Source organism: Pseudomonas sp. GL_135, assembly GCF_057834665.1.
In genome coordinates this window covers 666546-724216 of the sequence record NZ_CM174408.1, presented here as the reverse complement: position 1 = coordinate 724216, position 57671 = coordinate 666546, and the positions used below count along the sequence as shown (strand labels likewise).

The following is a 57671-nucleotide window of genomic DNA, read 5'->3' as shown; positions in this document are numbered from 1 at the left end:
CTTTCCATGCCCGATATCACCGTTACGTCCCTGCTGGCCCTGAAGCAGAAAGGTGAAAAAATCACCATGCTGACCTGCTACGACGCGACTTTTGCCCACACCGCCAGCCAGGCCGGTGTGGAAGTGCTGCTGGTCGGCGACTCGCTGGGCATGGTCCTTCAAGGCCACGACAGCACGCTGCCCGTCACCACCGCTGAAATGGCGTACCACGTGGCCGGCGTCAAACGCGGCAATCAGGGCGCGCTGATTCTGGTGGATTTGCCGTTCATGTCCTACGCCACGCCCGAGCAGACCTTCGCCAACAGCGCCACGCTGATGCAGGCAGGCGCACACATGGTCAAGATCGAAGGCGCAGCGTGGCTCGCCGACTCGATCCGGCTGCTCGCCGAACGCGGCGTGCCCGTCTGTGCACACATGGGTTTGACGCCTCAGGCGGTCAACGTGTTGGGCGGCTATAAAGTGCAGGGGCGTCAGGAGTCGCAGGCGCGGCAGATGCGGGCCGACGCGATTACCCTTGAGCAGGCCGGCGCCGCGATGATTCTGCTGGAATGCGTGCCGAGCGAACTGGCCCAGGAAATCACCCACGCCGTGAAGATTCCGGTAATCGGTATCGGCGCCGGCAGCGCCACCGACGGTCAGGTGCTGGTGCTCCATGACATGCTTGGGCTATCGATTACCGGCCGCGTGCCCAAGTTCGTGAAGAATTTCATGGCCGGTCAGCCGGACATTCAGTCGGCGATCGCCGCTTACGTTAGCGCGGTCAAGGACGTCAGCTTCCCCGCTCCAGAACACGGATTCTCGGCATGAACACAGTTAAAACCGTTCGCGAACTGCGCGCCGTCGTCGCTCGCGCTCGCAGCGAAGGCAAACGCATCGCCCTGGTGCCCACCATGGGCAACCTGCACAGCGGCCATATCGCGTTGGTCACCAAAGCCGTTCAACGCGCTGATTTTGTAATCGCCAGCATCTTCGTCAACCCGCTGCAGTTTGGTCCCAACGAAGACCTGGCGTCGTATCCCCGTACTCTGGCTGCCGATCAGGAGCAATTGCTTCAGGCCGGTTGCCACTTGCTGTTTACGCCGACGGTCGAAGAAATGTATCCCCATGGCATGGCTGACCAGACCATCGTGCGCGTCCCGGTGGTGTCCGAAGGTCTGTGTGGCGGCAGCCGTCCTGGTCACTTCGACGGCGTATCGACGGTGGTCAGCAAGCTGTTCAACATGGTGCAGCCGGACATCGCGATTTTTGGTCAGAAGGATTTCCAGCAACTGGCCGTCGTCAACGCACTGGTGCGCGACCTGAACATGCCCATTCAAATCATCGGCGAGCCCACCGTGCGTGCCGCCGATGGCCTGGCCCTGTCGTCGCGCAATGGCTACCTGACTGATGACCAGCGCGCTGCAGCGCCGGCGTTGTACCGCGTGATCAAACGGATCGGCACGGCATTGCAGAATGGCGAGCAGGATCATCAGCAGCTGATCAGCGATGGTGTGAAAGACCTCGAAGCAGCGGGCTTCCGGCCTGATTACCTGGAGATTCGCCATGCAGTGAGCCTGCGGCCTGCGACCCCGGATGATCGTGATCTGGTGGTGCTGGGCGCGGCGTTCATGGGCAAGACGCGCCTGATCGACAACCTGCATCTGGTCAAGGAATAACCTGCCCACCCGGCTGATGGATGCGCCGGGTCTCGTTTAAAGCAAAAGTCACGTGATCGGATGACCATCTGCGCCTATGCTCAGGGCGCGAAACCGATTGCGCAGCGCAGGCCTGGCCTTCGCAGGGTGCTGGCGATGAACTTAGCCACACCCGCAATGCCATACCGATACAGTTCGTGTCAGACCAGCAGCTCTACTCTGTGAGAAAAAGTACCGAGCAAAGGTAAAGCAGGGCGCAGACATCGGCGTTTCCGGGGACTAGTCTCTGATCCGCCCACGAATTCATGTCCAATCCTGCTTTTCAGTGTCCAAAAGGCAGTTCAAGTACAAGGAAACCCGCAGCGATGGCGTACTACCGCACTCCTCATGACGTCACTACCCTGCCCGCCTGGCAGGCGCTCAACGATCACCGCGAAGCGATGCAGAATTTCAGCATGCGCGACGCGTTCAACGCAGACCCGAAGCGTTTCGATGAATTCACGCTCAGCAGTGCCGGTCTGTTTCTCGACTACTCGAAGAACCTCATTACCGCCGAGACCCGCCAGTTGCTGGTCAACCTGGCCAATGAAGTCGGTTTGAAAGAAGCCATCAAGGCGCAGTACGACGGCGAACTGGTCAACGCTTCGGAAGGCCGCCCTGCGCTGCACACCGCGCTGCGTCGCCCTGTGGGCGACAAGCTGTTGGTCAACGGCGTCAACGTGATGCCGGAAGTGCACAAGGTGCTGAACCAGATTACTGATCTGGTCGGGCGCATCCACGACGGTCTGTGGCGCGGCTACACCGAAAAGCCGATCACCGATGTGGTCAATATCGGCATCGGCGGCTCGTTCCTCGGTCCTGAGCTGGTGTCCGAGGCGCTGCTGTCCTACGCACAGAAAGGCGTTCGTTGCCATTACCTGGCGAACATCGACGGCACCGAGCTGCACGAGCTGACTCAGAAGCTGCGCGCCGAAACCACGCTGTTCATTGTTTCGTCGAAGACGTTCACCACCCTTGAAACCCTGAAGAACGCCACCGCTGCCCGCGCCTGGTACCTCGCCCAGGGCGGGTCCGAAGCCGAGCTGTATCGCCACTTCATCGCCGTGTCGAGCAACAACGCCGCGGCGGTTGCGTTTGGGATTCGTGAAGAAAACATCTTCCCGATGTGGGACTGGGTCGGTGGCCGCTATTCGCTGTGGTCGGCCATCGGCCTGCCGATTGCGCTGGCGATCGGCATGTCGAACTTCAAGGAGCTGCTGTCCGGCGCCTACACCATGGATCAGCACTTCCAGAACGCCGAGTTCGAAGAGAACATGCCGGTGCTGCTGGGCTTGCTGGGTATCTGGTATGGCAACTTCTGGGGCGCGCAAAGTCACGCGATCCTGCCGTACGACCACTACCTGCGCAACATCACCAAGCACTTGCAGCAGTTGGACATGGAATCCAACGGCAAGAGCGTTCGCCAGGACGGCGTGCCCGTCAAAACCGACACGGGCCCGGTCATCTGGGGTGGCGTTGGCGCGAACGGTCAGCATGCTTACCACCAGTTGCTGCACCAAGGCACGCAAATGATCCCGGCCGACTTCATCGTGCCGATCGTCAGCTTCAACCCGGTGTCCGACCACCACCAGTGGCTGTACGCCAACTGCCTGTCCCAGAGCCAGGCGTTGATGCAGGGTAAAACCCGCCCCGAAGCGGAAGCCGAACTGCGCGCCAAGGGCGTACCGGAAGAGGAAGTGCAGCGTGTCGCGCCGCACAAGGTCATTCCGGGCAATCGTCCGAGCAACACCATTGTCGTGGAGCGCATAAGCCCTCGCCGCCTGGGCGCACTGGTCGCGATGTACGAGCACAAGGTGTTCGTGCAAAGCGTGGTCTGGGGCACGAATGCCTTCGACCAATGGGGTGTTGAGCTGGGGAAAGAGCTGGGGAAAGGCGTTTACAGCCGCCTCGTCGGCACCGACGAAACGATTGCTGAAGACGCTTCGACTCAAGGCCTGATCAACTATTTCCGCGGTCGTCACCGCGGCTGATCTGCCTTTCTGCAACACACGCGAAACCCGCTGCCCTCTCCCACGAGGCAGCGGGTTTCGTGCATTCAGGCTCTTCAGTCTTCTATGTCGGGAAGCACCGTCGGATCAAGCTGAATGGTGTGCTGCGCCGGATTGCGCACGCAGATGAATTGGTCGTCACGCGCCCCTTCCTTGGGGCCGACGCGGCGCAGATGCATCAATGAGCCACACCAGGGGCATTGCGCGGTGAGGCGATTCACCCGCAGCCGTCCAGCCTGGCTGATTTCGATATAGTGCCGCGAGCCGAAGAAATGCTCGAATTTGCGTCGACGCAGCACGGCTGACATGGCAACGGCCATGACGGCAACGATGAATGAAAACATGAAGAACGTTGACCACGAGCTCTGCCCGCCCAATGGCGGCTGGAACAGGGTGAAGTACAGCCCGATCAGACTGGCGACACCCGTGATGCCTCCAAAGACAGAGACGTTGCTGCTGTCGACGCTTCGGCCGCCAAATGCCGAATGGCGCTTAATGTGCAATTGCTCAGGGGTGAACGTGGAACGCTCGTTGTGACTGATGTTTACGTTGGCGCCACGGAAATCGCCGACGCCTACGTTCAGGCTGTTGTCGCCGCTTTGATCGCCATGATTGTTGTTAGGCAAAAGAGGGTCTCCTGGGACGTGGACGCTGAAATGGCCGGCGATTGTCACTGCCTTCACCTTCAACGAAAATCAGCCCCTTCCCGGATTTGCGTGGGAACTAGCGACATACCCTGTCATATGTTTCTGTAGGAAGGATCCGCAATCGGTCGCGGGATGGCGGTGGCCTGCGCACCGTTGGGATGGGGTTCAGGCGACAAAGGGCTTAAATTATCATCGTCATTCATGCAACCATGCTTCCCCTTGATGCGGCTGCCTGCCCTCTCTGTTCAACCTCTTTACATCCGGTCCGGCGCCATGTCCTACACCACTGAGGATTCGCACCATGCAAGACGTTGTAATCGTTGCCGCTACCCGCACCGCGGTGGGCAGTTTCCAGGGTTCTTTGGCGAATATTCCCGCAGTGGATCTCGGCGCTGCCGTCATCCGTCAACTGCTGGCACAGACGGGTCTGGACAATGCGCTGGTCGATGAGGTGATCATGGGTCAGGTGCTCACCGCGGGCGCAGGCCAGAACCCTGCACGCCAGGCGGCGATCAAGGCGGGTTTGCCGTTCACAGTGCCGGCCATGACGCTGAACAAGGTCTGCGGCTCGGGCCTCAAGGCGCTGCATCTGGGCACGCAGGCGATTCGTTGCGGCGATGCTGAGGTGATCATTGCTGGCGGCCAGGAAAGCATGAGCCTGTCCAACTATGTGATGCCGGGCGCGCGAACCGGCTTACGCATGGGCCATGCGACGATGGTCGACACGATGATCAGCGATGGCCTGTGGGATGCGTTCAACGATTACCACATGGGCATCACGGCCGAGAACCTGGCCGATAAATACGCCATCAGCCGTGAGGCACAGGATGCATTTGCGGCGGCGTCGCAACAGAAAGCCGCCGCTGCCATCGAGGCCGGGCGCTTCGTGGATGAAATCACCCCGATCCTGATTCCCCAGCGCAAGGGCGACCCGCTGTCTTTCGCCACTGATGAGCAGCCGCGTTCGGGCACCACCGCTGAATCCCTGGGCAAGCTCAAGCCAGCCTTCAAAAAGGACGGCTCGGTCACGGCAGGTAATGCGTCATCGTTGAACGACGGCGCGGCCGCGGTCATTCTGATGAGTGCCCGGAAAGCAGAAGAACTGGGCTTGCCAGTTCTGGCGCGGATTGCCGCTTACGCGAATGCCGGCGTAGACCCGGCAATCATGGGCATCGGCCCGGTGAGCGCCACCCGCCGCTGTCTGGACAAGGCGGGTTGGTCGCTGGAGGCGCTGGATTTGATCGAAGCCAACGAAGCCTTCGCCGCACAGTCCTTGTCAGTTGGCAAAGAGCTGGGCTGGGACATGGACAAGGTCAACGTAAACGGCGGCGCTATCGCCATCGGCCACCCGATCGGCGCGTCGGGCTGCCGCGTGCTGGTGACCCTGCTCCACGAAATGATCAAACGCGACGCGAAGAAGGGATTGGCGACGCTGTGCATTGGTGGCGGACAAGGCGTGGCGCTGGCATTGGCCCGGTCATAAGGGCCTGGCCGAGACGCAGGTGTAGGACTAGTCCCACTGAAAGCACGCGGCCACTCAGCGCGACCGGCTTCAGCCGGGAAGAGGCCGGTGCGAACACCCCAGTTTCGCGGTGTGACCACTGACGCCTTCCCGGCTAAAGCCTGTCCCACAAAAGCACGCGGTCAGTCAGTGGGACCGGCTTCAGCCGGCAACAGGCCGGTGCGAACACCCTGAATTTCGCGGTGTGACCACTGACGCCTTCCCGGCTAAAGCCAGTCCCACTAAAAGCACGTGGTCAGTCAGTGGGACAGGCTTCAGCCGGGAAGAGGCCGGTACGAACACCCCAGTTTCGCGGTGTGACCACTGACGCCTTCCCGGCTAAAGCCTGTCCCACAAAAGCACGCGGTCAGTCAGTGGGACCGGCTTCAGCCGGGAAGAGACCGGTGCGAACACCCTGAATTCGCGGTGTGACCACTGACGCCTTCCCGGCTCAAGCCTGTCCCACAAAAGCACGCGGTCAGTCAGTGGGACCGGCTTCAGCCGGGAAGAGACCGGTGCGAACACCCTGAATTCGCGGTGTGACCACTGACGCCTTCCCGGCTAAAGCCGGTCCCACTAAAAGCACGCGGTCAGTCAGTGGGACCGGCTTCAGCCGGGAAGAGCCGGTGCGAACACCCCAGTTTCGCGGTGTGACGTCCGACGCCTTCCCGGCTAAAGCCAGTCCCACTAAAAACACGCGGTCAGTCAGTGGGACCGGCTTCAGCCGGGAAGAGACCGGTGCGAACACCCTGAATTCGCAGTGTGACCACTGACGCCTTCCCGGCTAAAGCCTGTCCCACAAAAGCACGCGGTCAGTCAGTGGGACCGGCTTCAGCCGGGAAGAGACCGGTGCGAACACCCTGAATTCGCGGTGTGACCACTGACGCCTTCCCGGCTAAAGCCTGTCCCACAAAAGCACGCGGTCAGTCAGTGGGACCGGCTTCAGCCGGCAACAGGCCGGTGCGAACACCCTGAATTCGCGGTGTGACCACTGACGCCTTCCCGGCTAAAGCCAGTCCCACTAAAAGCACGCGGTCAGTCAGTGGGACAGGCTTCAGCCGGGAAGAGCCGGTGCGAACACCCCAGTTTCGCGGTGTGACGTCCGACGCCTTCCCGGCTAAAGCCAGTCCCACTAAAAGCACGTGGTCAGTCAGTGGGACCGGCGTCACCTGCAATCATTGCCACCCAAACTTGCGCACATAGAAGCCCTTCACCGCCTGGGTCAACGCCACGTATCCGATCAGGATCAGCGGCAGGATGGCGAAGTACAGCGGGGGCAGCGCCTGGAGTTTGAAGTAGTGCGCCAGCGGGCCCATCGGCAGGAAGATGCCCACGGCCATGATCACTCCGGTCATCACCATCAACGGCATTGCCGCGCGGCTTTGCAGGAAAGGGATTTTCGGCGTGCGGATCATGTGCACGATCAGCGTCTGCGTCAGCAGGCCCACGACAAACCACCCCGACTGAAACAGCGTCTGATGCTCAGGCGTGTTGGCGCCGAACACGTACCACATGACCGCGAACGTGGTGATGTCGAAGATCGAGCTGATCGGCCCGAAGAACAGCATGAAGCGTCCTACATCTGCGGGCTGCCAGCGCTGAGGTTTTTTCAGCAATTCCTCATCGACGTTATCGAATGGAATAGCGATCTGAGAAATGTCGTACAGCAGGTTCTGCACCAGCAGGTGCATCGGCAGCATCGGCAGAAACGGAATGAACGCACTGGCGACCAGCACCGAGAACACGTTGCCGAAGTTCGAGCTGGCCGTCATCTTGATGTACTTGAGCATGTTGGCGAAAGTCCGGCGCCCCTCCAGCACGCCCTCCTCCAGCACCATCAGACTCTTCTCCAGCAGAATGATATCGGCGGCTTCCTTGGCGATGTCCACCGCGCTGTCCACGGAAATACCGATGTCGGCCGTGCGCAGCGCCGGCGCGTCGTTGATGCCGTCGCCCATGAAACCCACCACGTGCCCGTTGGCCTTTAGCAGCCGCACGATGCGCTCCTTGTGGGAAGGCGTCAGTTTGGCGAACACGTTGGTGGTCTCGACCGCGACCGCCAGCTCAGCGTCGCTCATCCGTTCGATATCACCGCCCAGTAGCAGGCCCTGACGTTCCAGACCGACTTCGCGACAGATCTTCGCGGTGACGCGCTCGTTGTCGCCGGTGAGCACTTTTACCGCCACGCCATGCTCGGCCAGCGCCTTGAGTGCAGGCGCCGTGCTTTCCTTCGGTGGATCGAGAAACGCCACATAACCGATCAGGGTCAGGTCGCTTTCGTCAGCTAGACCGTAGGTGTCACGACCGGCTTCCATGGCGCGCGCCGCCACCGCCACAACGCGCAGGCCTTCTTCGTTGAACGCGGCGGTGACGTTCAGAATGCGCTCGAGCAGTTCAGGCGTCAGCGCTTCTTCGGCATCGCCGTGGCGCACGCGACTGCACACGCTCAGCACCTCCTCCAGCGCACCTTTGCAGATCAGCAGATGCGGCTCGCGCTGCTGTTGCACCACCACCGACATGCGCCGGCGATTGAAGTCGAACGGGACCTCATCGACCTTGGTGAACGCGGTGCCGACTTGCAGCTCGCGGTGAATCTCGACGTGCTCCAGCACGGCGACGTCCAGCAGATTTTTCAGGCCGGTCTGGTAGTAGCTGTTGAGGTAGGCCATTTCGAGAACGTCGTCGGACTCGTCGCCCCAGACGTCGACATGGCGTGCGAGAAAAATCTTGTCCTGAGTCAGCGTGCCGGTCTTGTCGGTGCACAGCACGTCCATGGCGCCGAAGTTCTGGATGGCGTCGAGGCGTTTGACGATGACTTTCTTGCGCGACAGAAACACCGCGCCCTTGGCCAGCGTCGAGGTGACGATCATCGGCAGCATTTCCGGCGTCAGGCCGACAGCGATGGACAGCGCGAACAGCAACGCCTCCATCCAGTCGCCCTTGGTGAAGCCGTTGATGAACAGCACCAGCGGCGCCATCACAAACATGAAGCGGATCAGCAGCCAGCTGACTTTATTGACCCCGGCCTGAAACGAGGTCGGCGCGCGGTCGGTGGCGCTGACCCGCTGCGCCAGCGCGCCGAAATAGGTGTTGTTACCCGTCGCAAGAACGACGCCCGTCGCCGCGCCGGACACCACATTGGTGCCCATGAACAGGATGTTTTCCAGGTCCAGCGGGTTGCTTGTGTCGACGTCCTGACGCCGCGCGAATTTCTCCACCGGCATGGATTCGCCGGTCATCGCGGCCTGGCTGACGAACAGGTCCTTCGCACTGAGCACGCGGCAGTCCGCAGGGATCATGTCGCCGGCAGACAGCACAATGAGGTCGCCTAGCACCAGTTGCTTGATCGGCAGCTCGATGCGTTTTTGCCTGGCGCTATCGGCAATGTCGAACGTGCTGTCGGCGCGACGCATGACGGTCGCGGTGTTGCTGACCATCGCCTTCAGCGCGTCGGCAGCCTGATTGGAGCGCGCCTCCTGCCAGAAACGCAGCAGCGTGGAGAGCACGACCATGGAGAAAATCACCGTGGCGGCTTTCATGTCCTCGGTGAGCCACGAGATGAACGCCAGCAGGGTTAGCAGCAGGTTGAACGGGTTTTTGTAGCAGTGCCACAGGTGCACCCACCATGGCAGCGGCTGTTCGTGCTCAACTTCGTTGAGGCCGTGTTGCTCGCGCAGCTCGTGCGCTTCGGTTTCGGTGAGACCGTCGGCGTGGCTGCACAGGCGTGCGAGCAATTCAGGCACATCGCTGCTGGCGCCCCGGGTCAGGGTTTGCGCAAGGGTGGGCGGCACTTCGCGGCTGACGGTGGCGTCGGTCACGCTGTCGAGCGTCGCCAGCCGACGAAAGTGCCGGCCGAGTTTGCGAGTGCGGACGAAGTCGGCGAGGAATTCTTTCAGGAGGGTGTACTTCATGGTTATGTCCCCTGGACTGAAGGCTGCTGGAGCTGAAAGCACAGGAACCTTGAGCAGGTACGGCAAGCCTCAGGCGCCGCGCTCATTGATGAGCAGGCACCGCAGGCTGGCCCGCGCAGCAAAAATGCCACGCGCGTCCGATGCGCAGACGAACGACGGACGCGTCGGTCATCACGCAGGATTGGGCGTCAGGGAAAGGACAGGGAAGCGGGCTCTGATCAGAGTCCGCTGGCACTGCCGCTTCTCACGTTGTCGGCGAGATAGCGGCAGTGAAAAGACTGCGCGTTATCGGGCCGAGGATTGGCCGGTCGTTATCACCGGCTGACGTCTGTCACTCGAACAAGTACCCACTGTGGGTCTCCGCATTGGTTGAAAACGGGCGAAGAATACGCCCGGGTTTTATGAGAGTAAATCGCCAGTACGTGGGGTGTAAGGGTTATTGCGGATGTCTTCAGGGGAGGTTCAGGAAAGGTTCAGGAAAGGCGGCAGCGGTGCGGTATGTGGCGGCATTTGCGGGAGTGAGCTCGCTCGCGAAGACGGCATTTCAGGCGCTAAAGATGTGGCGGATGTCCCGGCCCTTTCGCGAGCAAGCTCGCTCCCACAATTGGTGTGGTAGCAGGGAGATCTGCAGTGCTGCCAAGGTCGGCCAAAGCAGACCGTATGAAATCGAACTGCTAAACTGCCGCGCCTCATCCCTGCCTAAGGCCGAGCATGTCTTCGTTGAATCAGGCGCTCAGCGTCGCCCTCGATAATCGTCAACCCCTGCTCGCGGAACTGCACGCCCAAGGCACCGATTGCTATCGCCTGTTCCACGGCAGCCAGGAGGGCGCAAGCGGGCTGACGGTCGACCGCTATGGCCCGCAGTTGCTGGTGCAGAGTTTCCACAACAGCCTGGACCTTGACTCGCTGCTGGCGCTGCATACCGCCGTCAATGCACGGCTGGGTCTGGAGCTTTTGCTGGTCTACAACGACCGCTCTCAGGGCAACTCGCGCGTCGACCGCACAGACCCGATCTACAAAGCCGACGACGCAGCGCTCGCCGATCTGGTCGGCCATGAATGGGGCCTGAATTACCGGGTGCGCGGCCGTCATGCCGGGCAGGATCCGCTGCTGTTTCTCGACCTGCGCAACGCCCGGGGCTGGGTCAAGCAACATGCCGCCGGCAAGAGCGTGCTCAACCTGTTCGCCTATACCTGCGGCGTCGGCCTGAGCGCAGCGGCGGGTGGCGCGCGCGAGGTGTGCAACCTGGATTTCGCCGAGGGCAACCTGGCCGTCGGGCGCGAGAACGGCCTGCTCAATCCGCAGCTGCCGACGATGCAGTTCGTCCAGTCCGATTATTTCCCGGCCATTCGCCAACTGGCCGGGCTGCCCATCGCTTCTCGCCGCGGCCACAAACTGCCGAGTTATGTCCGCCTCGAGCAGCGCCAGTATGATCTGGTCCTGCTGGATCCTCCGGCCTGGGCCAAGAGCGCCTTCGGCACGGTTGACCTGCTGCGCGATTACCAAAGCCTGCTGAAACCCGCGCTGCTGACCACCGCCGAAGATGGCGTGTTGATCTGCTGCAACAACCTGGCGAAGGTCAGCCTGGACGACTGGCGCGAGCAAGTGCTGCGTTGCGCGAGCAAGATTGGCCGACCTGTACGCGACTGCCAGGTGCTGACCCCGGGCGCCGACTTTCCGTCACAGGATCAACAGCCCCCGCTCAAGACATTGATCTTGCAGCTGTGATGCTCAAACGCGCGTAAGGAAATTTCCCACAAGGATTGAAGCGACTGGATTCGGAACCAGATTGGCGTGCCATACTCCAAGGACCTCCCATCGAGAGAGTCGGCGACCTACATGCCCAAAGGATTGAAACGCGCCATCGGCGCCCTGCTGGCCGTCTTCGCCATCTACAGCGTGCTGGGGTTTCTGATCCTGCCAGGCGTTGCATTGCGAATCATCAATCAACAGCTGGCCAATTACAGCACAGTGCCGGCCAGGCTGGACCGCCTCGAACTCAATCCCTACAGCCTGGAAGTCACCCTTTGGGGCCTGAATATCGGGGTGCCGGGCAAGGAGCAAATCGGTTTCGCACGGCTTTACGCCAATCTGCAAATCGACAGCCTGTGGACCAAGGCCTTGCACCTCAAGGCCGTCGAACTCGATAAACCCAAGACCGAGCTGCTGTTCGCCAAGGACGGCGCGCTCAACCTCGCCGGGCTGTTCAAGCTGCCCACCAGCGAACCCGCAAAACCCGACGAACCTCCAAGCAAGCCATTTCCGCTGCGTATCGGCGAGATCAAGCTGGCCGACGGTTACGTGCATTTTCAGGACATGCGCCCCAGCGAGCCCATCGAGTTTCTCTACGACGCGCTGAATTTCGAGCTGAAAAACCTCAGCACGCTGCCGGAAGACAACGCCGACATGACGCTGGTCGCCGCCGGGCCTGAAGGCGGTCAAATCGACTGGGTCGGGCGTATCAGCCTGGTGCCGATCGCATCGGAAGGCACGCTCAAAGTCACCGACGGCAAGATGAAAGTCTGGTGGCCCTACGTTCGCGATGCATTGCCGCTGGTGCTCAAAGACGGTGTGCTCAACTTCAACACCCATTACAAACTCAGTCTGGCCAAGGAAACCGAGCTGCTGCTGGACAACACGTCCCTGAGCGTCGCGCCCTTTGCCATTGATGCCCCAGACGGCCGACCGCTGGCTCGCCTGAAAAAACTGAGCGTGAGCGAGACGTCCATCGATCTGGCCAAGCAGTTGGTGAACGTCGGCAAGATTCGCAGCGAAGGCCTGGAAACCTGGGCGACGCGGGAGTCGGACGGTGAGCTGGACTGGCAAAAATTGTTCGCCAGCCAGCCGTCCAAGGCCCAAACCCAATCCCAGTCCAAGAAAGTCGAGGCTGAGAAGCAACAGCCCGCCACCGCCACCGGCACTGAAGCGACGGCCAGCGCCAAGCCGGCGGCGCCGAGCAAACCCTGGCAGGTGTTGCTGCGCGATACGCAGCTGCGCGACTACCGCATTCATCTCGCTGACAAAGTGCCGAAAGAGCCTGTCGCCATTGACGTCGGCCCGTTGAATCTGGACCTGACCGGCTTCGACAGCCTCAACAAGTCGCCCTTCAAACTCAAGCTCGACACCGGCGTGGGCAAGCAAGGCAAGCTGACCGCAGACGGCGAGGTGAATCTGGCGCCGGTTCGCGCCAACCTTAATGTCACCACCCGCGATATCGACTTGCGTGTCGCGCAGTCCTACGTCACACCTTTCATTCGCCTGGAAGTGCGCAGCGGCATGCTCAACAGCGATCTGGCGGTGGACCTGGAAAGCACCGAGCCCTTGGCGCTGGGCATTACCGGCAAGGCGCAGGTTGACCAGCTGCACACCCTCGACACGCTCAAATCGCGAGACTTCGTGAAGTGGCAGCGGCTGAATGTCGACGGGCTGAATTTCCAGTTGGGCGACAGCCTGACGATTGCCTCGGTCAACATTGATCAGCCGTATGCGCGCTTCATGATCGCCGATGATCGCTCGACCAATATCGACGACCTTCTGATTCCACAGCCCGCTGATCAGGCGCCTGCCGCGCCGAAAGCCAAGGCTGCCGCCAGCAGCGAAAAGCCCATGGGCATTCGCATTGGCGAGGTCAACATCACCAATGGCTCGGCCAACTTCGCCGACTTCAGCCTGACGCCGAATTTCGCCACCGCCGTTCAGCAGCTCAACGGCAAGATCGGCACGCTGGATAACCGCCAGGACAAACCGGCGACGGTGAACATCAACGGCAAGGTTGATCGGTATGCGCCGGTGACCATCAAGGGCGCGCTGAATCCGTTCAACCCGATGGCGAGCCTGGACATCGCCACCAGCTTCAAGCGCGTGGAACTGACCACGTTGACGCCCTACTCCGGCAAGTTCGCCGGTTACCGTATTCGCAAGGGGCGTCTGAATCTGGATCTGCATTACCTGATCACCAAGGGCCAGCTCAAGGCCGAGAACAAAGTGGTCGTCGAGCAGCTGCAACTGGGTGAAAAGGTCGACAGCCCGGACGCGGTGAATCTTCCGTTGAAACTGGCGATTGCCCTGCTGAAGGACACCGATGGCAAGATTTCCATCGAGTTGCCCGTAACGGGCGACCTCAACAATCCGCAGTTCAGCGTCATGCCGATTGTCTGGCAGACCCTGCGCAATCTGGTGGTGAAGGCCGCGGCGGCGCCGTTCAAATTCATCGGCGGCTTGATCAGCGGCGGTGGCGGGTCGGAGGATTTGGGCACGGTGGCCTTCGCGCCGGGGGCTGATGAGTTGAGCCCTGAGGCAATGGCTTCGCTGGACAAGCTGGCGGCAGGATTGAAAGCGCGGCCGGCGTTGCGTCTGGAGATTGAAGGCACCAGCGCTGAAGCGAGCGACGGGCCGTTGATTGCCCAGCAACGACTGGAGCGCGAATACCAGAGCACGTACTACAAGATTCTCCAGCGCCGCGGCGACAAAGTGCCTGCGCAGCCGAGCGATCTGGCCGTGCCTGCTGATGAGAAAGCGCCGATGCTCGAGGGCATTTATCGCACACGTCTGAAGCAACAGCCGCCAGCCGAGTGGGTGAATCTGGGCAAGGAAGAGCGTCAGAACAAGCTGCGCGAGGCGGTGCTCAAATCTTGGAGTTCGAGCGCGCTGCTGCTGCGTCAGCTTGGCCAGGCGCGGGCCGGAAGCATCAAGGACTATCTGGTCGACAAGGGCCAACTGGCAGACGAGCGGGTGTATTTCGTCGACACCACCCTCGGCCAGCCAGAAAAAGACGGCCGCGTCATCAGCCCCCTGCACCTCGACAGCGAGTAATGATTTTGAAGAATGCAATAACGAGGATGGCTTTGGTGCTCGGTGTGACCGCGCTGGTTGGCGGTGTTCAGGCGGATACATTGCGTTGTGGCAGCCAGTTGATCAGCGTGGGCGACCGAATGTTTGAAGTGCAGCAGAAGTGCGGCCAACCGGTCAGCCAGGACATCATCGGCTACAAGGAAACCGTCAATCACTACCGTCAGGTGGATCAGGTGCAGGTCCAGGAATGGATCTACGGCCCGAGCAACGGGATGTACCAGTATTTGAGGTTCGAAGGTGGGCGATTGGTGAGGATCGATAGCAAACGCGGGAGGTGATGGCGCCTGCGGATGCTCTCATGCGGGACCCGGCTTGGCTGATTTTCTGTAGGACCGGCTTCAGCCGGGAAGCGGCCAGTGTGAACACCATAGATTTCCGGTGTGAGACCCGACGCATTCCCGGCTAAAGCCGGTCCTACAAGATTACGACCATCAACGCTCGTGCAATGCCTCGGCGCGGGCTTTCAGCACGGGTTTGAGCAGGTAGCTCAGGATGGTTTTCTTGCCGGTGATGATGTCCACCGAGGCGACCATGCCGGGGATGATGAGCAGCGGGTGCTCATCAGTGCCAAGGTGGCTGCGGTCGGTGCGCAGTTTGATCACGTAAAAGGTGTTCTTCTTCTCTTCGTCCTGAATGGTGTCGGCGCCGATCTGTTCCAGCTTGCCTTTCAGCCCGCCATAGATCGTGTAGTCATAGGCCGTAAACTTGATCATCGCTTCCTGACCCGGGTGCAGGAAGGCGATGTCTTGCGGACGAATGCGCGCTTCCACCAACAGGGTGTCATCCAGCGGGACGACTTCGGCAATGTCGCTGCCCGGCTGAATAACGCCGCCCACGGTATTGACCAGCATCTGCTTGACCACGCCGCGCACCGGCGATGTCACCATCGTACGGTTGACGCGGTCTTCAAGGCCCTTGGCCGTCGACTGCGCTTTCGAAAGGTTGGTGCGCGCTTCATTCAGTTGGGTCAGCGCATCGCTGCGGAATTTGCCACGGGTTTCGTCGATCTTGCGCTGCACTTCGGCAATCGCCGCTTGTGCCCGAGGGATCGCCAGCGTAGTGCCGTCCAGCTGCCCGCGTGTTTCCACCTCGGAACGCTTCAGCCGCAGGATGTCCACCGGCGACACCGCGCCCTGAGACACCAACGGCTCCGACATGCCGATCTCCTGGCGCAACAGCCCCAGGCTGCTGCGGTACTGCTCCTGCTTGGAGGCGAACTCACGCAATTCCTGCTGACGCTGAATCAACTGCTGCTGCAAGCCACCGATCTCGTCGACCAGTTGCTGACGACGGCTCTTGTACAAAGACTCTTCGTTGGACGCCTGATTCGGCACCAGCTTGCGCGCTTCGGCGCTGATATTCAGGGGACGATCATCGACCTCGGCGCTCAGACGCTCAACGCGCAGTTGCATCGCCAGACGATCCGCTTCGGTCTCGCCGACGTTGGACGCAAAGCGCGTGTCATCGAGACGAATCAGCGGGGCGCCGGCGTCGACGATCTGGCCGTCGTGGGCGTAGATCTGCGCGACGATGCCGCCTTCCAGGTTCTGGATCTTCTGGATCTTGGTCGACGGAATCGCCTTGCCCTCGCCCTTTGTCACTTCATCGATCACGGCGTAGTTGGCCCAGACCAGCAAGAAGACGAAGAACAGGATCACCGCCCAGATGGTCAGCCGCACGATGCGCGGAGCATCGTCGACCAGTGCCTTTTTGACTTCCGGGAGTGCCTGGCCTTCCAGCGAAGGCGAGCCTTTGAAGTAGCCGAAGATGCCGCCACCGGAGTTTTGACCTGACTTAAGCAACACTGATCTGCCCCTTCTTCAACGCTTCCATAACGGCGGCTTTCGGGCCGTCGGCCACGATCTGGCCGCGGTCGATGACTATCAGGCGATCAACCAGGCTGAGCAACGAAGCTCGGTGTGTCACAAGAATCACGGTCTTTTTCTCGATAACGCCATGCAGGCGCTGCTTCAAACGTTCTTCGCCGGTGTTGTCCATGGCGCTGGTGGGTTCGTCGAGCAACAGAATCGGCGGATCGAGCAACAAGGCCCGCGCCAGGGCGACGTTCTGCCGCTGACCACCGGACAGATTCTGCCCGCGCTCACCCACCTGCAGCTCGTAGCCCTGGGGATGCAGACTGGCAAACTCATGCACGCCCGCCAGTTCGGCGGCCTGCAGCACCATTTCGTCATCCACGTAGCGCGCGCCGGAAATCAGGTTGTCGCGCAGCGTGCCCGACAACAGTTGAATGTCCTGAGCGACGTAGCCGATGTTGTGGCGCACTTCGCTGACGTCGATCTGGCGAATGTCGACGCCATCCACCAGCAGCGAGCCTTCGTCCGGCTGATACAAACCGACCAGCAGTTTGGCCAGGGAGCTTTTGCCCGAACCGCTACGGCCGATGATGCCGACCTTCTCGCCCGGGCGGATCACCAGATTGATGTTACGCAGCGCCAGGTTCTGCTGGTTCGGGTAAGTGAACTCAAGGTTGCGGAATTCCATGGCGCCTTGCAGGACCTGACGGCTGAGCGGACGCTCATCGAAATTGCGTTCCTGAGGCAGCTCCATCATCTGATCGACCGACACCATGGTCACTTTGGCTTGCTGATAACGGGTCAGCAGGCCGGACAATTGCGCCAACGGGCCGAGGGCGCGACCGCTGAGCATGTAGCACGCCACGAGGCCGCCCATGCTGAGGACGCCGTCCATGATCATGTAAACGCCGAAACAGATCATTGCCACGCCCGCCAGTTGCTGAATCAGCAGCGTGATGTTCATGGCCAGACCGGAAAGGACCTTGACGCGCAATTCCAGGCGGCTGAGCGTACCAATGGTGTGTTCCCACTGGTACTGACGCTCGCTTTCGGCGTTGTTGACCTTCACCGCATCGAGGCCGGCGAGGGTTTCGATCAGGCTCGACTGACGCTCGGCACCCAATGCCATGGTGCGCTCAAGGGTGGACGTCAGCGGCTTTTGCAGGAAGTGGCCGATGCTCAGCGCCAGCGGGAAGGCGATGATCGGAATCCAAACCAGATGCCCGCCCAGCAGCGCAATCACCAGCAGGATGATCAGCGTGAACGGCAGATCAATGAGGCTGGTCAGGGTCAGCGACGTGAGGAAGTCACGCATGCCCTGAAACTCATGGATGTTCTGGGCGTAGCTGCCCACCCGCGCCGGACGAAACTTCATCGCCATGCCGACGATTCGCTCGAACAGCGTGGCGGAAATGATCAGGTCGGTTTTCTTGCCGGCCAGGTCCAGGCACAGACTGCGCAGGCCCTTGAGCAATAGGTCAAACAGGAACGCACCACAGATACCGGTCGCCAGCACCCACAAGGTTGCGGTGGCCTGGTTGGGCACGACACGGTCGTAGACGTTCATCACGAAAAGAGGGGTAGCCAGAGCGATCAGGTTGATCACGAAGCTGGCAGCGATCGCGTCGACGTAAAGCCAGCGAGACAGCTTGAGGGTGTCCTTGAACCAGGAACGAGCGCGCGGGATGAGCGAGCCCTGGGTTACGTCAAATTTGTGTTGCGGTTGTGCGAAAAAAACCCGGCCGCTGTAATCCTGCGCCAGCGCTTCGGTTTCGATCAGCACTTCGCCGCCATTGCTTTCGCTGATCAGCAGGCGGGCCGATTCGCCCTCCCAACCGAGCAGAACGGCAGAGCGCCCTTCTTTCAGCAGCAGCAAGGCGGGCAATGCGATCTCGGGAATCTGGGTGAGCTTGCGTTGCAGCAGACGCCCTTGCAAACCGGCCCGGGCTGCGGCGCGAGGCAGCAGATCCGGGCTCAAGCGCTGGTCGGGCAATGGCAGACCGGTGGTCAGCATGGCCCGGCTCGCGGGTTTGTGATGCAGGGCACAGAGTGTCAGCAGCCCGTCGAGTAGCGGATCGTCGTGCTGGCTGCGTGGATCATGACCTAATTGAGCCGAAGGTAATTCCAAGTCCACGCTGACACTCTCTTTCTTAACGGTTAAAAGAAGCTGACTCCGTCAAGAATCAGTTCATGCCCGGCAGCTGAACGGTCGGTTTGACGTCGTTCTGCACAACCGATGCCATTGGCGCCACAACGCCCTGGCTTTTCAGCAGCGTGCCCATGTCCGCCTTGATGCGGTATTGGGTGTACGTCTGCAGGTTCTTCAGTTGCACCAAACGCTGTTGCGCGGTGAACAACTCGTTCTCGCTGTCGAGAAGGTCGAGCAGGGTACGCTCTCCCAGACTGAATTGCTGCTGGTAAGAGGTACGAACGCTGTTGGCACGCTCGACGTACTGCTGAGCAATTGGCACCTGGGCGTTGGCGTTGTTGTAGGCGTTCCAGGCCAGGCCCAGTTCTTCGTTCAACTGACGCAGCGCGTTGTTGCGGATGTCCAAAGCCTGGCTCGACAGGTACGACTTGGACTGCAGGTCAGCCTTGTTGCTGCCACCGGCGTACAGGTTGAAGCGCATGCGCACCATGGCTTCCCAGCCATTGTTGTGGCCTTCGTCGCCGCCAATGTTGTTATCGGCATTGCGGCCCAGTTCTGCATCGAAACGCGGGTAATAATTGGACTGCGCCGAGCTGTACTGCTTTTCAGCGGCAACGATGTCGGCTTCGGCCGAGCGCAGCACCGGGCTGTTCTCAAGCATCTGGCGGCGGGCTTCGTTCAGATCGGCGGGCATCATGGCGAACGGCGACGGCGCTTCCAGCTGGTCAGCTTCCAGACCAACGGCACTCAGGTAGTTGGTCTGAGCGTCGGCCAAGTTGGTCTGTTCGGTGATCAGGTTGTTACGAGCCTGTGCCAGACGGGCATCGGCCTGGTCCATATCCGCCATACGCCCGACACCGCGGGAAGTGCGAAGTTTGATTTGATCGTAAATACGTTCGTGGCTCTTCAGGTTCTCTTCTGCCAGCCGAACCATTTCACGTTGGGTCAGTACATCCAGATAGACCTGTGCAACAGTCAACGCCGTACGTTCGGTGGTATTCAACAGCGAATAGCCCCGGGAATTGGCGGTGGCTTGTTGACGCGCAACTTCGTTACTTGTTGCGAAGCCATCAAACAGCATCTGCTGAAGGCGGATTTGCGCTTCACCGCGGTCCAGCGTCTGGTAGTCGTGGCGGCCGGTCGAGGCACGGGTGCTTGGCGTATCGGAACCGGCCCGGCCGTAGCCCGCCGTGACGTCGACACGCGGCAGGTAGCCGCCTTTTGCAGCACGAAGCGCGTAGTCCTGCGCGATACGGGCATTAATGCCGGCCTGCACCTCGGGATGCTCGTCCATGGCTTTCTGCATGGCGGACTGTAGCGTCTGTGCCTGAACGAAACCGGCACAAAGGATAAGGGGTACAGCAGTGAAAAGGTGCTTACGCATTTTGGTGGTTTCCCGAGAACGTACTTGTTCAAAATGCAGCAATACACACTGCCGCATCGTAAAAATGGCCATTGAAGTGATCGTTTCGAGAGTGTTCTGAAGGGCGCTTGCGATCACACTGCAGAAATACGCGATCTCATCAAATATCAATGTGACATTACGGATGCGATTGTTTAGGATGTCGCCGAATAGGTCAATACTTTGGCAGAAAGTTAATTCCGGTGCCGACCTGCTGTAAATAAATTGACGCCAGATAACGTGCAACTTAATTAGTTCCCTAAGTTGTTATCTGTCATCGAATCAAATGCGAATCTTTACGTATTCCAATATGAAGCGGCTCTGTTAAGCCGGTCGGCATGATGGATACCCACTGAACGGTAATTTCGGAGAGTCACCCCCATGAGCAGTGTTGTTGCCATCGTCAAAAGCATTGTTGGCCAGGTAGTCGCAGTTTCCCCGGAAGGGATTCGTCGTGTGCTGATCGAGGGTGACCGGCTGTTCACCGGCGAGCAGGTTCTGACAGGCCCGGGAGGCGCAGTCACGCTGCAGCTTGCTGATGGCCGTCAACTGGACATCGGTCGTGACAGCCAATGGAGCGCCGACGCACCCGCTTCCACCACCAACCTTGCTGAAGCCACCGCGCAAGCGGCACCTTCGGTTGCGGAACTGCAGCAGGCCATCGCGGCCGGCGCCGACCCGACCAAGGACCTCGAAGCCACTGCGGCAGGTCCGCAGGCTGCGCCAGGTGATGGCGGCAACGCAGGCGGCGGCCACAGCGTTGTGATGCTCAGCGAGACCGCGGGCGTGGTGAATCCGACCATCGGCTTCCCGACCAACGGCCTGGGCACCACTGCCACGCCTCCACCTACGCTGGTTAATGGCCTTGCCATCGACAATGGCAATGGCAACGGCAACGGGACCCCTGTCGCGCCGACGGGCACCCTGACACTGACCGCCACCCAGACGCTGACCGAAGCCGGCGGCGCGCTGGTTTACACGGCAAACGTCACTCAGGCCCCGACTTCAGACCTGACGATCACCCTTTCCAACGGGTCGACCATTGTCATTCGTGGCGGCGACACTTCGGGCTCCACCACTGTTCAAGTGGCTGACAACAACACGCCGTACATCGACCCGTCCGTCATTAGCACCACCATCACTGGCACCACCGGCGGTGGTGGCCTGGTCGTGACGACCGACCCGACTCCGGCGGTGACCACCATCACCGACACCATCGACACCACCTTCGCCAGCATCTCCGGCACCCAGTCGGTGGTTGAAGGCCAGGCCGCCACGTACACCATTACGTTGAGCAATCCGGCGCAGACCGAAGTCACGATCAACCTGACCTACAGCGGCACCGCGACCGACGGCACCGACTACACGCAAGTGGTCAGCGTGAAGATCCCTGCTAATAGCAGCAGCGTCACCTTCGACCTGAACACACTGAATGACACGATCCCGGAAGGCGTTGAAAACGTCACCGTCGCGATTGGCGCCATCAGCGGCGGCAACTTCGAGAACGTCGCTGTCAGCCCGACCAATGGCAGCGTCACCACCACCATCATCGACAACGACGCACTGCCGGTTGTCGATCCGAACGGCGGCGGTAACGGCACCAACAGCGAAACCACCTTCACCGAAGGCCAGGCTGGCGTATCGATCGCCAACCAGTTGACCATCACGGATGCCGACAGCCCGAACCTGCAAAGCGCGCGCGTCACCCTGATCAACCCTCAGGACGCCGACACATTAGTAGTGGGCAGCCCGAATGCGAACATCGCGGTCAGCACCGCCACCGTCAACGGCCAGATCGTACTGACCCTGACCGGCGCCGCCACTGCTGCCGAGTACGAAGCCGTGATCAAGTCGATCACCTTCCAGAACAGCAGCGAAGACCCGAGTGTCGCGGACCGCACCATTACTGTGACCGTCAACGACGGCCAGAATGATTCCGTACCGGCAACCAGCATCGTGCACGTCGTCGCCGTCAATGACGCCCCAACCGTCTCGTTCACCGGCACTGATTACGTCGAAAACGGCGCGCCTCAGGCACTGGTCAGCAACCTGCAGATCGGCGACGTCGACGGCGGCCAGTTGAGCGGCGCGAAGATCACCGTGACCGGTGTTCAGGCCGAAGACCTGATCGCTTCGCCGTCCTTCCAGGGCGGCAACAGCGGCACCACGGCTTCGGGCATCAGCTACACGCTGGGCAACGACGCCAACGGCAACGTTGTCATTCAGTTGAGCGGCAACGCGTCGATCGCCGACTACACCACGCTTATCAACTCGATCACGTACGCCAACAACAGTGACGCTCCGATTACCACCCCACGCGGCGTGACGATCGAAGTGACTGACGTGGACACCCATGGCACTAACAACCTGACGGGCAGCGCCACCGGCGAAGTCGCCATCACCCCGGTCAACGACGCGCCGACCGTCATCAATGCATCGGGCAACGGCGACGAAGACACCACCATCGCGGTCAAGCTGACCGGCGCTGACGTCGACGGCACCATCGATCACTTCAACCTGGTCAGCCTGGCAGCCAACGGCACGTTCTACGCCGATGCTGCCGGTACCCAGGCGCTGAGCAGTCTCAGCAACATCGCGGCTACCGCCAACGGCGCGACGATCTACTTCAAGCCGAACGCCAACTGGGCAGGCGACACCAGCTTTACTTATACCGCTGTCGACAATCAGGGCCAGCCAGCCGGCGCACCAGCGAACGGCATCATCAACGTTACGCCAGTAGCCGACGCGCCAATCGTGACCGTTGCCAACGCCCAAGGCGCTGAAGACACCGCGATCAAGCTGACCCTGAGCACCGCGCTGGTCGACACCGACGGTTCCGAATCCCTGGGCCCGCTTGTTGTGTCGGGCATTCCGGTCAACGCCGTACTGAGCGACGGCAATGGCCACAGCTACACCTCGATTCCGACCGGTGACGGCGCTGTCTACATCGACGGTTGGGACCTGAACAACCTGACGATCACTCCGCCGAAAGACTTCAACGGCGAGATCATCCTGAAAGTGAGCTCGACATCGACCGAGGGCGCCAACAAGGATTCGGCCACCACGACGCAGTCTCTGACCGTGACCGTCGGGCCGGTTAACGACGCGCCAACCGTCACCTTCACCAACCCTGACTACGTCGAGAACGGCGCACCTCAGCCATTGGTCGGCAACCTGCAGATCGGCGACATCGACAGCACCCAGCTGAGCAGCGCAAAAATCACGCTGACCGGTATTCAGGCTGAAGACTTGATCGTTTCCCAGTACTACAAGGACGCCAACAGCGGCGATGCCGCCTTTGGCATCAAGTACACGCTGAGCAACGACGCCAACGGCAACATCGTGATTGATCTGACCGGCAACGCGTCGGTCGCCGACTACACGACGGTGATCAACTCGATCACCTACGCCAACAGCAGTGATAACCCGAGCACCACACCGCGCGGCGTGACCATCGAAGTGACCGACGTGGATGCCAACGGCACCAACAACTTGTCGGGCAGCGCCACCGGTGTCATTAACGTCACGCCGGTCAACGATGCGCCGACCGTGAGCGCGGCTCAGGGCCAGGGCAACGAAGACACGGCGATCGCGGTCAAGCTGACCGGCGCTGACGTCGACGGCAAGATTGATCACTTCAACCTGGTCACCCTGGCCGAGCACGGCAAGTTCTACGCCGATGCCGCCGGGACCCAGGAGCTGACCAGCCTCAGCAACATTGCCGCCAGCAACAACAGCGCGACGATCTACTTCAAGCCGGACGCCAACTGGGCCGGTGACACCAGCTTCACCTACACCGCTGTCGACAATCAGAATCTGGCAGCGGGCTCACCGGCCAACGGCATCATCAACGTCACGCCGGTGGCCGATGCACCAACCGTTACCGTCACCAACGCCCAGGGCGCTGAAGACAGCGCCATCAAGCTGGACCTGAGCGCTGCCCTGGTGGACACCGACGGTTCCGAGTCCCTCGGCCCCGTCATTGTGGGCGGCATTCCAGTGGGCGCGGTGTTGAGCGATGGCAACGGCCACAGCTACACCTCCATCCCTGTGTCTGAAGGCGGCGATGGCGAGGCTTACCTCACCGGCTGGAATCTGAGCAACCTGACTATCACGCCGCCGAAAGACTTCAACGGCTCGTTCAACCTGCAAGTGAGCTCGACATCGACCGAAAGCGCCAACAAGGACTCGGCCACCTCGATTAAGTCGCTGACCGTCAACGTCTCGCCAGTCAACGATGCGCCTGTTGTCGACACGACCACAGGCAAGGGCAGCGAAGACACCACCATTGCCGTCAAGCTGACCGGCTCTGACGTCGACGGCACCATTGACCACTTCAACCTGGTCAATACGCCTGCACATGGCACGTTCTACTCCGACGCCGCAGGCACCCAGCCGCTGACCAACTTGACCAACATCACCGCCAGCAACAACGGCGCAACGATCTACTTCAAGCCGGACGCGAACTGGAACGGCAGCACGCCGTTCACCTACACCGCCGTCGACAACCAGGGCCTGGCGTCGACTCCGGCAGCCGGCACCCTCACGGTTACGCCTGTCAACGACGCGCCTGTGGTGAATTTCGACAGCACCACCTACACCGAAAAAGGTGCCGCGGTAGCGCTGGTCAACAACTTCAGCATCACTGACGTCGACAGCACTCAGCTGAGCAGCGCGAAAATCACGCTGACCGGCATTCAGGCCGAAGACCTGATCGTGTCCCCGTACTACAAGGACAGCAACAGCGCCGAAACCGGTCTGGGCATCAAGTACACCCTGACCAACGACGCTGACGGCACCATCTACATCAATCTGACCGGCAAGGCGTCGATAGCCACTTACGAAACCCTGATCAAGTCGATCACCTACGCCGACGACAGCAGCAACCCGAGCACCACGCCACGCGGCGTGACCATCACTGTGACCGACGTGGATGCCAACGGCACCAATAACCAGACCGTTGTTCACGACAGCAAGATCAACGTCATCGCCGTGAACGATGCGCCTATCGTCGACAACGCCACAGGCAAGGGCAACGAAGACACCACCATTGCCGTCAAGCTGACCGGTTCTGACGTCGACGGCACCATTGACCACTTCAACCTGGTCAATACGCCTGCACATGGCACGTTCTACTCCGACGCCGCAGGCACCCAGCCGCTGACCAACTTGACCAACATCACCGCCAGCAACAACGGCGCGACGATCTACTTCAAGCCGGACGCGAACTGGGCCGGTGACACCACCTTCACCTACACCGCTGTCGACAACCAGAACCTGCCAGCCGGCAACACGGCAACTGGCACGATCAACGTCACGCCGGTGGCCGATGCACCAACCGTTACTGTTACCAACGCTCAGGGCGCTGAAGACAGCGCCATCAAGCTGGACCTGAGCGCTGCACTGGTGGACACCGACGGTTCCGAGTCCCTCGGCCCCGTCATTGTGGGCGGCATTCCAGTGGGCGCGGTGCTGAGCGATGGCAACGGCCACAGCTACACCTCCCTCCCTGTGTCTGAAGGCGGCGATGGCGAGGCTTACCTCACCGGCTGGAACCTGAGCACCCTGACCATCACGCCGCCGAAAGACTTCAACGGCTCGTTCAACCTGCAAGTGAGCTCGACGTCGACCGAAAGCGCCAACAACGACTCGGCCACCTCGATTAAGTCGCTGACCGTCAACGTCTCGTCAGTCAACGATGCGCCTGTTGTCGACACGACCACAGGCAAGGGCAACGAAGACACCACCATCGCCGTCAAGCTGACTGGCGCTGATGTCGACGGCACCATTGACCACTTCAACCTGGTCAACCCGCCTGCCAATGGCACGTTCTACTCCGACGCTGCAGGCACCCAGCCGCTGACCAACTTGACCAACATCACCGCCAGCAACAACGGCGCAACGATCTACTTCAAGCCGGACGCGAACTGGAACGGCAGCACGCCGTTCACGTATACCGCCGTCGACAACCAGGGCACGGCTTCCACCACCCCGGCAACCGGCACCATCACCGTAACGCCCGTCAACGACGCGCCTGTGGTCAACTTCGGCAGCATCACCTACACCGAAAACGGTGCAGCGACGCCGATTGTCAAAGGCTTCAGCATTACCGACGTCGACAGCACTGAGCTGAGCAGCGCGAAAATCACGCTGACCGGCATCAAGGGCGAAGACCTAATCGCTTCCCAGTACTACAAAGCCGGCACCGACGGCACCACCGGCACAACCGATCTGGGTATCAGCTACAAGCTCAGCAACGACGCCAACGGCAACATCGTCATCGACCTGACCGGCAAGGCGTCGATCACCAGCTACGAAACCCTGATCAAGTCGATCACCTACGCCGACAACAGCAACAACCCGAGCACCACGCCACGTGGCGTGACCATCGCTGTCACCGACGTGGATGCCAACGGCACCAACAACCAGACCGTTGTTCACGACAGTAAGATCAACGTCATCGCCGTGAACGACGCGCCTATCGTCGACAACGCCACAGGCAAGGGCAACGAAGACACCCCTATCGCCGTCAAGCTGACTGGCGCTGATGTCGACGGCACCATTGACCACTTCAACCTGGTCAACCCGCCTGCCAACGGCACGTTCTATTCCGACGCCGCGGGTACTCAGCCGCTGACCAACTTGACCAACATCACCGCCACCAACAATGGCGCAACGATCTACTTCAAGCCGGACGCGAACTGGAACGGCAGCGCGCCGTTCACCTACACCGCCGTCGACAACCAGGGCCTGACGTCCACCACTCCGGCAAACGGCACCATCACGGTGACGCCGGTCAACGACGCGCCTGTGGTCAATTTCGGCAGCATCACCTACACCGAAAATGGCGCACCGATTGCCCTCGTTAAAGACTTCAGCATCGCCGACGTCGACAGCACCCAGCTGAGCAGCGCGAAAATCACGCTGACCGGCATCAAGGGCGAAGACCTGATCGTGTCCCCGTACTACAAGGACAGCAACAGCGGTGATGCCGGCCAGGGCATCAAGTACACCCTGACCAATGACGCCGACGGCACCATCTACATCAATCTGACCGGCAAGGCGTCGATAGACGCTTACGAAACCGTGATCAAGTCGATCACCTACGCCAACAGCAGCGATAACCCAAGCACCGCGCCACGCGGCGTGACCATCGCTGTCACCGACGTGGATGCCAACGGCACCAACAACCAGACCGTCGTTCACGACAGCCAGGTCAACGTCATTGCCGTGAACGACGCGCCGATTACCAAGGCAGCGTCGGCAGCGGGCAACGAAGACACCACCATCGCGGTCAAGCTGACCGGCACCGACGTTGACGGCAATGTCGATCACTTCAACCTGGTCGACATGGCGGCACACGGCACCTTCTACGCCGATGCTGCGGGCAAGGTCGCGCTGACCAGCCTGAGCAACATTGCCGCAGTTGGCAACGCTGCAACGGTGTACTTCAAGCCAGCGGCTGACTGGGCGGGCAGCACGTCGTTCACCTACAAGGCAGTGGACAACCAGGGCAAGGCAGACTCCACGCCAGCCACTGGCACCATCAGCGTGGCGCCTGTCGCCGACCAACCGCTGGTGACGCTGGGTAGCGGCGTCGTTCAGTCGACCGGTCTGGTGAAAGACGTTTATGTCGGTACGCTGAAAAATATGGGCACCGACGGCAACGGCGCCAACGAAGCGACCATCAAGGCCGGCTTCAACACCACCGTTGCCCCGACCACTCACGGCGTCGCCACCGGCGCGCAGGAATCCTCCGCCGCAGTCGCCACCGGCACCGGCACCAAGCTGTCCGGCCTGATGTACATGGAAGCCGGCCACACCTACACCTTCTCCGGTACCGCAGACGACAGCCTGCTGATCACCGTCGGTGGCCAGACCGCAGCCAACGCCACATGGGGCGCGGGCGGCAAGATCCAGAGTGCGGGCTTTACGCCCACCGAGTCCGGCTACTACACCCTGGACATCTACCACTACAACCAGGCCGGCCCGGGCAGCTACAACGTCAGCCTGACCGACAAGAACCTCAGCACCAACGCCACCCAGACCGTGGCCCTGAACGGCAGCAACGTGCTGCTGTTCGCAACGGTCGATGACCTCAAGGCTTCCGGCCTGAACGTCTCGCCGCTGCACGAAGGCACGGTTGGCAGCGGTGAGGGTTACTACACCGGTTACGAGCTGAACCACGGCACCGAAGGCAGCGCGATCAAGCTGAGCCCGGTCACAGTAGTGTTCGGTGACAGCCTCGACGGTTCCGAGACTCACGTCGTTACCGTCAGCGGCGCACCGGCAGGCTCGATCCTGACCGACGCAGCGGGCCACACCGCCACCGTGACCAGCGATAAGGGTTCGGTCGATGTCAGCAATTTCGACCTGTCGACACTGAGCGTCACCACGCGTGACTACTTCGTTGGCAAGTTCGACCTGACCGTCACCGCCAAGGCGACCGAAGCGAAGGTGCCAGGCGTGGACACGGCGGTAGAGAGCGCCACCGCCACTAAAGTCATCACCGTGACTGTCGAGCCTCAGACCTACACCCCGATTGAAGGCCTGCCCGGCACTGACCCAACCGTGATCACGGGCACCACCGGTGCGGATATCATCGTCGGCGACGTCAGCGGCACGACCATCGTGCAGGGCAAGAACTACAACATCGCCTTTATCGTCGACAGCTCGGGCAGCATGGGCAGTACCCTCGACACCGCCAAGACACAATTGCAGTCGGTCTTCCAGAAACTGGCGAGCAGCGCCCAGACCGCCAACGCGGGCAAAATCAACGTATTGCTGGTGGATTTCGACACCAACGTGCGCTCGACCGTCTCGGTGGACATGTCTAACAAGGCCGCAGCGCTGGCTACCCTGAACACGGCCCTGGCAGGCATGAAGTCAGGCGGTACGACCAACTACGAAGATGCGTTCAAGTCTACGGCGAACTGGTTTGCCAGCCTGAACAGCACTAACCCGACGGGCGAGAACCGCACCTACTTCATCACCGACGGCGAGCCGAACGTTTACCAGAACACCAGCACGGTGCTAGGGACGGTGAACGGTACGGCCATCCTGCTCGCGACTGCGCTTGATAGCTGGCATCTGGGCAGCACGTACTCGGTGAATGGCAAGGTCGCCATCGACGCCGAGGGTCATGTTTACAGTTACGCCAATAGCACGACCGGCAAGTCGGTAGGCACCCTCGCTCTCCACGACGACGGCAAGGGCGGTCAGGAATACAGCCTGACCTCTCCGGAGATGAACGGCAGCAGCGTTGTGCTGGCTGAAGCGGATACGGGCTACGCCCTGCTGCTGAAGCAGTCGCCCACCATCGAAGCGATTGGCCTTAACTCGTCGGTCAAGACGAGCACGCTCAATCACTACGACAGCGACGGCCACGCGCAAACCAACGTTGATGCGGACGATCTGGCACAAGCGGTACTGGGCAGCCAGAAACCGACCGCGCCAGGCAGCGACACCCTCAACGGTGGCGAAGGCAATGACATCCTGTTCGGCGACACGATCAGCTACGGCACCAAGGAAGGCATCACCGCCCTGAAGGCGTTCGCTGCCGACACCTTGCACGTCGATGTCTCGAAGATCGATGGCACAACGCTGCACTCGTTCGTGACCAACCACCTCGGTGCCGTTGCCGACCTCGCCAACACCTCCAACAAGTCGTCGACATTGCTGGACGGCAACGACACCCTGCTGGGCGGCAATGGCAATGACATCCTGTTCGGTCAGGGTGGCAATGACGTGCTCGTCGGCGGCAAAGGCAACGACATCCTCTTCGGCGGCGCCGGTGCGGACACGTTTACCTGGAAAGCCGGCGACACCAACAGCGGTGGCGTTGACGTGATCAAGGACTTCAACAAGGACGCTGGCGACCGCATTGACCTGCGTGACCTGCTGCAAGGTGAAGACACCGACACCCTCAGCAAGTACCTGCAGGTCAGCAACGATGGCCATGACACCATTCTGCAGGTCAGCACCACCGGGCAGTTCGCGTCGAATGTCTCTGCGGCTGCCGCGGCGACCACGGCCGATGTGCACATCAAGGTGGAGGGCGTGACCTGGAGCAATGCCATGGTCAACTCGCTGGTGAGCGGTGCGGATCCGACCATCAAAGTCGATCACCACTGATAGCTGAGTCGCGAGAGCTGTTGTACTGTGCTGGCACCCGTCCCTGACGGTTGCCAGCCCGGTTAGTCCCTGAGGAATGAGCCATGTTTTACGTTCAGCGCGATGCCGATGGCACGCTAGTTCGCGTGGAAGCAACGGCCTTTGCCGAAGCGAGCGAGCAACTGCCGCCCGATGACCATCAGGTGCAAGCCTGGTTTGCCAACGAAGTGGTCGAGAAGAGCCTGATCCAGCTCAAGTCCAGCGACATGGACATGATCCGGGTACTGGACGACCTGATTCAGGTCCTGACCAGTAAAGGTATCCTCAACATCACCGACCTCCCCCCCGCCGCACAGGCAAAATTGATGGATCGTACCCAGGCCCGGGAAACACTGGGCGGCCTGAGCGACTTGATCAATGATGATGAACAACGGCTGATCTGAAGGCCTCTCCTTTCGTACGCACCGTTTTGCAACGACTCGCTGTCGCGCGGCAAACCCTGATGCTTGTTTCTGACAGCCTGCTATCCCCCAACAAAGGGTGCACGTGTGGGAGTGAGCTTGCTCACGAAGACGGCATCTTAGGCGCTGGAGATGTGGCGGATGTGCCTACGTCTTCGCGAGCAAGCTCGCTCCCACAATTTTTGTACTCACACCCAAAATCCGTGTCGAACGCAAATCCCCTGTGGGAGCAATCGGAGGTTACGACGGTCGCGAAGCGGCGGGTCTGTGACATCAATGCCGTCTGACACACCGCCTTCGCGAGCGAGCTCACTCCTACCATTTCCATATCCACATCCAGATCCGCGTCGAACGGGTTTATGTGCCCGTCTCAAAATCCGCGTCGCACGCAAATCCACTGTGGGAGCAATCGGAGGTTACGACGGTCGCGAAGCGGCGGGTCTGTGACATCGATGCCGTCTGACACACCGCCTTCGCGAGCGAGCTCACTCCTACCATTTTCGTATCCGCACCCAAATCCGCGTCGCACGCAAATCCACTGTAGGAGCAATCGGAGGTTACGACGGTCGCGAAGGCGTCGGGTCTGTGACATCGATGCCGTCTGACACACCGCCTTCGCGGGCCAGCAGGCCTACACATGGCGCGTCAGCCATCGATATCGAGTTAAAACAGCGGACGAGCTGCTTAATCGATTACTTCCACGGCGCAGGGTCGCCGAACAGCCGCCCTTGCACCCCTTCGATCCCCATTTCCAGAATCACCCGGTGTTCACCTTCGGTCTCGACACGCTCGGCGATCAGCGGCAGGTCGATGCTGTGGGCCGCGCGCTGGACCGCTTCGATGAACAAACGCTTGTGACTCTCCTGGTCGATGGTGCGGATGTAGCTGCCATCGATTTTCAGATACGCCAGCCCCAGATGCGCCAGGTTGCCGATCATGCTGAAACGCCCACCAAAGCGCTGCAGCGCCAGGGAATAGCCAGCTTCCTGCAGACGGCGGGTCAGTTTCTCCAGCACCGCTTGCTCGGGCACTTGCTCCTCGCCGATCTCCAGCGTCAGGCGCGGGCCCAGCTTGGGATGCTGACGTAGCGCCGCGAACACCTCGTTCATCGCCGTCGCATCGTTAAGCGTGGCCGCCGACAGGTTCAGCGCCAACCGCTCGTTGTGAGTGCCCAGATGCGCCAGCACCTCCCTCAGCATCAGCAAATCCAGACGGCTCGACCAGCCAAAGCGCTCCAGCCACGGCAGAAACCGCCCCGCCGGAATCGTCACGCCGTCGGCATCGACCAGCCTCGACAGGACTTTGTAGTGCATCACGGTCGCCCCATTGCCAGACGCGACCACCGGCTGAAAGAACAACTGAAAACGCCCGTGCTCCAGCGCATGATCCAGCGTTCTGTGCCACGCGTGCTGATCTTCACCCAGATCGCCAATCGCGCCACGTTCGATGCAATACCACGATTGCTCGCCGCCGCTTTCAGCCTGGGACAACGCCTGATCGGCCAACCCCAGAAGGGTCATCGACGCATCGCCCGGGCTGTACGGCGCCAGCCCCATGTGCGCGACCGGCGAGACATCGGAGGCGCCAGTGGCCTCCAGGCTCTGCAGCGCCGCGTCAAGGTTCTGCACCAGCTGCACGGCCTCATCGTGAACCATGCCCGGCGCCAGCACGGCGAACTCACCGCCACGGCTGCGGCTGATGAGGTTGCGGGTTTCCGGGTACTTTTCGCAGTGGCGCACCAACTGCTCGGCCACCGCCACCAGCAAGGCATCGGTGCGCTTGCCGCCCAGACGCTGGTTCAGACCGGACAGGTCGTTGACGCGCAACATCATCAAATACCCCGCCCGACCGTCTTCCAGATGGCTGACGTGGGCGTTGAGCTGCATGTCGAAATAACGGCGGTTGGACAGCCCGGTCAGGCTGTCCTGATACGACTCGATACGCAGCTTCTCACTGCGCTCGGTGCTTTCCTGAAACAGCGCCTTGAGCTTCTCGACCATCTGGTTCATCGCCTGCACCACCCGGCGCAGCTCCGGCGTGCGCGGCAGCTCAGGCAGAACGAGGAACTCGCGACGACCAATCGCCTGGGACTGCGCCACCATGTAATCCAGCGGCTTGAGCTGCCGGCGCAACAACATCGCGCCCAGAATCGCACTGACCACGCCGCACACCAGCAACCACCCCAGGCTGCCCAGCGCGCTCTGCCACAACTTGGCCAACGCGAACATCGGGTGGCTCACCACCTCGACCCGCGCCGTCTGCTGCCAGCCACGGCTGACAATCGCCTCGCCGCCTGCGGGCTCAAGCCCGATCGCGTTGATGAACCACTGCGGCACACCCTGATTGTCCGGCGTCGCACTGCGCTCGACGATCGCGTCGCCACTCGCCAGGTCCACCACCCGGATGCTCGCGTAGTAACCGCTGTCGAAGATCGACGCCACCATCAGCTCGACCATCGCCGGGTCGTCGATATTGGACGTCAGCGACAGCGCCAGCGAGGTCGCGGCGTCCTGGGCGTGGGAACGCAACTGATTGACGTACTGCGCCCGCGAGCTTTCCAGGCTGACGACAAAACTCCCCGCAAAGGCAACCACCATGAACAGACAGATCGCGATCAACAGCTGTTTGAACAGAGACATCAGTACTCCTAATTCTCGGGCTCGGTGGGGAAGCCTTCTGCAGTCATTTTTTTCAGCACGTCCTGCCACCGGGACAGACGTTTGGTGTCGCTCACTTTCTTGTTGCCCTGCGCGCCAGGCAGCCACAGTCCTTCAGCGTTGAAGGCATACACCGGCAACAGGTCCGTTCGTTGGCTGGCAGGTTTGATGTCGTCGATCAGGCTGTCGAGCACCAGCGGCATGGCGTTCGGGCTCGAATAATAGGTCAGCACCATGTGCGCGCGGTTCAGGCGCAGCGCCTTGACGTAAGTGATCAGCAGCTTCTCGCTGGGCACACCCAGGCGGCGCAGGCTGAAATACTTGGCGATCGCATAATCCTCACAATCCCCCGCGCCCTTGATCAGCGACTCGACCGGGGTCGCCCAGTAATCGACCTCGTGCCACAGGTCGATGTCCTCGGCGTAGCGCATCTGCTTGTTGAAGAACAGGTTCACGACCTTCAGCTTGTCGAGCTCGCTGACCTGCTTCTCGGTCGCCAGCAGGTTCTGCCAGGCATCGATGCGTTGCTTGCCCGCGCCCAAAGGCCCATACAACGCTTCGGCACGACGGCTGATCAGGGAGAAATCCCAGTCTGCGCGCAGATAGCCGACACACGCCGTGCACGTCAGTGCAAGCGCCAGAAGCAACCATAATCCAGGGCGCTTTTGAGCCGAGCGTGCTGCCAATTTGTCTAGTCCATCAGGCCATGGATAACGAAAGGCGATGGTGAGGGGTTGGGCACGGAAACGCAATGGCGCGGTGAGATCATGCGCAGAAGCAAATGCCCGCAAACGCGACTCATGACAGACTCGCGCCCCTTGATTTCATGGCTGCCAGGTTGCCAGTCAAACGCTGGCGCTAGGCTAAAAACTGCCTGTGCCACACCAACAGGCGTGCGTTTTCCCCGTTTACTTGGGGCCTGAATTATTCAGGTCCTTCAGCGCTTCCGAATCATCCCCGCCCAGCCAGACGTTCACGCTGGCAACGCTTTCTTGCGAGAGCTTGCCGGCCCAGCGATTGAGAATGAACAGGTTGGTGATGAAGTCGTACTGGGATTTCAGCAAGTCGCCCCTGGCCTTGAACTCATTCTGCACAGCGGTCAGCACGTCGACGGCGTTGACCACGCCATAGGTGAACGCCTTCTGCGCCGCGATGCTCGACTGCTTGGCTGAAGACAACGCATTCTGCCCCGCCCGAATCTTGTCCACAGCGGATTGAGCCGTCAGATACGCGTTGGTGGTTTCCTTCACCACTTGCCGGCGAACGCCCTCAAGGTCCTGCTCGGCCGCGTACTGCTCGTCATACAGCCCGCTCACCCGCGCGGACGTCGAGCCGCCGCTGTAGATCGGCACTTTCAAACCAATGGTGGCGACGTAGCTGTCACTGCGCGGGGTCAGCGTGTTGTCGTAACCGACATCACTTTGCGAAGCACCGAGGTTGAAACTCAGCGAGGGGTAATGCCCGCCCTTCCCTTCACGTACCGCCGCATCGGCCGCGGCGAGATTGCTTTCATAGGCTTTGAGTCGAGGGTTGCTGTCGAGCGCCTGGGCAATCCAGGCGTCCAGCGGCAGCGTCGGCGCTTCCAGCGCGATGTCGTTACGGATTCGGCTCAAGCGATCATTGATCGGCCGGCCGACGATTTCCGACAACCCTTCCCGAGACAGACGCACCTGATTGCGCGCTTCAATTTCCTGGGCAATCAGCAAATCGACCCGGGCTTTGAGGTCCAGCATGTCGGTGATTTTGGCCATCTGCCTGGCGTACAGGGCATTGACGCGATCAAGACTGCCCTGAGTCGCGCGACGCTCGGCCGATACCAGCTCCAGCGCATCGTCGGCGGCCAGCGCCGCGAAATAACGCTTGGCCAGATCGACGGTGGCTTCGGCCTGAGAATCCTCGGACTGCGAGCTCTTTTGCAACGTCACGCTCTTGGCTTTCTGATACCGCTCCCACGCTTCCTTGTTGTAGATGAACTGGCTCAGGTTCAAAGAATAGCTTTTGTTGTCGTAGATATCCCGCGACTGCTCGTCCTTGCGCAGAATCCGGTTGATGTTGCTGCTCGCCGACACCTGGGGCAGCAAACCACCGAACGCTTCGCGCTCCTGCTGCTTGGCAGAGCGTGCATGGGCGTAGGCCGAAAGAATGCGCGGGTCTTCAAGCCGCGACTCTTTGTACAGCGTCATCAGGTCCAGCGAATAGGTCGAAGCGCTGACCTGCTGTGGGGCGGCGGGTTGCGCGGCACTGGCGTTTAGCGCGAACAGACCGAAAAGCAGACCGGGAAGCATACGGACCACGGTCATTCCTCGATCATCGATTTGGCGAACATGTTGCGCGCAGGCTTGAGCAGGTACTGCAGCATGGTGCGTTCGCCGGCATTGATCAGCACTTCGGCGGGCATGCCCGGCTGCAACTTGCGATCACCCAACCGCTTCAAGCCTTCGTCAGTCACCTTCACGCGCACCAGGTAATAGCCCTCGTTGGTTTTCTCGTCCGTCAGTCGGTCAGCCGAGATGCGCGTGACCTGCCCCTGAATCACCGGCGTGGTCGCAGCGTTGAAGGCGCTGAAGCGGATGTCGGTGAGCTTGCCGAGGGTGATGCGGTCGATGTCGTTGGTCGACACATGGGCCTCGACCACCAGGTCCGAAGACTCCGGCACGATGTCCAGCAACGGTGTCCCGGCGCTGACGACCCCGCCGATGGTGTGTACTTTCATGTCCAGCACCATGCCGTCTTCCGGCGCGCGGATGACGATGCGAGACAGCCTGTCCTTGAGCGCGCTGGCTTTCTCTTGCAAGTCGAAGACCTGGGCTTGTACATCACTCAGATCCTTGGCTACGTCGGAGCTGAATTTCTGATTGGTCTGAACGATCTGCATCTCGGTTTCGTTGATCTGCAGACGCGTCTTGGTGATGGTCGACTGGTGGTCAGCGACCTCAGACTTGAGCATGTCCAGCTTGCGTTCCTGCTCAAGCAGGCGCTGCTTGTCAACGAAGCCCTGACGCAGCAGGTCCTTCAGCTCGGTGATTTCACCGGTGTAGGACTTTTCGAGACTGACCTTGGTGGCGATCATGTCGTTGAGGCCAATGATCTGCTGCTTCAACTGGCCGATGCGCTCTTTCTGCACCGATATCTCACCCAGGCGCGCGTCGTGCCGCGACCGGAAAACCTGAGCCTCACCATCGATGGCCTCACGGGCGCGATCGCTTTCAACGCCATCGATTTTCAACGCCGGAATCGCCGGCTGATCGTCACGCTCGGCGCGAAGACGCGCTTCTTTGGCGCGGGCGGTGATGAGCTGGTTGCGGGTGGATTCGTACTCCGAGCTGAGCTGACCATCATCAAGGATGATCAACGGATCGCCCTTGTGCACCGTGTCGCCCTCACGGGCGAGCAGTTCTTTGACGATGCCGCCCTCGAGGTGCTGGACGGTTTTGCGGTAGCTCTGCACGGTGACAACCCCGGAACCGTAGACGGCGTTGCCCAGCGGGGCGAACGCTGCCCAGGTGCCAAACAATCCGAAGGTCACCAGGACAATCGCCATCCCGACCCGGCGGATGCCACGGTCGGAAGTGGGCATGTCTTCAGAATGCTCGTCGAGCACGGTTATCGCGTTACTGGTCATTCACGAATTCCTGTCAGGCGCTGGGCTGAATGGCGCCGGTCGATGCCGGAGCAACCCGGGGCGGGGTCTGACCCTCCGCCTGGGCCTGTGCCTGGGCTTGAGCTTTGGCCTGTTGCTGAGCCAGTTCGGCGATCACTTGATCACGCGGGCCGTACATCGTCAGGGTGCCGCTGTTCAGGACCATGATCCGGTCAAGCCGTGACAGCACGTTAGGGCGGTGGGAAATGATGAACACCGTCGCGCCGGTCTCTTTCATCTTCTGCAGCGCAACACCCAGCGCACGCTCACCGACCTCATCGAGGTTGGAGTTGGGCTCATCCAGCACGATCAACCGTGGGCTGCCGTACACCGCACGCGCCAGACCGATACGCTGGCGCTGCCCGCCCGAGAGGTTGAGGCCCTCGCTGCCGATCACCGTGTCGTAGCCGTCGGGCAACTGCAGGATCATTTCGTGGACGCCGGCCGTGCGCGCCGCCAGCACGACTTTATCGGGTTCGATCTTGCCGAAGCGGGCGATGTTATCGCTGATGCTGCCTTCGAACAGCTCGATGTCCTGAGGCAGATAGCCCAGGTGCGGACCGAGCTTTTGCTTGTCCCACGCACTGATGTCAGCGCCGTCGAGCCTCACCACACCGTGCTGAGGCGGCCAGATGCCGAGCAACGCCCGCGCCAGCGTCGACTTGCCTGCTGCACTGGGCCCGACGATGCCGACGATGCTGCCAGCGGGCGTCACGAAACTGATGTTTTTGATCACCGCCGCTTTCGCACCCGGCGGCGCGACGAACAGGCCTTCGACCTGCAGGTGCCCTTCCGGATCCGGCAACGACATGCGCTCGGGTTCGGCGTTGAGCTTGTCCAGGGTTTCATTCAAACGCTGGTACTGCACGCGCGCTGAGACGAAGCCTTTCCAGCTGCCGATCATCTGATCGATCGGCGCCAGTGCACGGCCCAGCAGGATGGAACCCGCCATCATCAAGCCAGGATTGATCTCGTGGGTAATCACCAGGTAGGCGCCTGCCGCCAGCATCATCGACTGGGCCCAGGCCCGGAATGTCTTGGAAATCGAAGTGATCACGCCGCTCTTGTCGCTGGCCCCGGACTGCAGCACCAGCACACGCCGCTGCCGAACCGCCCAGCGACCCATCAGGGTGTCGAGCATGCCCATCGACTCGATGACTTCAGCGTTGCGCAGGCTTTTGGTGGTGTGCAGATTGGCGGTAAGGCTTTGCTTGTTGGCCTCTGCCAGGGCGCCGCCGGTGTAGCGATGATTGACGTACGCCAGCGTCACCAGCACCACCGCCGAGATCACCGTCATCCATCCAAACCAGGGGTGAAACAGAAACATCACCGCGGTATACACCGGAAGCCACGGCGCATCGAAGAACGCAAACAGCCCGTTGCCGGTGAGAAATTGCCGCAGCGAGGTCAGGTCATTGAGGGACTGCGCCGACGCGTCCATGCCGCCACTGTTCAGCGCTTTCCGAAAACTGGCGCGGTAGACATCGCGACTGAGCAAAACATCCAGCCGGTTGCTGATGCGCACCATGATGCGCGACCGCACCCACTCCAGCGACCCCAGCGTGAGCATCAGGATGGTAAGAATGAGGGTGAGCATGATCAGCGTGGACGTGCTGCTGCTCGGCACCACCCGTCCCGAGACCTGAATCATGTAAAAGGTCGGAACCAGCATCAAGGTGTTGACGAACAGACTGAAGAACCCGACCGAGAGGAAACTCCCTCGACAAGCCTTGAGCGCCGCTTGCAGGTTATTTTCGTGTGAACGATTCATAGAATCCATGGCTGAAGATAGAGGGCGGCGAAGCCGTGGACGTGCGGCAACGGTTAAGGCCGGCAGCATAAGAGCCGTCAACCGACGTTGCGTTCCGCGTTCAGATTCTTTTCCTGGTATCTCGACACTGGACTACCGGTGTTATTCGTTGCCGGGCTGCCGATCCGACGAGCTGTCGACCGTCATTCGAGGCTGACGCAGAGGGCCTCAGACGTTAATATGCCGAGCTTTTAGCGGTGAAGAAATTCTTGATTAGTCAGCTTACGGGTAAGGACGAGGGTCAGTGCGCAGGGCTGGACTCTGACCGTGCCGATGTCGCGATTCTGATGTGTACCTACAATGGTGCAGAGTACCTACGTGGGCAACTCGAATCCATTGCAAGCCAGTCCTTGCAGAGCTGGACGCTTTACGTATCCGACGATTCCTCCACTGACACGACGCTCGGCATCCTTGCTGAATACCAGCGTCAATGGGGCGAGCACAAGCTGGTGATCTTCAATGGGCCTTGCCAGGGATTCGGCAAAAATTTCATATCCTTGCTGAAACGGCCGGAGGTCCAGTCACGCTACTACGCCTTTAGCGATCAAGACGACGTCTGGCTCAGCGACAAGCTGGAAAGAAGCGTCGAGCGCCTCGATGTATTTGCCGAGCAGACCCCAGCCCTGTATTGCTCAAGAACTCGACTCATCGACGCGACTGGCAAGATCATCGGTTTTTCTCCTCTGTTCTCGCGACCACCTTCGTTCAGGAATGCGCTGGTTCAGAGCCTCGCAGGCGCCAACACCATGCTAGTCAACAACGCTGCGCGAGACCTGCTGCTTCGCGTGCCAGACGACGCGACGATCGTCGCTCATGACTGGTTGACTTACATCATCGTCACCGCGTGTGGTGGGCAGGCGATCTACGACGCTGAACCTACGCTCGACTACCGCCAGCATGGCGGCAATCTGATCGGGGCGAATGCGAGCCTCACGGACCGTATCACTCGCATCCGCAAGATGCTGTCGGGCCGCTTCGTCGAGTGGAATGACATCAACCTTCAGATTCTGAAAGCCATGTCTGCTCAGATGACCGATGACACCCGTCGCGTGCTTCAGCATTTCGATGCGGGCCGCTGCACGAATCTGGCGAAGAGGCTTTGCGAACTGCATCGTTCAGGGGTTTATCGGCAGACGTTTGCAGGTCGCGTGAGCCTGCTCCTCGCTGCTTCCCTCGGGAGAATATGAATCAGCGTTGAGGCATTAGACAGTGCCCTTCCGCCGGTAGGCGGACGAATAAACAGCAGGCAAGCCCCTCACTCGCAAATGTTTGCCCGCACGGCCGGGCAGAATGTTCTGTAGGTCGGCTTATGTTAATGTGTCGGCCTTTGCCTTCACTGCCCGCAGCCGAAGCTAAACCAGCCCTACCTCGCCAGTCTGGTGTTTCGCGAAGCCAAATCAACAGCGTTTTTTAAACTCTACGGAGCAAGTCCTTCACCTGATGAAGCACTTTGCCAACCGGTACAGTGATCGGAGACAAACACGCATGAACGCTACACGCCTTGCCATTCCCGACGTCATCGTTTTCGAGCCTAAAGTTTTTGGTGATGATCGCGGCTTTTTCTTCGAAAGTTTCAATCAAAAGGTGTTCGAAGAGGTGGTAGGGCGCTCCGTGTCCTTCGTGCAAGACAACCACTCCCGCTCTGTAAAAGGCGTCCTGCGCGGCTTGCACTACCAGATCCAGCAATCGCAGGGAAAACTGGTACGCGTGAGCCACGGCGAAGTCTTCGACGTCGCTGTCGACCTGCGCAAGAGTTCCGCCACATTCGGCAAATGGGTGGGCGCCCACCTGAGCGCCGAGAACAAGAAACAAATGTGGGTACCGGAGGGGTTTGCCCACGGGTTCATCGTGTTATCGGAGAGCGCCGAGTTCCTTTATAAGACAACCGACTACTGGGCCCCCGAGCACGAACGCAGCCTGGCCTGGAACGATCCCACCGTTGCCATTGAATGGCCGATCAGTGAGCAGCCTGCTCTCTCCGCCAAGGATCAGACGGCAGCAAGCTTGCAAGAGGCTGAGGTGTTCACCTAAGCCAACCTGGCGAGGACCGCTAATTGCCTTCCAACAGAGCGCGCGCAGGTAAAATGTTCGGGCTTAAGCCGGGCTATGCACGTATCTCGTAACTGATCGGGTCACGCCTCTGAGACTCCTCGAGCTGTTTACCGATCTCGACATTGAAGGAACACACGTGCAAGGGACTCTGAAATAAATGCAGACTTTTTCACCAACGCCCAAAGCGCTGATTGCCAGCGTCTGGCGGCACCGGGCCCTGATTACGGCGATGGTCAAGCGCGAAGTCATCGGGCGCTACAAAGGCTCAATGCTCGGAATGCTTTGGTCGCTCTTCAATCCGATCGTGATGCTCGCCATCTATACCTTCGTGTTTAGCGTGGTTTTCAAAGCACGCTGGAGCGTAGATAGCACCTCCAAAACCGAGTTCGCTCTCATGCTCTTCGCAGGCCTGATGATCTTCGGGCTTTTCTCAGAATGCTTAACACGTGCGCCCAGCCTGATCCTGAACAACTCAAATTATGTCAAAAAAGTGGTGTTTCCTCTGGAGATCCTGCCATGGGTGACACTGGGTTCGGCGCTGTTTCATTTTGTTGTGAGCCTCACAGTTTGGCTCGTTGCTTACATGGTTTTGTTCGGCACACCGCATTTGACCGGGCTATACCTGCCTGTGGTGGTGTTGCCATTGATGATGCTGTCAATGGGGCTCGGTTGGTTCCTCGCCTCGCTTGGGGTATTCCTGCGTGACGTCGGGCAGATTGTGGGCGTTCTGACCTCCGTGCTGATGTTTATGAGCCCAATCTTCTATCCCGCCAGCGCGCTGCCTGAATCTTACCGCGGCTATCTGATGTTGAACCCGCTAACGCCGATCATCGAAGACGTGCGAAGAGTTTTGTTTATGGGCACACCTCCGGAAGTAGATCAACTGCTGATCTCCTATGGCATTTCTATAATCGTGTTCTGGCTAGGCTTTGCCTGGTTCCAAAAAAGTCGTAAAGGGTTCGCCGATGTCCTCTGAACATGCAATTGAAATTGAGTCGCTGTCTAAGTGCTTTCATATTTATGACACACCACGCGATCGACTTTTGCAGATGTTCTCCATGGGAGAAAAAAAGTACTTCCGCGAGTTCTGGGCGCTCAAAGCCGCTTCATTTTCGGTCAAACGAGGAGAAACCGTCGGGATAGTCGGGCGCAACGGGAGTGGCAAGTCGACTCTCCTGCAGCTGATCTGCGGAACGTTGAATCCAACTTCCGGGGCAATCACTACCAACGGGCGAATTGCTGCGCTGCTGGAATTAGGCTCAGGCTTCAATCCTGAGTTCAGTGGTCGAGAAAACGTCTTCATGAATGCCGCCGTTCTGGGGCTAAGCCAGGAAGAAACCAAACGCCGTTTTCATGACATTGAGTCCTTTGCCGAGATTGGCGACTTCATTGACCAGCCCGTTAAAACTTACTCAAGCGGGATGATGGTGCGACTGGCGTTCGCAGTCGCCATTAACGTTGACGCGCAAATACTTATAATTGACGAAGCATTGGCTGTTGGTGACGAACTGTTCCAGCGCAAATGCTATGCAAAGATTGAAGCCCTCAAGCAGCGCGGTGCCACGATACTGTTCGTTTCCCATTCCGGCGGAACGGTGATCGAGTTCTGCGACAGAGCAGTACTGTTGGACAGTGGCGAGGTATTGGCAATAGGTCAGCCCAAGGCGATCGTGAGCCGGTACCAGAGGTTGATCTATGCATCGGCAGAAAAGCGCGAGAAAATCAAAAACGAAATTCGGTTACAACTCGCTGATCTATCGGATGACCAGCAGTCGGCCGACGCTCAGGCAGAACCGGAAACTGTCGAAGCTGCATCGAGCAATGACTTCTTTGATCCCAACTTGAAACCTCAGAGCACCGTATCCTATGAGAGCAATGGAGCCCTCATCTTGGAGCCGGCAATCTACACCCGAGCCAACAAACCGGCCAACACCCTGACCCGCGGTGAACATTACTTTTATCGATACAAAGTCAGGTTTAGCAAAAGCGTAAGCAACGTCCGATTCGGGATGATGATAAAGACGACGTCTGGGTTCGAGCTGGGAGGAGCTGCATCCAGCCCCGTGGGCGGCGGAATAGTACATGCCGCTGCAGGCCAGGAAATAGACGTGGAATTTCAGTTCAATTGCAAGCTGAACATCGGCACTTATTTTTTGAACGCAGGCGTTACAGGCTTGATCGGAGAGGAAGACACTTATCTGCATCGTATTATCGACGCCTACCTTTTCAAGGTTAGCCCTGCAGAAAATGATACTGCGACGGGAGTAGTCGATTTTGACTGTGTGTCCACCGTAAAGGATTTTTCCTAATACTCCTATGGACTATGAGGTAGCCGGAGCATCGAGTCCCGGCTTGCCTTGGTGATGTCTATCGCCGTGAGATTGCCGATATGAATGAGGCTACCCTACCGAAGTGAGGCCTAAACTCCCTCGCCAGGCTTTGGTTATCAGGGCTGAAGCGTCAGGCCGACGATATCTAGACGCCCGCACTAGACGTCTCTGAGCGAATTTTTTCACTCAACATCCCCAGCCGACAAACCTTATACCCATGGCGCAGCAAAATAGTAGTTTATACAACCGTGCCCATGGTAAAGTCGCGAAGACTTCTGACATGGAATGCCTAGTAAAATGGTCTTTAGCTCCGTTGTATTTATCTTTTATTTTTTGCCTGTATTTCTGATTGCCTACTACCTGACCGGCGCTCGCAATGCAGTATTATTGACGGGAAGCGCTATTTTCTACGTCTGGGGGGAAGGCCTATATCTATTCCTGCTAATAGGCCTGCTGCTCATCAACTTTTGGGCTGGAAAGCAGATAGACTGCTCGGAAGGTCGCAGACGTAAGTGGCTGCTGTTCACATTTGTAAGCGTAAACATAGGCGTGCTCGCAGTCTTTAAGTACAGCCAGTTCCTAGTTAACATTGTTACTGGTGCATTGCAGATGGAGTCAGTTCATCTTGGCATACATCTGCCCCTCGGCATTTCATTTTTTATCTTCCAGCTTATTTCTTATCTTATTGAGGTCAACCGCAGAACAATAGAGTCCGAGAAAAGCCTGGTACGGCTTTCAACGTACGTGATGATGTTCCCGCACTTGGTAGCCGGCCCCATCGTAAGATACACTGATATCAACAGCGAGCTTATCAATCGCAGGGTCGGACCAGACAAAATCGGGTTAGGAATTCAGTTCTTTATCATCGGACTGTGCCAGAAAGTCATGATCGCTAACTCAGTAGCACCTGCGGCCGACCATTTATTTGGTTTGGACCCGGGTAGTATTACAACAGCAGCAGCATGGCTAGGAACACTCGCTTACACCCTACAAATCTATTTCGATTTTTGCGGCTACTCCAACATGGCGATCGGGTTGGCGTTCATGCTCGGATTTAGATTCCCTAAGAACTTTGACTACCCCTATTCTTCCAAATCGATTACCGAGTTTTGGCGTCGTTGGCATATGTCGCTCTCATTCTGGTTTAGGGATTACATTTATATCCCTCTGGGAGGAAGTCGCGGGGGTGAAGCATCGACAATACGCAACCTTGTTATTGTCTTCTTCGTCACGGGGCTGTGGCATGGCGCGGCGTGGACATTCATAGTCTGGGGCCTGTTCCACGGGTTATTTGTGGTGCTCGAACGAGTATTCTTGAAACAGCTGTTAGATGGCATACCCGCTGTATTTGCCCGAATCTATACGCTAGCGGTGGTGATGACAGGGTGGGTATTCTTTAGGGCCGAAGACTTCGGCCAAGCATGGGCAGTCATTAAAGCCCTCGTTGGTGTTGAAGGGCGAGATGTCACTTGGCAACCCGTTATGGCATGGATGACGCCTGAGACAATTGCCGCTATGGCTATAGGCATGGTGGTGTCCTTTCCGGTGATCCCTGCATTATGCAACCTCTTGCGATTTGATTCAGTTAAGGGCACCGCGCTGCCCGGCGGCGGGGGGTCGCAGGTCTTGAGCGTTCACGCGATCCCAACTTATCTTTTGATAACAGGGTTAGTGGTTTGTATGTTTCTGCTTTCAGGAAACACACTTAATCCGTTTCTATATTTCCGATTCTGAGGCTGCATCATGGACCAACCCACTGCTCGGACTGCAGATAAAAATTTGGTTGTTAGCCCCTCACGAAACTGGTGGCCACTCACCCTGTCTTTCGCGGCTATAATCCTTGCGGTTCACTTATTTCCGTATCTAAAAATCAGTAAGCCGACGATTGCGGAGAACCGAGTTTTATCAACCGCCCCTCGCTTTCCTACTAGCTTAGATGATTGGTCATCCATACCAAGTAAGCTTGACTCGTTTGTCATAGATCAATTTCCTGTGCGTACGTACCTTATCTCCGGGATAAATTATTTGAGGTATAAACTTGGATACTCGGGCTCGAACAAAGTAATCGTTGGAAAAGATGGATGGTTATTTTACGACGATGGCGGACATCTTGCGCTTGCGGCCGGGCACCAGAAGTTAGAGAAAGAGGGTATTGATAACTGGGTACAAGGTCTGAGCCAGCGCATTAGGTATTCACAACGCAATGGCGCCAAGTTCTATTTTTTGTTAGGCCCAATCAAAGAAGATATTTATCCCGAATACAGACCTGCGTGGATGCCCAGCGAGCGAGTTAGAACTGAAGTGGACGACATTATTGCCGCTGCTCAAGCCGCCGGGTATGACCAGGTGATTGATCCACGGCCTGCCATTCTTGATCAAAAGAGCCAGCAAAAACTATATGACGAATACGACACTCATTGGACGGGCCTAGGGGCGTATATCGGCTATGAAGCTTTAATGAGCAGAATAGCAAAAGACCTACCATCGCTAGCGCCACTGCCGATCACTGCATTTCAGCCAGTGCATGGCGGCATTGGCGGCGTACCCAGAAACCTTTCTTTGATGCTGGGCATCGATGACTTTGTCGCCCATGATCGGGTAACCTTTGCCACGGCCATAACGCATGATCCAAAGAAGACTACCTTTCTAAGTAACGACCATAGTTGGGTTGCACCACAAGTACTCCATACCGATGCAAACACGGGTAAAACGCTTTTACTACTCAGAGACTCGTTTGCATCGGAGTTACTGCCAATGCTGAAAGAACAATTTGAGACAATCATAACAGCTCATGTACAGGACGGTTTTTTTCGAAAGGACCTCGTTGAACAATTTAAGCCAGATGTGATCGTAGTCGAAGTTATCGAGTCAGGCATCCGTCATTCGATGAGGGAAATGCCCGAACTGGAACTGAAGGCAGATTAAAGAAGTCACTATGGACTGGTCAGCCCGATAGACAAGACACTGTCCCATTGGTAGCGCTCGGTACCCGTGCTTCTTCTGAATCGGCTACCTACCCCTCAACATGAGGTGCTTATAAGAGCCTTTGTAAGTACCTCCCGTATTGCTCCTTACAACACGGACCAATAATACTTTCTAAGGGGCGAGGTAACGATCCAAGCCGAGCAAGATATCGTTGACCGCGTCCTGGACGCTATAATCAACTGTATTTATCCTCATATCTGGCGCGACCGGCGGTTCGTACACAGAGTCCAGCCCCGTGAAGTTCTTGATCAACCCTGAACGCGCTTTGACATACAGCCCCTTGGGATCCCGTCGTTCACATTCAGCGAGGGGCGTATCAATGAATACCTCGACAAACTTATCCGACCCGATGATCTCCCGCGCCAGTCTTCTGTCGTCGCGGAAAGGCGAGATGAACGCAACTATGACTATCAGTCCGGCATCCGTGAACAGATTAGCGACTTGAGCAATGCGACGGATATTTTCCTTGCGGTCCTGATCACTGAAGCCAAGATCACCACACAATCCGGTACGTACGTTATCTCCATCTAGAAGATAGGTATGTTTGCCAAGTGCAAGCAGCTCAGTTTCCAACGCATTCGCAATAGTGGATTTACCAGCCCCGCTAAGCCCAGTCAGCCATATTACAACTGGACGCTGCTTTTTCAACGCAGATCTGAGCTGCTGATTAACTGCAGTCTCATAAAAACTCGTATTACTCAAAATCTCTCTCCGTCAACGTCCGCTCGATGTGGCCTACATGTGCGCTGAAAAAGCTGCGTCATTGTGGAAGGGGCTGAACTTCAGCCCGTCAAACTCCGATCCTAGCATACACAGGCATCTGCTCGTATCACCATGCGGATGGCCGAGCCTTCGCGTAGCTGGTGGAGGCGATCGAATCACCACAATCGCCTGGATGGCGGAGCATGGGCGTTATTCGATAACACAACGAGATGTATGCGACTGCCCGGAAGGTTGATGACAGCATCAACACTTTTGTATTTACCCATCATTTGCAATGCACCCTAGCAACATTTGTACACACAGAAGTCGGATGCACTGGCTACGCAGGATGCCAAGGCGTGGGCGCTGTGGCCGGATCAGCCCTGGGGCGAGCGCCACGGCACGCTGACCAAACCCGCCCCAAACGTTTAGCAGGTGTAAAGCTTGAAAAATACAGCCCACAATATTCAGGCTTCATGGGGTACCACCGGTAAGCGCTAAAGAAGGAAGCGCCGGGATGTGCGCCGAACTCAGTCCGGATTTGGCTCCGGCAGCGACGGATTAGGGCATAGAGCGCTCTGACAAGTGGCAACAACAAGCTCTATCCAGTATCGTGCCGCACGAGGAAAGGCCAGAACTTCAAGTAGCTCATCGCTACAGAGAACAGGCACCGGCCATCGCGCGGGGTTGGAGGTTAGGTGCCGCGGGCGGAGTACGTTCTGTGTCGCGCCGCTACTCGGATAGCTAGGACGTCGCGGCAAAACGTGGCATAAACTCATCACTCAGGCGATTTTCTAGGAATGGCAAGATGTCGCAATGCTGACGTCTGCGCTTTGTTGAGCGCGGCAACATGGAGGGGCTTTCCGCGCGGAGCACCCTCAGCCGTCATCAATCAGTGGGCATCATGGCTCCAACGATAGATCTCAGGCATCTCACAAAGACTTTTTAGAAAGCGATTTGGTAAATGGAAGACGATTCGACAAAGAGCGATAATGCCGGAGCGGACAGCAAAGTCGTACTGGTGCTGGGCATGCATAGAAGCGGCACGAGTGCCATTGCTGCGGGCCTTCAGCAGCTTGGAGTGGTGATGGGGACCTCTCTCTATCGAGGGGACGAATGGAACCCGAAAGGTTATTTTGAAGAGAAGAAATTCGTCGAATTCAACACTCGGCTGTTGGATATGGCCGGGCTCCGCTGGGATTCCGCTTACCCATTCCCCGATAGCGCTGCCTCGCGCTGGGCCCCCCAAAGGACTGCAGCCTACGACTTGGTTGACGAGGTTTTTGGCGATACTCGCGTCTGGGGTTTCAAAGACCCCAGAATGTGCCTGCTTTCGGCTTTCTGGTCTGAGACATTCAGGTCTCGCGGGCTGACGCCTAGCCTGTTGCTGATGCTACGCGATCCTGCAGAAGTCGCGCTCTCATTGAATAGACGTGATGGGATAGCGGTCGAGCGGGCCGGCTGGCTCTGGTTCAATCATCTGCTTGGCAGCTTGGATTATCTCCAGGAGCAATCGGATTCGCATTTAATAGATTTTTCTGACCTTCTGCATGCTCCTGCCGAGGTCATGCGAGGCTTGGCAAAATGGATCGGGATTTCCGTCAGCGAAAACTTGGTTGAAAGTTTTGCCTCAGATTTCATCTCTCCGGGGTTAGCGAACGGTAAGGGCACCGCGAAACCGCTAATGCACCCGTTGATCATTAGCGCGTACACGTTTTGGCGCTCTGTGGCGAGCAACGGCATGTCTCCTAATATCGCTTTGCAGAGTCCGGAATGGCTAAGCATAAAAAGATCGTTTGAAGTCGAGATCAAACCAACGCTGCAAGCTGTTCAGAACTTTTTTGCAACGGACCGCCAGCTCACTGTAATGGACTCCCGTTTAATCGAACTTAGCGATGCACTACAGGTTACTGAAGAGCTAGCGCTGAAACGCTTGGCAGAGCTAACCTCGCAGGAGTCGCAATTAAAGCGGACACTTGATGCTCTCGCCTATGCTGAAAAGCTTGCGTTCGAAAGATTAGAGCGGATAGGCGAATTAGAACCGCAATTGAAGCTCACCAGCGATGGGCTAGCGTTTGCAGAAAACCTTGCGTTAACTCGACAAGCGACCATAGAACGGCTGGAGAAAGAGTTCACCCATGCTGCGGTCATCAAAGGCTACGTCGTACCCGCTACTGACGAGGCGGACAGCGACACAAATAAGGACGAGACATCTAAGTGACTAGCGGAGTAGCAGCCCAAGATCAGCACCAGAGCGATCTGCATGATACGTTGATGTGCCAAATCGATCACATCGCACTTCATCCATACGGCTTGTTCGGCTACGGCTGGGCGCTTGATAAAGCGGGCACCATTTCACATGCCACCTTGGAACTTAAATATGCCGACGGACGCATTGAATCCGTCGACGTTTCAACTGGCCGAGTCAGGGAAGAGGTTGCCATTGTCTTTCCTCATCATGCCCAAGCTGGCCAGTCGGGTTTCATGTTGATGGCGGGCTGGAGCGGGGTACCTCCCGAAAATGCGGATCTGGTATTTCAGCTTACAGATGGCAGAGTGGTTCGCAATGACCTCCACACTGCCATCAGCCAAGCCGCTCCAAGGGCAGGGGTAGCGGAAAGCCGCTACCTATTGAGGCGCGCTTGGGGGTACGTAAGGCAAGGCAAGCTAACCCAGTTAGTGCAGAAAGCCATAAGATACGGCAGGAGCAACCCTCGCCTGGGCGAGCCTGATGATCAAAGTGTCTCACAGCGGTTAAGAGGGAAGCACTGCCGTCTCGTGATTGACCACTCAATGGGAGGGGGGGCTAACCTGTTTCGCGAGCGCTTGGTGAAGCAGTGGGTCGAGGCAGGCGACACCGTTGTGCTTCTTAGCTTCAAGGTGGCATCAATGGAGCCATTCATAGAAGTTCGTGACGTGGCCGGCAGCTTCGCCTCGGCATTGCAGCCATTAGAGTCGCTTATAGCGCTGCTTAAACCCGCCAAGTCGGTGAAGCTGTTTTTTAATTGCGCAGTGTCATTTCCGAATCCCGCGCTCATTCAGCAGCTCGTTCTGAATGTAAAGGCAAGGTACAAGTCTGAGCTGATCGTTGCGATGCACGATTATTTTCTGGTCTGCCCTTCAAATTTCTTGCTGGACAGCACTGGGGTTTATTGTGGCGTCCCGTCGATCAGCCAATGCGAGTCATGCCTGCCCTACCACGGCGACGGCTTTGTTTCCCTTACGGGTGAGAGGTCAATTACCAACTGGCGAGGCGTTTGGGGAGACCTATTCAACGCTGCGGACGAGATACGGTGTTTTTCCGATTCGACCAGACGACTTTTAGGCCGTGCGTATCCGGAGGTGGCCGCGAGGGCTACACTGATTCCCCATGAAGTTCCGCCGCTTCGAACGGTACGAAACAGCCGCGCGGAAGAGCCCGTTCTTACAATCGGTGTCATCGGATCCATATCCCATCACAAGGGAGCAGGGGTGGTTGCAGACCTCGCCAAGGCGATCGCCGCTGCGGGCGCCGGTGTACGCATTGTCGTTGTTGGCAGTGTGGACGCATGGTGTCCGCCAGAGGTAGTAACGCAGACCGGCCCGTACAAGCAAGACGATCTGCCCAAGATCGTCGAGAAGCACAAAATCAATATTGCCCTGCTGCCATCGATTTGCCCCGAAACTTTCTCGTTTGTTGCGCACGAGATCATCTCAATGAATCTACCAATGATCTGTCTGGACCTTGGTGCTCAGGCTGACATCGTCCGTAGCCAACCTTCAGGACACGTTTCGGCACGTCAAGATGGACCAGGGCTACTTGAAGAAATTATCGCTTTTGATCGCTCCATGCATCCGTTAACAATGAAGGTTATCTCTTGAAAAAAATACACGTTTACACGAGCGCCGCTTGTAACTACATCCCCAAAGTTCGCGCGCTGATTGAGTCGATCAAAAAATTCCACCCTGAGTGGGTCGTCCACTTGGCTTTGTCCGATGAAATTCCGGCAGGTCTTGATCTGTCCGCGGAGCCTTTCGATGAGATTCACCCACTGAGCAGTCTGGATATTCCAAACGCAACAGGATGGGCGTTTTGTCACACAATCGTTGAACTCTCCACCGCAATCAAGCCTTTTCTGCTAGCTCGACTGCTGGACCGCGAGGACTGCGCGGGTGTTATTTATATGGACCCAGATACTGTTCTCTTTTCGCCTTTGACCGATGTGATTGAGGCACTGGGCCATTCAAATATCGCCCTCACCCCCCATCAAATTGAGCCAGAACCGTCCCTGGCAGCGATTATGGACAATGAGATCTCGAGCCTAAAACACGGCATTTATAATTTGGGTTTCCTGGCCGTAGCGCCAACAGAGGTAGGCAAGCAATTCGCCCGCTGGTGGTCTGATCGTCTGTATTACTTCTGCCGCGCCGAAATTCATAACGGCTTGTTCACCGATCAACGCTGGATCGACTTGGCACCTGCTTTCTTTGAAGGCGTTTGCATTATGCGCACGTCGCGCTTGAACGTTGCACCATGGAACGCCACTACGCGCAAAATTACGGGCGAGCTACCAGATAGTGTGATGGTGGATGGGCAACCTTTGGGCTTCTATCACTTCACAGGTTTCGATAGCGGTGATCATCGTACGATGGCTCGCAAGAACGCGGGCGGACAGGAGACAGTACATGCGCTCATTGAGTGGTATACCCGCACCATCGCCGAGCTGGGCAAAGACCCGCTGAGCAAAGTCGTCTGGGCATTTTCGCGATTTGACGACGGCACGGTAATTCCGAAGCCGGCACGGTTGATCTACCGAGAGCGACTTGATCTACAGCAGGCTTTCCCGAACCCTTTCTTGACTCAGGAAGGTGGCTATAAAGGATGGTGGGAATCCCAAGGCCGTATCGAATTCCCTTTGTTGTTTGACAAAAATGCTGCTCCAGCAGAAATGGTGCGCTTGACCAGCGCATTAACCCCAGGCTATCAAGCGGGTGGAACCGCCGCTGTGTTCAGCTCAAGCCGAGTACGCGACCACTTTGCTAATGCCATTGATGACCCGCGCCACGGCGTCAAGCTAGCAAAGCGAGCATGGGAAGTACTTCGGACTGAAGGGGTCGCGGGAATCGTGAAGCGAGTTTCGAAATGACGCCTGAGGTGCCTTCAGCAGCCGTACACCACCAAGCGTCGGAGGATCAACAGAGCTATCGATGGCCGGTCGTCTCGAAGTCGCAGGCAGGTATATTGATTTCGGTTATCGCCGGAGTTGCAGCCTGCACTTGCATCGCGCTTCAGGCTCCTGGACAGGTCTCTATGGACACCAGCGTTCAGCTCTATGAAGCGTCAATTGGGCAGTCTATCAGCTACAACCCGCCCTTCATGTCTGCGCTGATGAGGTGGCTCGGGGGCGGCTCTGTTGCAACTTCGCTTTTGGTGCTGATAAACGCTGTTCTGCTTTACGGCAGCTTTGCCTTGACTGCCGTTTCGGTGGGCAATATGGGCCAAGACCAAGGGCGGGACCACCTCCCTTACTGGCGAATAATCCTTGCAATAGTGATCGTGCTGAATCCGATCATATTCCTGTACGCAGGCATCGTCTGGAAGGATGTGCTGTTCGCGTCACTTCTCACTTCAGGATGTGCTCTAACGCTTGCAGCGAGTACAGGTGGCATTTACAAACGCTATGCCTGCGCACTAGGGGCCATCGCAGTTCTGGCAGCGGGAATGATCACCCGCCAGCAGGGTATCTTTATGGTCCCCTGCATCTTGCTGGCGGTGATTGTAGCTTTGTGGCCAAGCAATTCTCGGAACCAGAAGTTTTACGTGATTGCCGGGGTCATCGCCGCATTCTTAGTAAGCGTTACGGTACTCCAAAAAAGAGTTGACGTAGCTATCAAACCACCCGTGAAGGTCGCGACCTCTGTCGGGTTTCGTAATTTAATGATTTTCGATCTCGCAGGCATGGTAAGTGACTCAGACCGACAGGCAAGCGATTACGCATTCCCAATTACTCCAGAGCAGCTTACAGCCATCCGTCAGATCTACACACCGGAACGGGTGGACACCTTGGACCGTACCCCGTTTACTCAAGCTTGGGTTGGCCGGCTGCCGAACAGCGAGTTGAGTGATGCGTGGTGGGCGATGCTTAAACAAAATCCAGGGGCTTACGCAGAGCACCGGTTGTCGGCTTTTGGAAAGCTGATAGGTCTATATGGATTGGAGGGCACGCTTCCTATCCACATCGGAGTGGAAGGAAACCCGAGCTATCTTAAACAAGTAGGTATCGGTGAAGGACGCGATCAGCGGAGTCAACTTATCTACGATATTGCGGTGCAATATTTTACTTGGCCTATATACCGTCACTTTTTTTGGTTAGGCGCTCTGGTCCTAGCGGTGGTGATTGGTGTCTACGCCCGCCTGCCACGTCGGCTACTGCTTATCAGTGCACTCATCGCTGCGGCTACCGCTTTGATGTACGCATCTTACCTGCCAACAGCCATCGCCGCAGACTTCAGGTATCTATTTGGTGCAATACCACTGGTCATGATGCTTTTCATGGTATTGCTCATGGGGGGACGAATAACTTATTGGAAACGATGACGGGCCTGCTCCTGTGAGCGGCCCAATAAAGCGTTTTTAGTAGGGGCTACTAATTCGCGCCGATTGACATTCTTAATGTCAACGGCGCGAATTTTAATAGAGCCTCTTGAGCATCTCGCCCCACCAAAGCCTTAGTGTCTATCAGGCCTTAACTGTGATGATGATCCCTAAGATGATGACTGCGACACCAATGAAGTACTGAGGCTGAAATTTTTCGCCGAAGAACAGATGACTCCCAATTGGCACGATCACAAACGCCAACGCCATTAGCGGATAAACTTTCCCAAGCTCGATCTTCTGCAGCACCCACACCCAGGCAATCGTTGTAATGCCGTACAGCGCAAAAGCCGAAAACAGTGTGGTAAGGGTAGCTATATCAAAGAAGCTTCCAGTGCGTTGCAGAGTAGAGGCGCTCAATTTGAAGAGAATCTGCCCAGCAGCAATACCAAGGACGCATATAAGCGCTACGAAATAAATCATTTTACTTTCAGCTCGTTGACGGATTTGTTTTTGCGCAACAAATGGAATGCTCGCTTAGGTACTGCCTGAACATCGTGTCCGATAAATGCGAGGATGAACTGGGTACCCAAGATAATTGGCAGCGCCGAAAGCATCACTGTTCCGGCTGGCGTAGGTACACCTGAACTCAGGGACGACGCCCAATGAGAGAATCCGAACACTGAACCTACGATCACCAAAATCAACCCCAAAGGCAGCTCTAACGAGGCGAGCGACATGTCACGCAGGTAATAACTATAGAAAATGCGCTTGGCCAGATTCCGCATGTGCTTGACGAAAAACTCGCCAACGATTTTAGATATCTTGAGGTTGCTGACCTCATCTGCGTATTTAGCATCCATCGGAATATCTACGGCAACTGCTCGCAATGTATTCAGACGGAAAAGCATGTCAGTTTCAAAAAAATAACGCCGGCTGATTTTGTTGAAAGGTAGATGGCGCGCAACATCTCGATGGATTGCGGTATAGCCATTGGTCGGGTCAAAAAGATCCCAATAGCCCGAAGAAAGCTTAGTTAAAAACGACAGCGCGGCGTTACCGAACAGACGGATCTTGGGCATCTGACGGATTTCCTCGAGGTCGAAGAACCTGTTCCCCTTGGTGTAGTCTGCCTCACCGTGAATGATGGGGGCGACAAATTCAGGGAGCAAACGAGGGTCCATTTGCCCATCGCCGTCAATTTTCACAAATATGTCCATGCCGTCGGCGATGGCAGCCTGATAGCCAGCCATAACGGCACCGCCCACTCCCTGATTTTGTTCGTTGCGGACGACGACTACTCGAGGATCTGTGCAGTGTTCTTCGACGAAACTGCCAGATTGCTCTGGACAACAGTCGTCGACCGCGTAGATTTTAGTCACCTCGCTTCCAATCTCGGCGATAACACCGAGGATATGTGCCTTGACCTTGTAGCAAGGGATGATTACCGCAATTTTCAAGTCTGTCATTGTCATGGTTTTCGCCGTTTCATACCTTTGATCGATCAAGAACTCACAATCGACATGGAGATCAGAGCCAGGGATGGGTCCACCGAGTGGCAGCCCTTTCGTAAATGGATTCGATGATGTTTTGTCGGCCAGCAGCGCCCGCTCGAAAAGCTGCCATGGTAACCCACTTTAAGGCAGTACTGGCAGTCCTAGTGCCAAGCGCCTGACGGCCTGGTAAAACCGTCGCGCCCATGCCTGGGGCCGATCAAGGGCCGCAGTGACTACCATCAGATCAAAAGAGGCTTCGCTGAAAACCCTCACTCGCCACCTGTCCGCGCACGGTATTGGGGCACTGTGCTCATTAGCGATGGATGATGTGCTCAACTATAAGTCCGGTCGGCACGGCTTAACAAAAGTCTGGACTTGAGCAATCACACTCATCACACTTCAAAACTTACCAGATACGGGGTCGTGGGAAAAAGCCTAAAAACTAGGTAGCTTCGGCTAGCTTCCTTCAGCATGGCTAATAAAAACAACCCAGAACAGGCCACATATAGCATGGAAAAAAGCACTGTCTCGCTTGTTAGGCCGTTAGCATACCCCTGCTTAGAAGGAGTGAGATTTTACGCTGCGCTCATTGTATTCGTTGAGCATGTCCTCTCAGGAATTGTTCTCGAATATTTTAAAATAAATCCACTTGAGTTTAGCTACTCCTCCGATTCAAGAACGCTTAAGGCGCTATATTATTTAGCGGACGGAAACCATGGAGTAGATATCTTTTTCATCATCAGCGGCTTTTTGATGACAAGGCTGATCCAGAAACCAGGCTTTTCCTATTCGAGCTTCGTACTCGCCAGAGTTAAGCGCATCTATCCTGCATTTCTCGTCTCGCTACTCATCACCACCCTAATTGTGGTGCAAGTATTTGGATGGCCGTGGAAAATCATGGACTTCCTGGGCAACCTGATTTTTTTAAATGCTTTTCCGGCGCTGGGGGTGATGCCCTATAATCACGTATCTTGGTCGCTCGGATACGAATTCGCTTTCTACGTGATAATACCTATATTGGCACTGGTACCAGGTGATACAGCTAAAACCTCCATAAAGTTCGTAATTTTGCTAGCAATTCTGTTCTGCATACCGCCTTCGCTCATCCGGTTCGAAGCTCTGTTTGTGGGGGGACTCATCGGGATTTTATCTGAATCATCCCTCAAAGCATTCGCATCCAAAATCCCCCTCTCGATTGCGGTCATTGCTTACCTAAGCTGCGGAGTCATAAAGGCTTTAGGAGTCATTAGCTACCAAAGTTATTATTCCCTATTCCTGGCGTGCGCCGCAGTACTGCTTGTTAGACTGGTATGGCGAACCTCTGCCCTTGGCTCGTTCCTTATGCTCCCCGCTATGAGAAAGCTGGGCACGCTATCCTATTCGCTATATTTGTATCATTCGGTCATCGCGTCCCTTGTGCTATACAAGCTAACTCCATGGCCCGCGTCGCTTGGGGGTGCCGTATTTGCATTTTTGACGACTTTTGTGCTTACCCTTTTTGCTTCCTATGTGTCGTACATGCTATTTGAAAAGTGGTATTTTAACGCCTCGCGGCATAGAGCTTCAGTCCCATAGCCGCTTGTGGCAGTTCGCGCTCAGCGCTTGAGTTCCGAAGGCTTACAGTTGGCGCCTGTCGTTCAAGCAGGCATTAGGGCCCTGGCGCCTCCTTAAGAGACGGCAGTAGCCCTATAGCAGGTGCCGACTGAGAAGTCGCTTTGCTCTTAGGGCGCAGCGGATAACCTGCGCATGACTTCAATTACCAGCGCTTTAGCATGGACCCGCAACTCAGGTACGGCTGTCGCTTCCCAGTATGTAGCTTTGAGCATCGGCCCAACATAACTAAGCCATGGCGTCGCAATGCCCTGACTGCTCAGCACTTCATAGCCAGGTGATACATTAATCCCTAGCCCAAGCTCATCTGAGGAAATAATATCGGCGCTGACAAGACTTCGCATCAACTCATCTTCTATTCTAGAGAGGCTAGTGCAAGGTCCAGTGCAATTGATTATCTTGTTGACCGCCACCCGATAAACGCGCTCAGAGCCACGCCGCGCCACGTCGACCTCACAGATATCCCCTTTGATCTCCACTGCGGTAACTCTACCCGCGATGAGTTCAACACTAGAATCCTGTATACCAGCTTCGAAAATGCGAGACGTTTCAGGCGCAATTCTGTGCCTATGTGAGTCCCAATATACCTGGAGGTGTCGCAGGAAACGCCTACGCTCGATTAACGGCAAACGCGACCACAATTCTGGAGTGATATTTCTGAGAGCCGTAATTACCTCCCTCCAATGCTCTGACGAGATACTTATACAGTTCCGTACGATCCTTAAATACGTCCGAACAGTAGGCGCAGCATTCAGAATTAAACTCTGGACATCCGTCGTAAAGCCATCAGCTGGGAGCTGGTCCCTGTGGGCTTTTGGGTGCAGCCCGCGGCGTGAGACCATAAAAACTTGCGCGGACGGCAGGGAGCGTTTGATGGACAATAATACATCGACAGCCGTCAGTCCCGTCCCAATGAGCAGGACCCTGGGAGCATCCTTATGGGCAAGCTCCAAGTGATTCAACCACGGGTCTGCGATATAAAATGGCGAAAATGATTGTGGATTTACAGCCAGTGGATTTGAGGGGGCAAAATTTCCCAGCGCCAGAATGACATGATCAGCCAGGATTTTTGCTCCGCAAGCCATTTCCAACAAGACGTCGCTCCCCTTCTTTTCAACCGAGAGCACGTTACCCGCTACGCGCCGACAGGTGACACGACCTGCGCTTTGCGACTCAGCAACGGCCAGGAGCTCCTCCAAATACACACCGTATAGCGAACGAGAGACGAAACTGCCGGAGTGAGTTTCAGTGTCTAAGCGACGGCAGAAACGCAAAAAAGAGTC

The 57671-nt window shown here is 57.9% G+C and carries 34 protein-coding genes (1 of these 34 only partly in view); 20 read left to right on the top strand and 14 right to left on the bottom strand.

Annotated features, from left to right (window positions below):
• The first annotated feature begins 6 nt into the window (after positions 1-6).
• From panB to pgi, 3 genes are all read left to right on the top strand, one after another.
• A complete protein-coding gene (panB, locus tag AC3ISG_RS03230) occupies positions 7-807 on the top strand; it encodes a 3-methyl-2-oxobutanoate hydroxymethyltransferase (protein ID WP_122536960.1) in 801 nt (266 codons plus the stop codon).
• The gene (gene panC, locus AC3ISG_RS03225; RefSeq protein WP_489298499.1) at positions 804-1655 is read left to right on the top strand and encodes a pantoate--beta-alanine ligase; all 852 of its coding nucleotides are present in this window, start codon (positions 804-806) and stop codon (positions 1653-1655) included. The genes panB and panC overlap by 4 nt, the downstream gene beginning before the upstream one ends.
• Before the next feature lie 344 nt (positions 1656-1999).
• A complete protein-coding gene (gene pgi / locus AC3ISG_RS03220) occupies positions 2000-3664 on the top strand; it encodes a glucose-6-phosphate isomerase (protein WP_122623114.1) in 1665 nt (554 codons plus the stop codon).
• A 74-nt stretch (positions 3665-3738) separates the two neighbouring features.
• On the opposite strand, the gene AC3ISG_RS03215 is transcribed toward pgi, so the two are convergent.
• Positions 3739-4308 carry a hypothetical protein gene (locus AC3ISG_RS03215; protein ID WP_172609776.1) on the bottom strand — a complete coding sequence of 190 codons (570 nt, stop codon included), beginning with the start codon at positions 4306-4308 and terminating at the stop codon, positions 3739-3741.
• 322 nt (positions 4309-4630) lie between these two features.
• Here AC3ISG_RS03215 and AC3ISG_RS03210 point away from each other — a divergent pair, with 322 nt between their 5' ends.
• The gene (locus tag AC3ISG_RS03210) at positions 4631-5812 is read left to right on the top strand and encodes an acetyl-CoA C-acetyltransferase (RefSeq protein WP_489298498.1); all 1182 of its coding nucleotides are present in this window, start codon (positions 4631-4633) and stop codon (positions 5810-5812) included.
• Between the two features lie 1193 nt (positions 5813-7005).
• Here the strand turns inward: AC3ISG_RS03210 and mgtA are convergent.
• Complete coding sequence (gene mgtA / locus AC3ISG_RS03205) at positions 7006-9741, bottom strand: magnesium-translocating P-type ATPase (RefSeq protein ID WP_489298497.1); 2736 nt, start codon at positions 9739-9741, stop codon at positions 7006-7008.
• 711 nt (positions 9742-10452) lie between these two features.
• Between mgtA and AC3ISG_RS03200 the strand changes: the two genes are divergently transcribed.
• The 3 genes from AC3ISG_RS03200 (at position 10453) to AC3ISG_RS03190 (ending at position 14870) form a co-directional block, all read left to right on the top strand.
• Positions 10453-11469, top strand: coding sequence for a class I SAM-dependent rRNA methyltransferase (locus AC3ISG_RS03200; protein ID WP_122536954.1), 1017 nt, complete (start codon positions 10453-10455; stop codon positions 11467-11469).
• A 111-nt stretch (positions 11470-11580) separates the two neighbouring features.
• Positions 11581-14553 (top strand): DUF748 domain-containing protein, encoded by a 2973-nt coding sequence (locus tag AC3ISG_RS03195; RefSeq protein WP_489298496.1) that lies wholly within the window; start codon positions 11581-11583, stop codon positions 14551-14553.
• A 26-nt stretch (positions 14554-14579) separates the two neighbouring features.
• Positions 14580-14870 carry a DUF2845 domain-containing protein gene (locus tag AC3ISG_RS03190; RefSeq protein ID WP_489298495.1) on the top strand — a complete coding sequence of 97 codons (291 nt, stop codon included), beginning with the start codon at positions 14580-14582 and terminating at the stop codon, positions 14868-14870.
• A 153-nt stretch (positions 14871-15023) separates the two neighbouring features.
• Here the strand turns inward: AC3ISG_RS03190 and AC3ISG_RS03185 are convergent, their stop codons facing one another.
• The 3 genes from AC3ISG_RS03185 to AC3ISG_RS03175 are packed head-to-tail and all read right to left on the bottom strand — an operon-like array spanning position 15024 to position 19939.
• The gene (locus AC3ISG_RS03185) at positions 15024-16397 is read right to left on the bottom strand and encodes an HlyD family type I secretion periplasmic adaptor subunit (protein ID WP_122624061.1); all 1374 of its coding nucleotides are present in this window, start codon (positions 16395-16397) and stop codon (positions 15024-15026) included.
• Positions 16387-18540, bottom strand: coding sequence for a type I secretion system permease/ATPase (locus tag AC3ISG_RS03180; protein ID WP_489298494.1), 2154 nt, complete (start codon positions 18538-18540; stop codon positions 16387-16389). The genes AC3ISG_RS03185 and AC3ISG_RS03180 overlap by 11 nt, the downstream gene beginning before the upstream one ends.
• Before the next feature lie 49 nt (positions 18541-18589).
• Complete coding sequence (locus AC3ISG_RS03175) at positions 18590-19939, bottom strand: TolC family outer membrane protein (protein WP_122536993.1); 1350 nt, start codon at positions 19937-19939, stop codon at positions 18590-18592.
• A 399-nt stretch (positions 19940-20338) separates the two neighbouring features.
• Here AC3ISG_RS03175 and AC3ISG_RS03170 point away from each other — a divergent pair, with 399 nt between their 5' ends.
• On the top strand, positions 20339-30091 hold the full coding sequence (locus AC3ISG_RS03170) for a retention module-containing protein (protein WP_489298493.1): 9753 nt from the start codon (positions 20339-20341) through the stop codon (positions 30089-30091).
• An 83-nt stretch (positions 30092-30174) separates the two neighbouring features.
• On the top strand, positions 30175-30513 hold the full coding sequence (locus AC3ISG_RS03165; protein WP_122536948.1) for a tryptophan synthase subunit beta: 339 nt from the start codon (positions 30175-30177) through the stop codon (positions 30511-30513).
• Positions 30514-31223: 710 nt separating this feature from the next.
• Here AC3ISG_RS03165 and lapD read toward each other — a convergent pair.
• The 5 genes from lapD to AC3ISG_RS03140 form a co-directional block, all read right to left on the bottom strand.
• Positions 31224-33170 (bottom strand): cyclic di-GMP receptor LapD, encoded by a 1947-nt coding sequence (gene lapD, locus AC3ISG_RS03160; RefSeq protein WP_489298492.1) that lies wholly within the window; start codon positions 33168-33170, stop codon positions 31224-31226.
• An 8-nt stretch (positions 33171-33178) separates the two neighbouring features.
• Positions 33179-33874 carry a cysteine protease LapG gene (gene lapG / locus AC3ISG_RS03155; protein ID WP_420793034.1) on the bottom strand — a complete coding sequence of 232 codons (696 nt, stop codon included), beginning with the start codon at positions 33872-33874 and terminating at the stop codon, positions 33179-33181.
• Positions 33875-34096: 222 nt separating this feature from the next.
• A complete protein-coding gene (locus tag AC3ISG_RS03150) occupies positions 34097-35488 on the bottom strand; it encodes a TolC family outer membrane protein (RefSeq protein ID WP_172609784.1) in 1392 nt (463 codons plus the stop codon).
• Entirely contained in the window at positions 35485-36810 is a 1326-nt protein-coding gene (locus tag AC3ISG_RS03145; protein WP_122536944.1) for an HlyD family type I secretion periplasmic adaptor subunit, read from the bottom strand. The genes AC3ISG_RS03150 and AC3ISG_RS03145 overlap by 4 nt, the downstream gene beginning before the upstream one ends.
• Before the next feature lie 13 nt (positions 36811-36823).
• On the bottom strand, positions 36824-38599 hold the full coding sequence (locus AC3ISG_RS03140) for a type I secretion system permease/ATPase (RefSeq protein WP_489298491.1): 1776 nt from the start codon (positions 38597-38599) through the stop codon (positions 36824-36826).
• Positions 38600-38925: 326 nt separating this feature from the next.
• Here AC3ISG_RS03140 and AC3ISG_RS03135 point away from each other — a divergent pair, with 326 nt between their 5' ends.
• The 6 genes from AC3ISG_RS03135 to AC3ISG_RS03110 all read left to right on the top strand — a co-directional run bounded on the left by AC3ISG_RS03135 (position 38926) and on the right by AC3ISG_RS03110 (position 45945).
• Entirely contained in the window at positions 38926-39825 is a 900-nt protein-coding gene (locus tag AC3ISG_RS03135; RefSeq protein WP_489299447.1) for a glycosyltransferase family 2 protein, read from the top strand.
• A 298-nt stretch (positions 39826-40123) separates the two neighbouring features.
• The gene (gene rfbC, locus AC3ISG_RS03130; RefSeq protein WP_489298490.1) at positions 40124-40669 is read left to right on the top strand and encodes a dTDP-4-dehydrorhamnose 3,5-epimerase; all 546 of its coding nucleotides are present in this window, start codon (positions 40124-40126) and stop codon (positions 40667-40669) included.
• Between the two features lie 178 nt (positions 40670-40847).
• Entirely contained in the window at positions 40848-41666 is an 819-nt protein-coding gene (locus AC3ISG_RS03125; RefSeq protein ID WP_489298489.1) for an ABC transporter permease, read from the top strand.
• A complete protein-coding gene (locus AC3ISG_RS03120; protein WP_489298488.1) occupies positions 41656-42999 on the top strand; it encodes an ABC transporter ATP-binding protein in 1344 nt (447 codons plus the stop codon). Before AC3ISG_RS03125 ends, AC3ISG_RS03120 begins: the two co-directional genes overlap by 11 nt.
• 318 nt (positions 43000-43317) lie before the next feature.
• A complete protein-coding gene (locus AC3ISG_RS03115; RefSeq protein WP_489298487.1) occupies positions 43318-44754 on the top strand; it encodes an MBOAT family O-acyltransferase in 1437 nt (478 codons plus the stop codon).
• Positions 44755-44763: 9 nt separating this feature from the next.
• Positions 44764-45945 carry an alginate O-acetyltransferase AlgX-related protein gene (locus AC3ISG_RS03110; protein WP_489298486.1) on the top strand — a complete coding sequence of 394 codons (1182 nt, stop codon included), beginning with the start codon at positions 44764-44766 and terminating at the stop codon, positions 45943-45945.
• 171 nt (positions 45946-46116) lie between these two features.
• On the opposite strand, the gene cysC is transcribed toward AC3ISG_RS03110, so the two are convergent.
• A complete protein-coding gene (gene cysC, locus AC3ISG_RS03105) occupies positions 46117-46710 on the bottom strand; it encodes an adenylyl-sulfate kinase (RefSeq protein ID WP_205487270.1) in 594 nt (197 codons plus the stop codon).
• A gap of 961 nt (positions 46711-47671) precedes the next feature.
• On the opposite strand from cysC, the gene AC3ISG_RS03100 reads away from it, so the two are divergent.
• From AC3ISG_RS03100 to AC3ISG_RS03085, 4 genes are all read left to right on the top strand, one after another.
• On the top strand, positions 47672-48928 hold the full coding sequence (locus tag AC3ISG_RS03100) for a sulfotransferase family protein (protein ID WP_489298485.1): 1257 nt from the start codon (positions 47672-47674) through the stop codon (positions 48926-48928).
• Positions 48925-50568, top strand: coding sequence for a glycosyltransferase (locus AC3ISG_RS03095; protein ID WP_489298484.1), 1644 nt, complete (start codon positions 48925-48927; stop codon positions 50566-50568). Before AC3ISG_RS03100 ends, AC3ISG_RS03095 begins: the two co-directional genes overlap by 4 nt.
• Positions 50565-51833 (top strand): glycosyl transferase, encoded by a 1269-nt coding sequence (locus AC3ISG_RS03090; protein WP_122536933.1) that lies wholly within the window; start codon positions 50565-50567, stop codon positions 51831-51833. The genes AC3ISG_RS03095 and AC3ISG_RS03090 overlap by 4 nt, the downstream gene beginning before the upstream one ends.
• Before the next feature lie 164 nt (positions 51834-51997).
• Positions 51998-53284 (top strand): hypothetical protein, encoded by a 1287-nt coding sequence (locus AC3ISG_RS03085; RefSeq protein ID WP_489298483.1) that lies wholly within the window; start codon positions 51998-52000, stop codon positions 53282-53284.
• A gap of 141 nt (positions 53285-53425) precedes the next feature.
• Here AC3ISG_RS03085 and AC3ISG_RS03080 read toward each other — a convergent pair whose 3' ends face one another.
• Both AC3ISG_RS03080 and AC3ISG_RS03075 read right to left on the bottom strand, forming a co-directional pair.
• The gene (locus AC3ISG_RS03080) at positions 53426-53764 is read right to left on the bottom strand and encodes an EamA family transporter (RefSeq protein ID WP_122536931.1); all 339 of its coding nucleotides are present in this window, start codon (positions 53762-53764) and stop codon (positions 53426-53428) included.
• On the bottom strand, positions 53761-54756 hold the full coding sequence (locus tag AC3ISG_RS03075; protein ID WP_122536930.1) for a glycosyltransferase family 2 protein: 996 nt from the start codon (positions 54754-54756) through the stop codon (positions 53761-53763). The genes AC3ISG_RS03080 and AC3ISG_RS03075 overlap by 4 nt, the downstream gene beginning before the upstream one ends.
• Before the next feature lie 492 nt (positions 54757-55248).
• Between AC3ISG_RS03075 and AC3ISG_RS03070 the strand changes: the two genes are divergently transcribed.
• Positions 55249-56352 (top strand): acyltransferase family protein, encoded by a 1104-nt coding sequence (locus AC3ISG_RS03070; RefSeq protein WP_489298482.1) that lies wholly within the window; start codon positions 55249-55251, stop codon positions 56350-56352.
• A gap of 146 nt (positions 56353-56498) precedes the next feature.
• On the opposite strand, the gene AC3ISG_RS03065 is transcribed toward AC3ISG_RS03070, so the two are convergent.
• Positions 56499-57671: the 3' portion of an FAD/NAD(P)-binding protein gene (locus tag AC3ISG_RS03065; RefSeq protein ID WP_489298481.1), read on the bottom strand. The gene runs 204 nt beyond the window's last position; only the last 1173 of its 1377 coding nucleotides appear in the window; its start codon lies off the right edge, out of view; its stop codon occupies positions 56499-56501.

Bases quoted from the DNA above. Each gene is read 5' to 3' on its own strand.
- panB (WP_122536960.1), top strand. From the start codon at position 7: ATGCCCGATATCACCGTTACGTCCCTGCTGGCCCTGAAGCAGAAAGGT.
- panC (WP_489298499.1), top strand. From the start codon at position 804: ATGAACACAGTTAAAACCGTTCGCGAACTGCGCGCCGTCGTCGCTCGC.
- pgi (WP_122623114.1), top strand. From the start codon at position 2,000: ATGGCGTACTACCGCACTCCTCATGACGTCACTACCCTGCCCGCCTGG.
- AC3ISG_RS03210 (WP_489298498.1), top strand. From the start codon at position 4,631: ATGCAAGACGTTGTAATCGTTGCCGCTACCCGCACCGCGGTGGGCAGT.
- mgtA (WP_489298497.1), bottom strand. From the start codon at position 9,741: ATGAAGTACACCCTCCTGAAAGAATTCCTCGCCGACTTCGTCCGCACT.
- AC3ISG_RS03200 (WP_122536954.1), top strand. From the start codon at position 10,453: ATGTCTTCGTTGAATCAGGCGCTCAGCGTCGCCCTCGATAATCGTCAA.
- AC3ISG_RS03195 (WP_489298496.1), top strand. From the start codon at position 11,581: ATGCCCAAAGGATTGAAACGCGCCATCGGCGCCCTGCTGGCCGTCTTC.
- AC3ISG_RS03190 (WP_489298495.1), top strand. From the start codon at position 14,580: ATGGCTTTGGTGCTCGGTGTGACCGCGCTGGTTGGCGGTGTTCAGGCG.
- AC3ISG_RS03175 (WP_122536993.1), bottom strand. From the start codon at position 19,939: ATGCGTAAGCACCTTTTCACTGCTGTACCCCTTATCCTTTGTGCCGGT.
- AC3ISG_RS03170 (WP_489298493.1), top strand. From the start codon at position 20,339: ATGAGCAGTGTTGTTGCCATCGTCAAAAGCATTGTTGGCCAGGTAGTC.
- AC3ISG_RS03165 (WP_122536948.1), top strand. From the start codon at position 30,175: ATGTTTTACGTTCAGCGCGATGCCGATGGCACGCTAGTTCGCGTGGAA.
- lapD (WP_489298492.1), bottom strand. From the start codon at position 33,170: ATGTCTCTGTTCAAACAGCTGTTGATCGCGATCTGTCTGTTCATGGTG.
- AC3ISG_RS03150 (WP_172609784.1), bottom strand. From the start codon at position 35,488: ATGACCGTGGTCCGTATGCTTCCCGGTCTGCTTTTCGGTCTGTTCGCG.
- AC3ISG_RS03145 (WP_122536944.1), bottom strand. From the start codon at position 36,810: ATGACCAGTAACGCGATAACCGTGCTCGACGAGCATTCTGAAGACATG.
- AC3ISG_RS03140 (WP_489298491.1), bottom strand. From the start codon at position 38,599: ATGAATCGTTCACACGAAAATAACCTGCAAGCGGCGCTCAAGGCTTGT.
- AC3ISG_RS03135 (WP_489299447.1), top strand. From the start codon at position 38,926: ATGTGTACCTACAATGGTGCAGAGTACCTACGTGGGCAACTCGAATCC.
- rfbC (WP_489298490.1), top strand. From the start codon at position 40,124: ATGAACGCTACACGCCTTGCCATTCCCGACGTCATCGTTTTCGAGCCT.
- AC3ISG_RS03125 (WP_489298489.1), top strand. From the start codon at position 40,848: ATGCAGACTTTTTCACCAACGCCCAAAGCGCTGATTGCCAGCGTCTGG.
- AC3ISG_RS03120 (WP_489298488.1), top strand. From the start codon at position 41,656: ATGTCCTCTGAACATGCAATTGAAATTGAGTCGCTGTCTAAGTGCTTT.
- AC3ISG_RS03115 (WP_489298487.1), top strand. From the start codon at position 43,318: ATGGTCTTTAGCTCCGTTGTATTTATCTTTTATTTTTTGCCTGTATTT.
- AC3ISG_RS03110 (WP_489298486.1), top strand. From the start codon at position 44,764: ATGGACCAACCCACTGCTCGGACTGCAGATAAAAATTTGGTTGTTAGC.
- AC3ISG_RS03100 (WP_489298485.1), top strand. From the start codon at position 47,672: ATGGAAGACGATTCGACAAAGAGCGATAATGCCGGAGCGGACAGCAAA.
- AC3ISG_RS03085 (WP_489298483.1), top strand. From the start codon at position 51,998: ATGGACACCAGCGTTCAGCTCTATGAAGCGTCAATTGGGCAGTCTATC.
- AC3ISG_RS03080 (WP_122536931.1), bottom strand. From the start codon at position 53,764: ATGATTTATTTCGTAGCGCTTATATGCGTCCTTGGTATTGCTGCTGGG.
- AC3ISG_RS03075 (WP_122536930.1), bottom strand. From the start codon at position 54,756: ATGACAATGACAGACTTGAAAATTGCGGTAATCATCCCTTGCTACAAG.
- AC3ISG_RS03070 (WP_489298482.1), top strand. From the start codon at position 55,249: ATGGCTAATAAAAACAACCCAGAACAGGCCACATATAGCATGGAAAAA.